Here is a 57,671-nt window from a genome sequence, read left to right on the forward strand (position 1 = left end):
TGCGATGACAGGCTATGGGATTACGCCAGTAGCGTCAGAGCCAGCTACGGCCATCCGACCCGCCGCACCCGTAAGGCGGCAATTGCCCCGGGAACCGCGCCTGCATCTTGTGGCAGCCCCAGGCGCGCATCGGACCCGGCGCGTAGCCGTTCAGCGCGATGCCGACCTCGTCATACGGGCTCGAGCCGCGCGCGACGTACATGTACCAACGACCGCCGAACATCACGGCTGCCGCGATGAGAACGACACAAACGACCTGGACGATTTTCTGCATTGAAGACCCTTTTTGTAAAGAAGGGCGCCCCGTTGCAGACAACATGGATCAATTTCAACCACCGATCTGGTAGATCGCGCTTCACCAGATCGGCGCGAATCCGACGTTTACAGCGCGTCGAAATCGATAGGTCGTGTTCTATCAAGCGCTTGCGGCGCTTCGGGCATCGGATATTTCAGGCCGGTCGCGCAGTTGAAAAGTACGACCTTGTCGTCCTCGTCGACCAACCCGGTGTTCAGCGCCTGATGATACGCCGCGAGCGTTGCGCCGCCCTCCGGGCACAGCAGCAACCCGTCCTGCTTGGCCGCCGCATCGACCGCCTTCAGGATCGCAGGATCGCCGACCGCCATCGCCTGCCCGCCGCTCTCGCGCACAGCGCGGAGGATCAGGAAGTCGCCAACCGCCTTGGGTACGCGAATGCCCGCCGCGACGGTGCTTGCATCCTCCCAGCGCTCGGCATGCTCCTCGCCCGCCTCGAACGCGCGCACGATCGGTGCGCAGCCGCTGGCCTGCACCGCGAACATCTTGGGCCGCTCGGACCCGATCCAGCCGAGCTTTTCGAGCTCGTCGAACGCCTTCCACATCCCGATCAGCCCGGTGCCACCGCCGGTCGGGTAGAAGATCGCATCGGGCAGTTTCCAGCCGAACTGCGCAGCGAGTTCGAGGCCCATCGTCTTCTTGCCCTCGATTCGATAGGGCTCCTTCAGCGTCGAGAAGTCGAACCAGCGACCTTCCGCGGCGCCCTTGCCGACGATCGCGCCGCAATCGTCGATCAGGCCGTTGACGCGCCACACGCGCGCGCCCTGCATCGCGATCTCGCGAACGTTGATCTCGGGGGTATCGTCGGGGCAGAAGACGATCGTCTCGATCCCGCAGCGCGTGGCGTAGGCGGCCAGCGCCGCGCCGGCATTCCCGTTGGTCGGCATCGCGATCTTGGTGACGCCGAGTTCCTTCGCCATCGCCACCGCCATGACGAGCCCGCGCGCCTTGAACGACCCGGTCGGGAGGCGACCTTCGTCCTTGACCAGCACGTTGGGGCCACCGGACTTCGTCAGCGGCACCAGCGGCGTCTCGATCTCGCCAAGGCTGACGATGTTGGCAGTGTGGCGGACGGGCAGTAGTTCGCGCCACCGCCACAGATCGGTCGGCCGCGCTTCGATCGTATCGCGCGAAATCGCCGAACGTACCGCGTCGAGATCGTAGCGGACGAGCAGCGGCCTGCCGGCACGCGACAAGCCATGCAACTGGTCCGCCTCATACCGCTCGCCGGTGATCGAGCATTCGAGATGCGTGACGAAGGTCTCGCGGTCGGTGGTGAGGTTCTGGTTCAAGTCGTCATCCTACCGATGCCGCATTCCCGTCACTCTCCAGTTCCCCCGCGAAGGCGGGGGCCCAGGGTTCCGAGCGTTGGCGTGCGTGATCCTGGGCTCCTGCTCTCGCAGGAGAACACCGAATTTGGCGAAGAGAGTTACCCCGCCTTGGCGACGCCGACCATCGCGGGGCGCAGCAGGCGGTCCTTGATCATATAGCCTGCCTGCATCTCCTGCACGATCGTGCCCGCCGGCTGGTCGCTCGGCATTTCGAGCATCGCCTGGTGCTTGTTCGGGTCGAGCATCTGGCCCTCGGCAGCAATCTTCGTGATGCCGTGACGCTGGAACACGCTCTCCAGCTCGCGACCGGTCGCCTCGAGCCCGGTGACGAGCCCCTTCATCTTGTCGTCCGCGCGCAGGTCCGCCGGGATAGCCGACAGGCCGCGCGCGAGGTTGTCGGCAACCGACAGCACGTCGCGTGCAAACGCGGTGGCGGCATAGGCGCGCGCGTCCTGCGCTTCCTTCTCCGCGCGGCGACGGACGTTCTGGATCTCAGCCTGCGCGTACAGGACGTTCTGCTTGGCTTCGGCGAGCTGGTTCTCGAGCTCGGCGACGCGGTCGTTCGCGGCCACTTCCGGCGCGTCTTCAGCGGTCTCTTCGCGCAGGTCGGCAGGGGCGTTCTGGTCAGTCTCGGACATGGTTTTCCCTATAAGTTGGGCCCGCTCAACCCATCAACCGGGCGAGCGTTGCAGCCGTGAAATCCACCATGGGCACGACGCGCGCATAGTTCAACCGCGTGGGCCCGATCACGCCCACCACGCCGACCACCCGACCGTCGAGCCCACGGAACGGTCGTGCGATCACCGAAGATCCTGAAAGCGCGAACAATTTGGTCTCAGCACCGATGAAGATCCGCGTCGAATCGCCCGCCCGCGCGCTGTCCAAAAGCGATGCGACTTCCTGCTTTCCCTCGAGATCATCGAGCAGGTCGCGGACCCGGTCGAGATCGGCGGCGGCGGCGGCATCGATCAACCGCCCCTGCCCGCGCACGATCAGCACCGGGCGGCGATCCGCATCCTCGCTCCACACCGCGATGCCGCGCTCGACCAGCGTCCGCGCGGCGCCGTCGAGCGCCGCCTGACCGTCCGCCAGCTCGCGCTCGATCCGGCCCCGCGCTTCGGCCAGCGTCAGCCCGCCGAGCGTCGCCGACATGTAATTGCCCGCCTCGATCAGCGCGGACGCCGACATGCCCTTGGGCAGCGCGATCACGCGGTTCTCGACCGAGCCGTCCTCGCTGACCAGCACCGCCAGCGCCTGTTCGGGCGACAGCGCGACGAAGGCGATCTGGCGCAGTCTCAGCTCGCGCTTGGGCACCATCACCAGCCCCGCGCACGCCGACAGCCCCGACAGCGCGAGCGTGGTGGCGGCGAGCGCCTCCTCGACCGGACCACCGACGCCGGCGCGCGCCTCGATCGTCTGGCGCTCCTCGAACGAGGGCTCCATCGCCTGCATCATCCCGTCGACGAACAGCCGAAGCCCCAGATCGGTCGGCATCCGGCCTGCGCTGGTATGCGGACTGGCGAGCAAGCCCAGCCCTTCGAGTTCGCCCATCACGCCGCGAATCGAGGCGGGCGAGAGGCTCAAGCCCGTCAGCTGCGCGATCGTCTTCGACCCGACCGGCGTGCCGCTGGCGAGATAGCTGTCGACGACCGCACGAAAGATGTCGCGCGCGCGGTCGGTCAGTTCGGTGACGGGGGGCGTGGCCATCGCTTTGATCTAGGGCGGATCCGGCGTCGTACAAAGGGGGAATGCGCGCCCTGCCCACTCCGTCATCCTGACGAAAGTCAGGATCCAGGGTAACCGAGTGCCGATCTCCGTGGCTCTGGATCCTGACTTTCGTCAGGATGACGGGCTTTGTGGTCAGGATGACGGCTCTTTCGTCAGGATGACGGTTCTTTCGTCAGGATGACGGCGGTGGTTGGGCTGGCGAGCGACCAAACGAAAGGCTAGGCAACCGCTTTCCCCGTTCGTGCCGAGTAGCGGTCGAGCGCAGCCGAGACCGCGTATCGAGGTACATGTCCTTCGATACGTCCTCTCGACACGCTCGATGACTATTCGGGACGAACGGCAGTTTTTCACGAACGTTCACGAAGGATTACACCATGCGCCCATCCGGCCGCGCCCCAGACCAGATGCGTGAGATCACGATCGAGCCGCGCTTCACCAAGCATGCCGAGGGCTCCGTCCTGATCGGCTTCGGCGACACCAAGGTGCTCGTCACCGCCAGCGTCGAGGAAAAGGTCCCGCCGTTCATGCGCGGCAAGGGCGAGGGCTGGGTGACCGCCGAATACGGCATGCTCCCGCGCGCGACCAACACGCGCAACAACCGCGAAGCCGCCAAGGGCAAGCAGTCGGGCCGCACGCAGGAAATCCAGCGGCTGATCGGGCGCAGCTTGCGCGCGGTCGTCGACCTGAAGCTGCTCGGCGAGCGCCAGATCGTGATCGACTGCGACGTGATCCAGGCCGATGGCGGCACGCGCACCGCGTCGATCTCCGGCGGCTGGGTCGCGCTGCGGCTCGCGATCGACGGGTTGCTGGCAAGCGGCAAGCTGACCGCCGACCCGCTGACGCAGAAGGTCGCCGCGATCAGCTGCGGCATCTACCAAGGCAATCCGGTGCTCGATCTAGACTATATCGAGGATTCGGGCGCGGATGCGGATGCGAACTTCGTGCTGCTCGAAAACGGCAACATCGCCGAGGCGCAGGCCACCGCCGAGGGTGCGACCTATGACGAGGAGGCGCTGCTCCGCCTGCTCCGCCTCGCCCGCATCGGCTGCACCGACATCTTCGCCGCGCAGGCGAAAGCCGTCGCGAAATGAGCGGCGAAGGCAAGGAGCCGCAGGCGATCCGCAAGCTGCAACCCGGCAAGCTGGTCATCGCCAGCCACAACAAGGGCAAGGTCCGCGAGATCGCGGCTTTGCTCGAAGGGCGCGGGCTCGAGGTCGTCTCGGCGGCCGAACTCGACCTGCCCGAGCCGATCGAGACGGGGACCACCTTCTTCGCCAATGCCGAACTGAAGGCGCGCTCGGCCGCCGACCTGTCGGGCTATCCTGCGCTCGCGGACGATAGCGGGCTGTGCGTCGATGCGCTGAACGGCGATCCTGGCGTCTACACCGCGGACTGGGCGGAGACGCCGAACGGTCGCGACTGGATGATGGCGATGCAGAAGGTCGAGGACGCGGTGGTCGCCAAGGGCCCGGACGTCACGCGCGGTGCGCATTTCGTGAGCGTGCTCGCGCTGGCGTGGCCCGATGGTCATGTCGAATGGTTCGAAGGACGCGCGGAGGGGACGCTCGTCTGGCCACCGCGCGGGAACGTTGGGTTCGGCTATGATCCGGTGTTCGTGCCGCTCGGCTACGACCAGACCTATGCCGAGCTGCCGCACGAAACCAAGAACGCGATCAGCCACCGCAACGAGGCATTCAAACTGCTCGAAGCCGCAGTGTTCTAATTTGCCGTAGGGGCGGACCTTTCGATCCTCCCCATCCCGTCATCCTGACGAAAGTGAGGATCCAGAGCCATCAAGGGCGACGCCCGTTACTCTGGATCCTCACGTGCATCAGGATGACGGAAGGCGATGTGGTTAAACAGCGATCGACTGCTTCTGGGGCCACGTGACCGCCGGCAGCGCCTCGAACGCCGGTTTGGCCAACAGATACCCCTGGATGTAGCGGACGCCGAGCGCACGCAGCGCGTCGAACTCGCCGACCGTCTCGACGCCCTCCGCGATCACCAAGATTCCCAGCGCGGTACACATCCGCAGCATCCCCTCGACGATGATCCGCCGCGGCGAGCTCGTGTCGATGTCGCGGATCAGTTCCATGTCGAGCTTGATGATATCCGGCTGGAACCGCGCGAGCAGGTTCAATCCAGCGTGCCCCGCGCCAAAATCGTCGAGCGCGGTGCCGAACCCCATCTTCTGGTACGTCGCGATGATGTTCGCGACGTGTGCGGGATCGAGCATCTCTTCATTCTCGGTGAACTCGAAGATCAGCCGGTCGGTCGGCATCCCGACCGCGGCCGCGGTCTTGAGCGTCAGCTGGATGCAGGCCGCCGGCGAATAGACTGCGTTCGGCAGGAAATTGATCGACAGACGCGCGGCGGTGTCCAGGAGCCCGGCCTTCACCGCCGCCTCGATCGCACGCACCCGGCATTGCTGATCGAACGCGTACAGGTTTTCGCCATCGACCCGACCCAGGACGCTGGCCGCCGACTGCCCCTCGGGACCACGCACCAGCGCCTCGTAGGCAAAGACCGTCTCGGTCTCGACATCGACGATCGGCTGAAACGCCATCGAGAAGGCAAACGACAGGCCGGCACCGTTACGGCATCCGACGCAACCACCGGACCGGGAGTCATCTGGTTTGGGTATCGGTATCATTAAAGCAGGTTAGCCGATGATCGCTTAAGAAAGTACCACCGAGGTCTCACTACCGGCCTAACCCAGATCAATAGGCACGCTCGCCGAAGACGTTGCCGGGGGGCGAGTAGCGGCACAACAGATAGTCGTCGGTCTTGTTGCTCGCCATCGCGCACCCGACCTGCGTCGAGCCGCGCCAGACGATCTGCGTGTAGTGCGCGACGTCCTCGAACTTCCCCGTCCGGCTGAACCCGGGGGTCGGCTGATTGATGAAATCACGCTTCTCGGCGACCCAGTGCCCCATCATTTCGGTGTACGCATAGGCATAGCGCGTGCCGGTCCACAAATTCTCGCCCTCGCGCGACATGCCCTGCGGTTGCGGGGCGTGCGCGAATTTCCGCGTGCGCGCCAGCTCCTCGGCATAGGCACGCGCGGTGGTCGCCAGTGTGTCGCTCCAGGTCAGCGGCGCCACGCCGACGGCGGCGCGCGCGGCGTTGTGGCCGTCCATCATCGCCGCCTTGAGCAGGCTCGGCCCGCGCGGCGCAGGCGCCATCGTATCGCGACGCTCGACGACTCGCTCCGGGCCCTGCGCGCAGCCTGCCATCAAAAGCACCGCGGCGATCGCCAAACCCATCCGTGCCGTCATTGCGCTTCCTTCGGCCGCCCCGTGCGACCATATGCGCGAGATAATGCCCGTCTTCGAAACACCAAGCCCCAGCGCCCATCCAGCGGGCGACCTCGCGCTCTACGTCCATTGGCCGTTCTGCGTGTCGAAATGCCCGTATTGCGACTTCAACAGTCATGTCCGCGAGGAGGTCGACCAGGCGGCGTGGCGAGAGGCGTTGCTGACCGACCTGGCGCATGAGGCGCGAGTTCTACCCGGGCGCAAGCTGCAATCGATCTTCTTCGGGGGTGGTACGCCATCGCTGATGCCGCCCTCGACCGTGGCGGCGGTGCTGGATGCCGCGGAGAAGGCGTGGGGATTCGCCGAAGGTATCGAGATCACGCTGGAGGCGAATCCGTCCTCGGTCGAAGCGGCACGGTTCGCCGATCTGGCGCGCGCCGGCGTGAACCGGGTGTCGCTGGGGCTGCAATCGCTGGACGATCAAGCGCTGAAGTTCCTGGGGCGCGCGCATGACGTGAACGAGGGGCAAGCCGCGCTCGCCACCGCGCAAAGCGTCTTTCCGCGCGTGAGTTTCGACCTGATCTATGCGCTCCCCGGCCAGCGGCTCGACGATTGGCGGGCGGAACTGGCGCGCGCGCTGAGCCTGGGGACGGAACATCTCTCGCTGTACCAGCTCACGATCGAGGCTGGCACGCGGTTCGCGACCGAGGCTCTGGCAGGGCGGATCGTGATCCCGGATGGCGACTCGGCGGCCGACCTGTTCGAGGCGACGCGCGCCGATACCGCCGCGGCCGGATTGCCCGCGTACGAGACGTCGAACCATGCGCGGCCGGGGTCGGAGAGCCGTCACAACCTCGCCTATTGGCGCTACCAGGATTATGCCGGGATCGGTCCGGGCGCGCACGGCCGTCGCGGCGGGCTGGCGACGGTGCGCCGGAAGAAGCCGGAGAACTGGCTCGCGGCGATCGAGCGCAACGGCCACGGGATGGAAGTGGAGGATCCGCTGACACCCTCGACCCGCGCTACCGAGGCTTTGCTGATGGGGTTGCGGCTCACGGAAGGGGTGGATCTGGACCGGATCACGGCGCTGAACGCAGGGGTCGTGCCGGTCGATCTGGCGGCGGTGGCCCGGCTGGAGTCACTCGGGCTGATCGTGCACGCGCCGGGCCGGTTACGCGTTACCGAGGCGGGCGCACTGCTCCTCGACGCGATCCTGCCGGAGATCGTCACCGCGTAAGCCACGAACCAAGCGCGCCAGCCCGCCAAGGCGGGAACTGGTACGGGCTAACCGTGCGGTGGGTTCGCAACCGACTGAGTATAGGGGGCCCCGCCTCCGCGGGGACGACCAATTCGCGAAGGATCTACTTCCCGAAGCCTGCCGGCGCGGGCGAGACGACCGTCGTCGTGCCGCTACGGAGTTCCTTCACCTCCAGCGCGCGCTCGGCGACATTGTCCTTGCCGAACCGGAACGCCCCGTCGATGCCGGCAAAGCCGTCGCCATCGCGCAGGCGATTGACGGGGAACGGCGTGCCGGGCTTCCAGTCGCGCGCGATGCGGACCGTCAGCAGAACCGAGTCATAGCCGAGGCTAGACAGGCGGTACGGCCCTGCCCCGAACCGCGCGCGGTATTTAGCGGCGTATTGGCGGTACAGCGTGTCCGAGACGCTCGCATACCATGCGCCCGACAGCGCGGGCTTGGCGGCGATCGCGGTGTCGGAGTTCCAGAGTTCAGTACCCAGGATCCGCGTCGAGGCGCCGCTGCCGCGCTTGACCATCGCCGCTGCCGAGGCTGCGGTGGCGCCGCCATCGGCGATCAGGACCGCGTCATAGGGGGCCTTCGCTGCCAGCCGCGTGACCGCTCCCGCGACGCCGCCAGGACTGCGCGCATAGGTCTGGAGCGAGACGACCTGGCCGCCCGCGCCTTCGACTGCGCGGAGGAACGCGGTCGAGGCGCGTTCGCCGTACAAGCCATTGGGGACGAGGCCGGCGAAGTTGCTCACGCCCCGCTCCTTGGCGAAATCGACGACGCGCGCGACCGACTGGGTCGGGACATAGCCCATCAGATAGGTACCGTTGCCCGCGACGCCGAGATCGTTGGAGAAGCTCAGCACCGGGATGTTCGCGGCGCGCGCGATCGGCGCGACCGCGCGGACGTCGTCGGCGAGCAGCGGCCCGAGGATCAGTTGCGCGCCCTCGGCGATCGCGCGCTGCGCGGCGGCGGCAGCACCGGTCGCGGTGTCGTAGTTTGTGATCCGGACGCGCTGGTTCTGCGTATCGAGCAACGCGAGCATCGTCGCGTTGGCGATCGAGGTGCCGACGCCGGCGTTGCTGCCCGACAGCGGCACGAGCAGCGCGACGCGGTTGCGCTCGGCATCGCGCGGGATGCCCGTCTCGACGTCGACGCTGGGGCGATTTACCGGCCGCGTCGTCGGACGCTGCTGCGACGGCTCGACCGGACCGCGCGGGACGATCGTCTGGCACGCTCCGAGCAGCATCGCCGCGGCAAGCGCCGTCCATCGTCCGAATCGGCGTGCCGATTGCCCTATCGTCGTCGCGTCTGCCATGACCGTCCCCATGAACCCTGAACCTCTTCTCGATCCCGGCCTCTACATCGTCGCGACCCCGATCGGCAATCTTGGCGATCTGTCGCCGCGCGCCGCCGACATCCTTGCCCGCGCCGACGTGATCGCGGTCGAGGACAGCCGCGTCACCGCCGGGCTGCTCCGCCACATCGGTACGAAGACGCCGATGGTGCCGTATCACGATCACAGCGCGGAAGGGGTCAGGCCGGCGTTGATCGCGCGGATGGCGACGCAGGCGGTGGCTCTGGTATCGGATGCGGGGACGCCGCTGATCTCCGATCCCGGGTTCAAGCTGGTGCGCGACGCGCGCGCCGCGGGCCATCTGGTGGTGACGATTCCAGGACCCTGTGCCGCGGTTGCCGCGCTGACGCTGGCGGGCTTGCCGACCGACCGCTTCCTGTTCGTCGGTTTCCTGCCGTCTAAGATGCACGCGCGTGCCGAGGCGATCGCTGAGGTGGCGGCGATCCGCGCGACTTTGGTGATGTACGAATCGGGGCCGCGGCTCGGCGCGTGCCTCGCCGCGCTGGCCGAGGGCCTCGGCGACCGCGAGGCGGCGGTGACGCGCGAGATCAGCAAGAAGTTCGAGGAGGCGGTGACGGGGACGCTCTCGACGCTCGCCGCGCGCTATGCCGATGCGCCGCCGCGCGGGGAGATCGTGATCGTGGTCGCGCCGCCGGGCGAGGCTCCGCCGGCGAGTGCGGAGGACGGCAATGCCGCGCTGGTCGAGGCGCTGACGCGGCTGTCGACCGGCCAGGCGGCGAGCGAGGTGGCCAAGGCGCTCGGGCTCGATCGCAAGACGCTCTACGCACGGGCGCTCGAACTGAAGGCAAAGGGGTGATCCTCCCCTCCCCGCGCCCCTCGCGCAGGCGTACGGCCAGCACCGCCGATCGACAGGTCGCGGAGGCTGTGGGGCGGCGCGGGGAGCGGCTTGCGGGCTGGTGGCTGCGGCTGAAGGGCTGGAGCATTCTCGACCGCCGCGTGCGGACACCCGCGGGGGAGGTCGACATCGTTGCGCGCAAGGGCACGCTGGTCGCGTTCGTCGAGGTGAAGACGCGTGCGACCGCGGCCGAACTCGACTTCGCGATCGACGAGCGACGGCTTGCGCGGGTGGCGGCGGCGGCGGAGTATCTGATGCCGCGCTATGCCGGACCCGGCGACGATATCCGGGTCGACGTGATCCTGCTCGCGCCGGGCACGCGCCCGCGGCATATCGAGAATGCGTGGATTGGATAGGGCACCTCTCCCGGCGGCACACTTTCCTCCGTCATCCTGACGAAAGTCAGGATCCAGGGTAACTCTGCGCATCCCTGTTTGGCTCTGGATCCTGACTTTCGTCAGGATGACGGAGAGTGGGTGACGGGGCGTGGATGACCTGGCGTGGATGACCTCGCGTGCGTGATCGGGTGACTTCGCGCCTCTGCGTGCCTACATGCGCTCGACCGAACAGAAGGAAGACGCATGAGCCTCACCGTCGCCGTCCAGATGGACCCGCTCGACAGCATCAACATCGCCGGCGATTCGACGTTCGCGCTGATGCTCTCCGCGCAGGACCGGGGGCACAGGCTCTTCCATTATGCCGCCGAGGACCTGAACTACCGCGATGGCCGCGTCTGGGCGAAGGCGCATCCGGTCACCGTGCAGCGCGTCGTCGGCGATCATTTCTCGGTCGGTGACCCCGTGAACCTCGACCTCGGCGACGAGGCCGATGTGGTGCTCATGCGCCAGGACCCCCCGTTCGATCTCGGCTACATCACCGCGACGCATCTGCTCGAACGGATCGCCGACAAGACCTTGGTGGTGAACGATCCGGCACAGGTTCGGAACGCGCCGGAAAAGGTGTTCGTGCTGGATTATCCACAGTTCATGCCGCCGACCTTGGTCACGCGCAGCCTCGACGAGGCGCGGAAATTTCTCGCCGAGCATGGTGCGATCGTCATCAAGCCGCTGCACGGCAATGGCGGCAAGGCGATCTTCAAGGTCGAGTCGGACGGCGCGAACCTCTCGGCGCTGATGGAGGTCTTCAACATGACGTGGCGCGAGCCGCACATGGTGCAGGCGTTCCTTCCCGACGTCGCCAAGGGCGACAAGCGCATCGTCCTGATCGACGGCGAGGTCGCGGGCGCGATCAACCGGCTGCCGGGCGAAGGCGAGATCCGCTCGAACCTCGCGGTCGGCGGTTCGGCGGAGAAGGCCGAGCTGACCGACAAGGAGCGAGAGATCTGCGCGGTGCTCGGGCCTGAGCTTAAGAAGCGCGGGCTGTTGTTCGTCGGGATCGACGTGATCGGGGGCACGTGGCTGACCGAGATCAACGTGACGTCGCCGACCGGGATCGTCGCGATCGAGACGTTCGACGGGTTGGACGTGGCGGGCATGATCTGGGACGCGATCGAGGCGAAGGTCGCCGCGCGGTAATCATCGGACACCACCCCGGCGAAGGCCGGGGCCCAAATGGAAAGGTCGTGGTAACGGAGCGCCGTCCTTTGCCATGACCGTCCCCCAATTGGGCCCCGGCCTTCGCCGGGGTGGCAGGAGATGGACGGAACCCATCCGCCGTCCCGGCAGTATCTGATACCCATGACCGAATTCATCCTCGATCTCATCGCCTGGGGCGGATATTTCGGCATCTTCCTGCTGATGGCGCTCGAGAATATTGTCCCGCCCGTGCCGTCCGAAGTCATCATGGGGCTGGGCGGCATGGCGGTCGCGCGCGGCGACATGACCGTCTTGCCGCTGATCGCGTGGGGCACTGCGGGCTCGGTCGTCGGCAATTACTTCTGGTATTATATCGGCCGCAACATTGGCTACGAGCGCTTCCGCCCGTTCATCGAGCGCAACGGCCGCTGGCTGACGATGGAATGGTCGGACGTCGAGAAGATCCACCGCTTCTTCATGAAGCGCGGCGGCTGGGTGATCTTTGTGTTCCGGTTCATGCCGACCTTCCGCACCGTCATCTCGCTGCCCGCGGGGATGACCCGCATGCCGATCTGGCAGTTCGTGATCTGGACCGCGGCGGGCAGTGCGATCTGGAACACCGTGCTGACCTATGCGGGTATCCTGCTGGGCTCGCATTTCGAGGAGTTGGATCGGTATGTCGGGCCGGTCGCCATCGCGACCTTCGTCGTCATCATCATCGGCTATGGCTGGCGCGTGATGACCTGGAAAGCGAAGGGCTGACTAGGCCCTGGGATGGGCGTTGCGGTACACGTCCATGAGATGCGCGGCATCGACCTGCGTGTAGACTTGGGTCGAACTGAGGCTCGCATGCCCCAGCAACTCCTGCAGCGCGCGCAGATCCGCTCCCCGGCCTAGCAGATGAGTTGTGAAACTATGCCGCAACGCGTGCGGCGTCGTACGCTCCCCCAATCCCAACCGCTTGCGCGCGACACGCACCGCACGCCGGATCATCACCGGTGACAGCGGTCCACCCTTGGCGCCACGAAACAGCGGCGCGTCGCGTTCGATCGGCCATGGCGACTGCGCGACATAGGCCTCGATCGCCGCGCGGACTTGCGGCAACAGCGGCACGACACGGGTCTTGGTCCGCTTGCCGAGTACGCGAACCGTCTCGCCCAGCGGGAGGATCGACCCCGGCAACGTCAACGCCTCGCCGATACGCAGCCCTGCCCCGTACAGCAGCATCAGCACCGCCCAGTCGCGCGCGCCGATCCACGGCTCGGTGGCGTCGTCGGCGACCTCCTCTGCCAGCGCCACCGCTTCGGCGGGCGAGATCGGCCGGGGCACGCCGCGCTTGACGCGTGGCCCGCGCAATCGCGGCTGCTCGGCGGCGTCATTGGCCCAGACAAGGAACCCACGCACCGCAGACAATTCGCGCGCCGCCGACGCGTTGCCGAGCCCGCCGCCCCGGCGCTGCGCCAGATACCCGCGCAGGTCGGCGGCAGTGACCCGCGCCAGTGCGGCGCGGTCGACTCGCTCGCCCCAATGATCACTGAGGAACGCGGTCAGCCGCTCGGCGGCGGCGCGATAGGCGCGAACCGTGTGGACCGAACGCCGCCGGTCACGCTCGAGGTGCTCGGCCCAGAGCATGGACGGGGGCAGTTTTTCGCTCATCAGGTTCTTATCGGCAGGCACAGGTGGACAGTAACGCCCCGAACAGGCAAAGAAAAATTAACCCAGACACTATATCCGAGTGCCATGTCGCCTGTCGATCTCATCACGCACAACTTTTCGGATGAAGCACAACGCGTGGCGGCGCTTCACGCGCTTGCGTTGCTCGACAGCGAACCGGAACGCGAATTCGATGCCCTGGTTGCGCTGGCGGCGGACATGCTGCGCTGTCCTAACGCGTTATTAACGCTCGTCGATAGCGAGCGGCTGTGGATCAAGGCGGCGAGCGACGGCGAACGTGGCGAAATCTCCCGCGACGTCGGCATGTGCAACTACACGATCCGCGGCAAGGAGCCGTTGGTCATCGAAGATGTGGCGAACGATTTGCGATTCGCCGCCAACCCGCTCACGCAAGGGCCCGACGGCATACGATTCTACGCCGGCGCGCCGGTGCACGCCAAGGATGCGAGCGGCGACCATTATGCGATCGGTTCGATCTGCGTCGTCGATACTGTACCGCGCTCGCTGAACGACGCGGGGCGCAATGCGCTGACTCATCTCGCGACGCTGGCCGAGGCGATGATCGCCGCGCGGTCCACTGCGCGCCAGGCCATCGCGATTGCCACGACCGCCGATCGCCAGGCGGCCGCGCTCGCCCGCCAGGACCGTGTCTTCCGCCAGGCGGAGCGGATGGCGGCAATCGGATCGTGGCGCGTCACCTTGGCCGACGACAGGCTGCAATGGTCCGAGGGCGTCTACCATATTCACGGCCTGCCCGTCGGCGACTTGCCCGAAATGCCTGTCGCGATGGGGTTCTACCCGCCGCACGCGCGCGACGAGATGAACGCGTCGCTGCGCCAGACGATCGAAACCGGCATGCCGTTCGATATCGAAGTCGATTTCAAGACCGCGCAGGGTGAACAGCGCCGGGTCCGGGTGCTTGGCGAGTGCGAAGACGCGGAGGGCCAGACCGTCGCGCTGGTCGGTGTCTTCCAGGACGTGACCGAACGCCACGCGCTCGAAGTCAATCTGCGGCGCTCGGCCAATACCGACTCGCTGACCGGGATCGCCAACCGGGCGGCGTTCGATCGTGCGCTCGATGCGGCGATGACGCGCTCGCATGCCAATGATACGCCGCTGTTGCTGGCGCTGGTCGATCTCGATGGGTTCAAGGCGATCAACGACACGCTGGGGCATGCCGCGGGCGACGACGTGTTGCGCGGCGTCGGCCGGGTCCTGAAGGCGCCCTGGCTCAAGAACAGCTTTGCCGCGCGGGTCGGTGGCGACGAGTTCGCGATCCTGATCGAGGATCCCGGGATGGTCGCGAATCCGGACTATATCTGCACCAGGCTGGAAGAAGCGTTGCGGTTCCCGATCGCGCTGAACGGCCTCGCGATGGTCAGTGCCGGGACCGTCGGCATCACGGCCCTTGATCGCGATTGCCATTCGGTCCGCGATTTCATGCACCGCGCCGACACGATCCTGTACCGGGCGAAGCGCGCGCGGGTCGGCGAACGACGCCGCCCGAACCGCAACGCCGCGTAAGGCTGCATCGACCGACCGTACGTAAGCGGTTCACGCGGACTCGTTCTGTCCCCATATACCGACACAATGTCGTCCCGTGCCCGTGTCCTGATCCTCAACGCTGCCCTTGGGCCGCTCGACTACCGCGTGCCGGCCGGCATGAGCGTTGAGCCGGGCTCGGTCGTGGTTGCCCCTCTGGGCCCGCGACAATTGCTCGGCGTGGTGTGGGAAGCGGAGCGCATGCCGTCCGATGCGGAGGTGGGCGACAACCGTCTGCGCAACCTGCTCGCGGTCGCCGACGTGCCGCCGCTGGGGGCGCCGCTGCGGCGGCTGGTCGAGTGGACTGCGGACTATTACCTGGCGCCAGCCGCGTCGGTGTTACGGATGACGCTCGCTTCGACCTCGGCGCTGGACGGGGCACGAACCGCAGTCGAGTACCGGGCGACCGGCGTCATACCCCCTCGCCTGACGCCGCAACGCGAGCAGGCGCTGGAACGGATCGGCGACCGCCAGGGCCTGATCCGCGAACTGGCAACGCTGGCCGAAGTCAGCGACGCGGTGATCCGCGGCCTGGCGAAGGTGGGCGCGATCGAGGCGGTCGAGGTGAGTATCGACAGCCCCTACCCCGTGCCCGATCCGCAGCATCACGAGCCCACGCTGTCCGGTGACCAACGCGCTGCGGCGGATGCGCTGGTGGCGGGCGTGGCGGAACACGCGTTCCACCCGACGCTGCTCGATGGCGTCACCGGGTCGGGTAAGACCGAGGTGTATTTCGAGGCTGTCGCGCAGGCGATACGCGATGGTCGCCAGACGCTCGTGCTGCTTCCCGAGATCGCGCTGACCGAACCTTTCCTCAAGCGCTTCCACGACCGCTTCGGGTGCGAGCCGGTCGCGTGGCATTCGGGGCTGCGCTCCACCCAGCGGCGGCGGGCTTGGCGGGCGATTGCGAGTGGCGAGGCCCTGGTGACGGTAGGGGCGCGGTCGGCGCTGTTCCTGCCGTACCGCGATCTCGGGCTGATTGTCGTCGACGAAGCGCACGAGACCAGCTTCAAGCAGGAAGAGGGCGTGCATTATCACGCGCGCGACGTCGCGGTGATGCGCGGCAAGTTCGAGGGGTGTCCGGTGATCCTCGCCTCTGCCACGCCGGCGATCGAGACTCGTCAGCAAGTCGCGACCGGACGTTATGCCGAGCTGAAGCTGCCCGGCCGGTTCGGTTTGGCGGAGATGCCGACGATCGAGCCGATCGACCTGATCAAGGAACCGCCTGAGCGGGGTCGCTGGCTGGCGCCACGTCTGGTGAAGGCAATGCAGGAAACGCTCGAACGGCGTGAGCAGTCGCTGCTGTTCCTCAACCGCCGCGGCTATGCGCCGCTGACGTTGTGCCGGACCTGCGGGCACCGTTTCCAGTGCCCGAACTGCACCGCGTGGATGGTCGAGCATCGCCTGGCGCGGCGTCTCGCCTGCCATCATTGCGGCCATATCGAACCGACGCCGAGGGTGTGTCCCGAGTGCAAGGGCGAGGATACGCTGGTCGCCTGCGGGCCGGGCGTGGAGCGGATCGCCGACGAGGTGACCGCGCTGTTCCCCGAAGCGAAGACGGCAGTGGTCACGTCCGACACGATCTGGTCGCCCGCCAAGGCGGCGGAGTTCGTCGGGCGAATGGAGGCGGGCGATATCGACATCGTTGTCGGCACGCAGCTGGTGACGAAGGGATATCACTTTCCCAACCTGACGCTGGTCGGCGTGGTCGATGCCGACCTTGGCCTTGATGGCGGCGACCTACGGGCGGCGGAGCGCACATTCCAGCAGATCCGGCAGGTGTCTGGGCGCGCCGGGCGCGGCAAGAAGCCCGGACACGTGTTCATCCAGACGCACAGCCCGGGCGCGCAGGTGATGCAAGCGCTGATCACCGGCGATGCCGACGCGTTCTATGCCGCGGAGACGGACGCGCGCAAGGATGCGGGCGCGCCGCCGTTCGGGCGTTATGCGGCGATCGTCGTGTCGTCTGAGGATCAGGCGTGCGCGCATGACACAGCCAAACTGGTGGGGCGCAGCGCCCCCGAGGTCGATGGCATGCACGTCTATGGCCCTGCCCCGGCGCCGCTCGCGATGTTGCGTGGGCGGCATCGGTATCGGCTGCTGGTCCATGCGCGGCGTGCACTGGACGTGCAGGACGTAATCCGCGACTGGCTGGGGAAGCTGGAATGGCCCTCGAAGGCGCGGGTAACGGTCGACGTGGACCCGTATAACTTCCTGTGACACCGCCGGAAACCCAGCCTTAACGTTACCCCGTTAAACGGGCGGGATGTCGACCCGCATCGCCCCCATACAATGGCTTCGTGCACTGGCGGCAACGCTCGTACTGCTGATGCACGCATCGGACATGATCGAGTCCGGGCCGGTTTCGTTGACGGGCAAGCTCGTCCCCTCGGTCCCCAATCTGTCCACCTTCGGCGCGAGTGGCGTAGACCTGTTCTTCGTCATCAGCGGCTTCGTCATGGCGCAGTCGCTGTCGACCGCGGACGGCGATTCATGGCGGTTCCTGGCGAAGCGGTGGCTGCGGATCGTGCCGTTGTTCGCGTGCGTCAGCGCGGTCTACATGATGATCATGCACGATCCCCTGACCGTGCAGGCGGCGATCATGTCGATCACCGTCCTGCCGATCCTCGATGGGGCCGGCTATCACGTTCCCGCACTGTATCCCGGGTGGACGCTTGGGTTCGAATTCGCCTTCTATGCGATTGTGGCCGCGGCGATGCGTGTGCACGGCCACCGTGTCGAAACCCTCCTCGCCCTGACACTGGCCTTCGCGATCGTGGGAAGCGTGGTTCACCCGGCCTGGGCGCCTGTGCGCCTGTTGCTCAACCCGCTTCTGCTCGAATTCGCGCTCGGCGTGGTCGTGTGGATGGCATGGCAGCGCGGGATCAGTGTCCGCATCGCGACGCCTGCGCTGATCGCGGGCATCACGCTATTGGCGATCGGGATCGCCTTCGGGCTGGGTTTTTCGCTGTCGCTGCAGATCGATGTCGCGGTGGCGGGTATCTCAGGGCTTCCCCGGACCTGGACGTGGGGCGTTCCCTGGGCGCTCGTGGTCGTCGGCCTCATCGATACCGTTGCCGGGGGTCGGTTCGAGCGGATCGTCGCGCGCGTGGGCGATGCGTCCTACTCGACGTACCTCACGCATCCGTGCCTGATCGCGCTGCTTTGGATGGTGGGCGATTATGTCCCGACCATGTCACCCTATGCTTTTGCCCTGGCGTTCATCGCCGCGTCGACGATGCTGGGGCTGGCCGTGCATCGGTGGATCGAGCGACCGCTGCTCGCGTGGTTGCAGCGTCGCCCACCGGCATCGGTCATGCGAGCGCCGGCGCTCGCATGACTCGACTTACTCGCCCGCGTGCTCGGCGAGGACGGTCAGACCTTTGGCGTTAACCTCGGCGAAGCCGCCCTTAATGGCGATGACCTCGGGCGTGCCGTTCTGCGTGCGGAAGATCTGGACACCACCGTCCCGGACCGTCGACATGAACGGCGCATGGCCTTCCAGCACGCCGAAATCGCCTTCGGTGCCGGGGACGACGACCATGTAGACCTCCTCCGAGCGGACGAGCTTTTCTGGCGTGACGAGTTCGAAATGCAGCATGTCTATCTTCTCACTCCCCTCCCCTTCAGGGGAGGGGCTGGGGGTGGGGGAGTGCGGCAGGCGCGACACGCGCGGTCAGGCCCCACCCCAACCCTCCCCTGAAGGGGAGGGAGTCAGTCGGCTTACGCTTCCGCGGCCATCTTTTCGGCCTTGGCGACGGCTTCGTCGATACCGCCGACCATGTAGAATGCGCTCTCTGGCAGGTGATCATACTCGCCTTCGACCACCGCCTTGAACGAGCGGACGGTATCCTCGAGCTGGACGAACTTGCCGCTGATGCCGGTGAAGACCTCGGCGACGTGGAACGGCTGGCTGAGGAACTTCTGGATCTTCCGCGCACGCTGCACGGTGAGCTTATCTTCCTCGCTCAGCTCGTCCATGCCGAGAATCGCGATGATGTCCTGCAGCGACTTGTACTTCTGCAACGTCGACTGCACCGCGCGAGCCGTATCGTAATGCTCCTGGCCGACGACGCGTGGCTCGAGCAGACGCGAGGTCGAATCGAGCGGATCTACCGCCGGGTAGATGCCCAGCTCAGAGATCGCACGGTTGAGGTTGGTCGTCGCATCGAGATGCGCGAACGACGTCGCAGGCGCCGGATCGGTGAGATCGTCCGCGGGAACGTACACGGCCTGCACCGAGGTGATCGAGCCCTTGTTGGTCGAGGTGATGCGCTCCTGCAGCGCGCCCATGTCAGTCGACAGAGTCGGCTGATAGCCCACCGCCGACGGGATACGGCCGAGCAGTGCCGAAACCTCTGCGCCCGCCTGCGTGAAGCGGAAGATGTTGTCGACGAAGAACAGCACGTCCTGGCCTTCGACGTCGCGGAAATATTCGGCGATCGTCAGGCCCGACAGAGCGACGCGGGCACGCGCGCCTGGCGGCTCGTTCATCTGGCCGAATACGAGCGCGACCTTCGAGCCCTCCGACTGCGGATTGCCGTCGGCGTCCTTGGCGATGACGCCCGCGTCGAGGAACTCGTGGTACAGATCGTTACCCTCGCGGGTACGCTCGCCGACGCCGGCGAACACCGACGTGCCGCCATGGCCCTTGGCGATGTTGTTGATCAGCTCCTGGATCAGCACGGTCTTGCCGACGCCGGCGCCGCCGAACAGGCCGATCTTGCCGCCCTTCGCATAAGGCGCGAGCAGATCGATGACCTTGATGCCGGTCACCAGGATCGCGCTCTCGGTCGACTGGTCGACGAACAAAGGCGCCGAGGCGTGGATCGGGGCGGTCGTCTCTGCGCCGACGGGGCCACGTTCGTCGATCGGCTCGCCGATGACGTTGAGGATGCGGCCGAGCGTCTTCGGGCCGACCGGCACGCGGATCTGCGAGCCGGTGTCGGTCACGGTCTGGCCGCGGGTCAGACCCTCGGTCGCGTCCATCGCGATCGTGCGAACGGTGTTCTCGCCGAGATGCTGCGCGACCTCGAGCACGAGCCGGTTGCCGTTATTGTCGGTTTCGAGCGCCGACAGAATAGCGGGCAAATTGTCGGGGAAATGCACGTCGACGACCGCGCCGATCACCTGCGAGATGCGACCCGTGTTGTTGGTTGCCTTTGGGGCGAGTGTCGTTCCGACGGTCTCTGGGGCGGTTGCCATTGTCTGCTTCCTTGGACTTACTTGAGCGCTTCGGCGCCCGAGATGATTTCGACCAGCTCGGTCGTGATCGCGGCTTGGCGGGTACGGTTATACTGGATCGAGAGACGCGTGATCATGTCGCCCGCGTTGCGCGTGGCGTTGTCCATCGCGTTCATGCGCGAGCCCTGCTCCGAAGCCGCGTTTTCGAGCAGCGCACGGAAGATCTGGATCGCGACGTTGCGCGGCAGCAGGTCGGCGAGGATCGCTTCCTCGTCCGGCTCGTATTCGGTGACCGCCTCGGCGGGTGCGTTGGGCTTGGCCTCGGCACCGGGGATCGTCGAGATCGGCACGGGGACGATCTGGATCCCGGTCGGGATCTGCACCAGCGCCGACACGAACTTCGAATAGAACAGATGCGCGACGTCGAACTGGCCTTCGCCGAAGCGCTTGATCAGGTCCTCGGAGATTTCCTGCGCGTCGCTGAACGCGAGCTTCTTGATCTGTGCCATCTCGTGGTCGGCGAGGATGTCGTTCGGGAAGAAACGCTTGATCACGCGCCCCTTCTTGCCCGCGACATAGAATTTCACGGTCTTGCCCGCCGCGATCAGCTCCTCGGCCTTGCGACGCGCCGCACGGACGATGTTGGTGTTGAACGCACCCGCAAGGCCACGCTCCGACGTCGCGATGACGATCAGATGGACCTGGTCCTTGCCGGTGCCGGCCAGCAGCGGCGATGCGCCCGGCGCGATGCCGACGCGGCCGGCGAGGCTCGCCATCACCGCTTCGAGACGCTCGGCGTACGGACGCCCGGCAACCGCCGCGTCCTGCGCACGGCGCAGTTTCGCAGCGGCGACCATCTTCATCGCCTTGGTGATCTTCTGCGTCGACTTCACCGAGCCGATGCGGATCTTGAGGGCCTTAAGTGATGCCATCGTCTCTTCCTGCTCCCTCGCCCCTCCGGGGAGAGGGTTGGGGTGAGGGGCTGCCAAGGGCGGCACCTCGCGGTACTCCCCTCACCCCGACCCTCTCCCCGCAGGGGAGAGGGAGTTTACTTATGCAAACGTCTTGGCGAACGCCTCGAGCGCCGCCTTCAGCTTGTCCTTCGCCTCGTTACCCAAATCGCGGGTATCGCGGATCAGCTTCAGCACGTCGGCATGGTTCGCCCGCATGTCGGCCAGCAGCGCCTGCTCGTAGCGGGTCACGTCGGCGACCGGCACCTTGTCGAGATACCCGCTGGTGCCAGCGAAGATCGACACGGTCTGCTCTTCGAACGGCAGCGGCGAGAACTGCGCCTGCTTCAGCAGCTCGGTCAGGCGCGCGCCACGGTTGAGCAGCTTCTGCGTCGACGCATCGAGATCCGACCCGAACTGCGCGAACGCCGCCATCTCGCGGTACTGCGCCAGCTCGAGCTTGATCGAGCCCGACACCTTCTTCATCGCCTTGGTCTGGGCCGCTGAGCCGACGCGGCTCACCGACAGGCCGACGTTGATCGCCGGGCGCACGCCCGAGAAGAACAGGTCCGTCTCGAGGAAGATCTGGCCGTCGGTGATCGAGATCACGTTGGTCGGGATGTACGCCGAAACGTCGCCCGCCTGCGTCTCGATGATCGGCAGCGCGGTCAGCGAGCCGCCGCCGTTCGCGTCCGACATCTTGGCCGCACGCTCGAGCAGACGGCTGTGGAGATAGAACACGTCGCCCGGATACGCCTCACGGCCGGGAGGACGACGCAGCAACAGCGACATCTGGCGATAGGCGACCGCCTGCTTCGACAGATCGTCGTAGCAGATCAGCGCGTGCATGCCGCGATCGCGGAAATACTCGCCCATCGCAACGCCGGTATAGGGCGCGAGATACTGGAGCGGTGCGGGGTCCGACGCGGTCGCGGCGATGACGATGGTATATTCCATCGCGCCATTCTCTTCGAGCGTCTTGACGAGCTGCGCGACGGTCGAGCGCTTCTGGCCGATCGCGACATAGACGCAATACAGCTTCTTCGACTCGTCGTCGCCGGCGTTGGCGATCTTCTGGTTGATGAACGCGTCGATCGCGACGGCCGACTTGCCGGTCTGGCGATCGCCAATGATCAGCTCGCGCTGGCCACGGCCGACGGGGACGAGCGCGTCGATCGCCTTCAGGCCGGTCTGGACCGGCTCGCTGACCGACTGGCGCGGGATGATGCCCGGTGCCTTCACTTCGACGCGGCTGCGCTCGGTGGTGTGGATCGGGCCCTTGCCATCGATCGGGTTGCCGAGGCCATCGACCACGCGGCCGAGCAGCTCCTTGCCGATCGGCACGTCGACGATCGTGCCGGTGCGCTTGACGATGTCGCCTTCCTTGATCTCGGAATCGCTCCCGAAGATCACGACGCCGACGTTATCGGCCTCGAGGTTGAGCGCCATGCCCTGCACGCCGTTCGAGAATTCGACCATCTCGCCGGCCTGGACGTTGTCGAGGCCGAAGATGCGCGCGATGCCGTCGCCGACGCTCAGCACCTGGCCGGTCTCGCTGACCTGTGCCTCGGTGCCGAAATTGGCGATCTGATCCTTGATGATCTTCGAGATTTCTGCGGCGCGAATATCCATGGTCAGCCTTTCATCGCCTGCGCGAGCGTGTTCAAACGGGTCTTGATCGACGAATCGATCATCTGGCTGCCGACGCGGACGACGAGTCCGCCCAGCAGCGATGGGTCGACGCTGAGGTCGACGGAAACGTCACGGCCGACGCGCTGGCGGAGCTGCTGCTTCAGCTCGATCACCTGCTCGTCGCTCAGCGGATGCGCGGAGGTCACTTCGGCCGCGATCTCGCCGCGATGCTGCGCAGCAAGCGTGCGGAACGCCTTGATGATCTTGGGCAGCGCGCCCAGCCGGTGGTTCTCGGCGAGGACGCCGAGGAAGCTCTTGGTGGTCGCATCGACGCCGAGCGCGTCGGCGACGGCGAGGACGGCCTTCACCGCCGCGCCGCGCGACACCATCGGGCTGGTGGTCAGAGTACGGAAATCCTCCGACTGCGCCAATGCGTCGCGCACGTTCGCCAGGCTCGACTCGACAGCATCGATCGACTTCGCGTCACGTGCGAGTTCGAACAGGGCCAGCGCATAACGCCCGCCCAAGCTCGCCTGAATACCGCCGCCGGCGTTACCGGGAATTGTCTCCACGGACCTGTCAATCCTCGCCTGAAACCGAAAATGTTGCTGTCCCATGGGGGAAGAGGGCGCGAAAGCACCTCTTCATGGGACGCGGCGCGGGTAGCATCGGGTTCGGCGATTGGCAACCCGGCGGGAGCGTCGGGGCGGTCGGTTTGTGACTGTTTTGTCATTGGCAGATGGTTGGAAGGCCCCACCTCAGCCTCTTCGTCATCCCCGCGCAGGCGGGGATCCATAGCCTTCGGACCCAGCGCTTTCATCGCACGGCCTGTCACTATGGGTTCCCGCCTCCGCGGGAATGACGATAATGATCGGAACAGGATCACACGACGAGGAATGAGAATGACCGGCACGATGGAAACGATGACCATGTCCGACGGCGCGACCGTCGCGGTCTATCATGCGCAACCGACTGGCGAGCGCCGCGGCGGGCTCGTCCTGGTGCAGGAGATCTTCGGCGTCACCGACCATATCCGCGACCTGTGCGACGAATACGCCGCCGACGGGTACGAGGTGCTGGCGCCCGCGCTGTTCGATCGCGAGCATCCCGGGTTCGAGGCGGACTATTCGGGCGACGGCCTGGCGCGCGGGATCGAACTCGCACGGCAACTTCACCCGTTCGAGCTGTCGCTGAAGGACGTCCAGACCTGCATCGATACGCTCGCCCCGGCGGGCCCGGTGTTCGTGGTCGGCTATTGCTATGGCGGCTCGGTCGCGTGGTTCGCGTCGACCAAGCTGACCGGCGTTGCGGCGGCGAGCGGCTATTATGGCAGCATGATCCCGGCGACAGCGGACGAGGAACCCAAGGTTCCGGTGATCCTCCACTTCGGCCGCCACGACCACGGCATCCCGATGGAGGGCGTCGAACAGGTCATCGTCAAGGATTGGCCCAACGCGACGGTGTATGTCTACGAGGCCGGCCACGGGTTCAACTCGGACCGGCGGAAGGATTATCACGAGCCGAGCGCGGATCTGGCCAAGCAGCGCACGCTCGACCTGTTCCGCGCGCACGGGGGCTGAGTTACCCGGCTACCACCCCGGAGAAGGCCGGGCCCAATTGGGAAGGTAGTAATAACCGGGGGAAGCGCTCCGTTAGCGACGTCCCCCAATTGGGCCCCGGCCTTCGCCGGGGTGGGGCAGAGGGTGGCACGGCGGCCGTGCTATATGGGAGGGTCACCCCGTTCCCCCGCGGAGGCGGGGGTCCAGGAATCAGGCAGCGCGCCGCCCGTGGCTCCTGGATCCCCGCCTTCGCGGGGAAACAGGAGGTTGAGCCTCAAATCACTCCGCTGGGAAATCGGCGCCCAGGCTGGTCGCCTTGTGCGCCTCGATCTCCTTCAACCGACCGGCGATCTTCTCCACCACCGCATCATACCCCCAGCGCCCCAGCACCAGATGTCGCGGCGGGTTCGCATCCTCGGTCAGCGCGATCATCGCCTCGCCCGCGCGCACCGGATCGCCGGCTTGAGTCCCGCTGATCTCGCGCGTGCTGTCGAGCCGTTTGCCCGCGGTCTCCGCATACTCCGCGATCGACACCGGCGTCTGCTTGAGCGAACGCCCGGCCCAGTCGGTGCGGAACGGCCCCGGCTCGACACATGTCACGGCGATCCCAAGCGGCGCGACCTCGGCGAGCACCGAGTCGGAGAACCCCTCCACCGCATGCTTGGACGCGGCATAATAGCCCGAGCCCGGAAACCCGACCAACCCCGCGACCGAGGTGATGTTGATGATATGCCCGCTCTTCTGCGCGCGCAGGATCGGCAAGACCGCGCGCGTCATCGCGAATAGGCCGAACACGTTCGCATCGAACTGCGCGCGGATCTCGGCGTCGTCGCCCTCCTCGACCGACGCCTGATAGCCATAGCCCGCATTGTTCACGAGCACGTCGATCCGCCCGAATTTGGCCTCGGCCTGCGCGACCGCCACCTCGATCTGCGCCTGATCGGTCACGTCGAGCGACACCGCAAGCGCACAGTCCTCCGCGCCGTCCGCTAGATCCGCGACGCGGGTCGCATCACGCGCGGTGACGACCGCGCGCCAGCCGCGTGCGATCACGAGCTTGGCGAGTTCGCGACCGAAGCCGGTCGAGCAGCCGGAGATGAACCAGACGGGGGTGTCGGAGGCCATGAGACATCTTTCGTTATGGGGTATGCGTAGAGGAACGGCCGGGCCGGCGATTGGCTCCCGCTTTGACAGCAAGCCACGGGATGCGCGGGGCGCGCGGCGCGCTATAACCGTCGCATGAGCACCGCCCCTGCCCTCGACGACGACACCGCATGGCGCGCGTTCGAGGCCCGCGATCGCGCGTGGGACGGCCGGTTTCTCGTCGGCGTGAAGACCACCGGCATCTACTGCAAGCCAAGCTGCCCCGCGCGTCACCCCAGGCGCGAGAATGTCACCTTCCACCCCGACCCGGCCAGCGCACGTGCCGCCGGGTTCCGCGCATGCCTGCGCTGCACCCCGGACACGGTCGGCCGCGACCGGATCGCCGTCGCCGCCGCCATCGCGCTGCTCGAAGCCGCCGAAGACCGGCTCTCGCTCGACGCGGTCGCGGCCAAGGTCGGCTACGCGCCGCACCATTTCCACCGCCTGTTCAAGCGCGCCACCGGCGTCACTCCTGCCGCCTACGCACGCGCGTTGCGTACCGGCCGCGCTGTGGACGCTCTATCGGAGGACTCGACCGTGACCGAAGCGATCTACGACGCCGGCTATTCCGCCCCGAGCCGCTTCTACGAGGCGGATGCCAAGCGGCTCGGCATGGCGCCCAGCGCGTGGGCGCGCGGCGGCGAAGGAGTCACGATCCGCTGGACCACCGCCGACACCAGCCTGGGCGCGCTGTTCGTCGCTGCCACCGCCAAGGGCCTGTGCCGCGTGTCGTTCGACGAGGACGCCGACGAACTCCGCCGCCGCTTCCCCAACGCGACGATCGAACCGGGCGATGCCGTGCTGGCCGAGCTGGCCGCGCACGTCGTCGCCGCCGTCGAATCCCCCGACCGCGATCAGGACCTGCCGCTCGACGTCCGCGGCACCGCGTTCCAGGAGGCGATCTGGCAGGCGCTGCGCACCATCCCGATCGGCGAGACGCGCACCTATAGCGAACTCGCCGCGCTCGCCGGCCGACCCACTGCGGTGCGCGCCGCCGGCACCGCGTGCGGCCAGAACCCGGTGTCGATCGTCATCCCCTGCCACCGCGCGCAACGGATCGGCGGGGCGCTCGGCGGCTATGCGTACGGGCTCGACCGCAAACGCGCGCTGCTCGCGACCGAAGCAGCTCAGCGCGCGGATTTGCAGGAATAGACGAGCTTTTCGTTCGGCAGCGGCGGCAGCACCGCGCGGATCGCCGCCTGCTGCCCGGCGAGCCGCGCCAGGGCCGCATCGTCCATGTTGCACACGTTCGGCACCACACCGCGCGCAGTCCGCGCCGCGGTCATCCCCGCCGCCGACAGCAGATAGCGCGTGTTGGAATAGACACGCGTCGCGGGGTCGAACGAGAGGACCGACACGGTCTGCTCGGCGTCGGGCACCAGCACGCGGTCGAACCGCCCGTTCGCACCGACATATTGCGTCTTGCCGTTCATGCAGCCTTTCACACCCCAGTCGATCGGCACGTCTTCGCTCGACGAGATGGTGATACGGCTGCGCTCCGGGATCAGCGTGCAGACGAGCTTGCCGAGCGCGGCATCGGGCGTGGATATCCGTGTCTTGGGCAGCGCGGACAGCGGCACGTCGACCTCTCCCGAAGGCCGGAGCACGAACACGACGATCGCCACCAGCACGCTCAGCCCACCGACCCCCAACGCCCAGATCGCCTGCCGCCGCTGCCCCCGCGATTCGAGCAGCCCCGCGCTCCCGATCACGAGAGCGCCCGCGACCAACAACAGTCCGGCGATCGCCATCACGTTCTCGCGGCTGCGCGACGCCTCGGTCCGCGCCTTCTCCACCGCGACTTCGCGTGCCATCGCATCCTGCGTCGCCGCATCGCGCTTCGCCGACGCCGCGTCCGCGGTCGCCCGCGCATCCGCGTCGCTGTCCTGCCGCAACCGATCCTCGATCGAGGTGCAGCCCGTTCCGATCGACGCATAGGGCTGTTTCGCATCGTGCAGGAACCCTGCCAGCTCGGTATCCGCAATCGCGAACCCGAACGTCGAATCGCCTTCCTCGCCGCGGGTAATCGCCGAATTGACCCCGATCACGCGCCCGCACCGGTCGAGCAGCGGCCCGCCCGAATTGCCCCGTGCGATGCTCGCCGTGTGCAGCAGCACTTCGACACTGCTCAGCACGCGACGACCAGACAGCACGCCCTCGGACCGCACCGGCGTCATCGGCCGGATGTAATCCGCCGCCGATCGCGCGGTCGCCAAATCGACATTGCCGGGGAAGCCCAACGACACCACCGCATCGCCCTCGCTCATCGGCCCGGTATACAGTGCGCTCGGCGGCAGGCGCGCGCCGGTGAACTCGATCAGTGCCAGGTCGCGCTGCGAATCATACGCGATCACCTTGCCCTGGTACGATTTGGTGCCCTCGGTGGGCACGATCCCGACGACGATATTGTCGGGATAGCGCTCGGCGAGATCGACGACGTGCGCGTTGGTGACGATCCGGTTGGGCGCGATCGCAAAGCCGCTGCCATGGCCAAAGCCGACGACCTGATCGTCGACCACCGCGATCGTCACGACGCGCACCACGCCGCGCCCGGTGGCGGCGATGTCGTCGGCAGACGCGGAGCTCGCCAACCCGAAGGAGAGCGCGAGAAGGAGCAGCAGGCGGATCATGCACCAGCCTTCGGGGAGTTCGCGGCAACGATCAACCCTGACCATCGCGCCGCGCGACACCGGGCCATTCAAGCACCTATTTTGGTTAGCAAATTATCAAGCCTTCACGCCTAACCCGGTCGGCATTCATCCAGGGATACAGGCATGAGCGCATTCGGGCGTCGTAATGGCATCAGCGGGGGGCAGTCGGCCCGTCCCGCATTCGGCGTCGCGCGTCCGATGCAGGGAAGCTCGATGCCGGGCAGCAGTCCCGTCGCGCGCGCCGAACCCGAAGGCGGCGCGCAATTTCCGCCGATCGATTCGCTGCCGATGCCCGGCGAGACCGAGGGCTTCGGGTCCGGCATGATGGCCGCCACGCAGATGGACGCCATGCAGCGCCTCTCCGATCGCCAGAACGCCAGCGGCGAGGCCGGTAACAGCCGCGTCGAGGGGTTCGAACAGTCGATCCACAAGATCAAGGAACAGGTCCTCCCGCGCCTGCTCGAACGCGTCGATCCGGAAGCGGCGGCAACGCTCGACAAGGACGAACTGGCCGAGGAATTCCGCCCGATCATCGGCGAGGTGCTCGCCGAGCTGAAGCTGACGCTCAACCGCCGCGAACAGTTCGCGCTGGAAAAGGTGCTGGTCGACGAGCTGCTCGGGCTCGGGCCGCTTGAGGAATTGCTGGCGGATCCGAACATCACCGACATCATGGTGAACGGCCCCGACCAGACCTATGTCGAGCGCAAGGGCAAGCTCGAACTCGCGCCCATCCAGTTCCGCGACGAGGAGCATCTGTTCCAGATCGCGCAACGCATCGTCAATTCGGTCGGCCGCCGCGTCGACCAGACCTCGCCGCTCGCCGATGCGCGCCTGAAGGACGGCTCACGCGTCAACGTGATCGTCCCGCCGCTGTCGTTGCGCGGCACCGCGATCTCGATCCGTAAGTTTTCGGCGAAACCAATCACGCTCGACATGATGGCGGGGTTCGGCAGCATGAGCCCCAAGATGGCAACCGCGCTGAAGATCGCAGGCGCGTCACGCTTCAACGTCGTGATCTCGGGCGGTACCGGCTCGGGCAAGACGACGATGCTCAACGCGCTGTCGAAGATGATCGACCCCGGCGAGCGCGTGCTGACGATCGAGGATGCGGCCGAACTTCGCCTGCAACAGCCGCACTGGCTGCCGCTCGAAACGCGGCCGGCCAATCTCGAGGGCCAGGGCGAGATCAGCATCCGCGATCTCGTGAAGAACGCGCTGCGTATGCGGCCGGACCGGATCATCCTGGGCGAAATTCGTGGCTCCGAGTGTTTCGACATGCTCGCGGCCATGAACACGGGTCACGACGGCTCGATGTGCACGCTCCACGCCAACTCCCCGCGCGAGGCGCTCGCGCGCATGGAGAACATGGTGATGATGTCGGACATCAAGGTACCGAAGGAAGCCATCTCTCGGCAGATCGCGGACTCGGTCGAGCTGATCATCCAGGTCAAGCGCCTGCGCGACGGCTCGCGCCGGGTGACCAACATCACCGAGGTGATCGGGATGGAGGGCCCGGTGATCGTCACGCAGGAACTGTTCAAGTTCGAATATCTGGACGAAAGTGCGGACGGCAAGATCGTGGGCGAATACCGCTCGATGGGGTTGCGGCCGTATACGCTGGAGAAGGCGAAACAATTCGGGTTCGACCAGGCGTATCTGGAAGCGTGCCTGTAGGGGCATCTCTAGTCGGACACGATCCAGCGAGGGGCACCACCCCGGCGGAGGCAACCACCCCGGCGGAGGCCGGGGCCCAGTTGGAAAGGTGGCAATAACGAAACGTTGTCCGCTTTTATCACGGTCCCCCAACTGGGCCCCGGCCTCCGCCGGGGTGGTCAACTTTGCGCACGTTGCGCGCGGCTCGGATCGCTCTGCTTGGGCCTCGTTTCATCCTGCCGGTTTCACAGGGCTAGCTTCGGCAGGTTCGTCCTCTCTTCTACCGTTCCCCCGCGAACGCGGGGGTCCAGAAGCCACGAATGCCCCCGCCCGTGACCCTGGGCTCCCGCTTTCGCGGGAGAACGGGGATGCTCGCGATCGGATTGGCAGGATCGGATCGAGATGAAGCGCGGCGCGGCATCGATCCTGTCCGGCTGGGGAAGGCTGACGCATCGATCTCATCCGGTCTGGCCCCCGGTTCGGCGAAGCCCCCGCTTGTACGCCGTCCGCGACCCGCTAGGGACAACGCCACATGCGTCGCGCCCTGCTCACACTCGTCCCGCTGCTCGCGGTCCTGATCGTCTCCGCACGCGAGCCGGCAGCGCCAGCCGCGGCCATCTCCCCCGCGGCCATTTCCCCCGCGGCACGCGACCGCGGCGTCTACCATCTCGCCACCGACGCCGAAGCGCGATGGATCCCGTTCGACCTCACCCCCGGCAACCAGATCCGCTTCCAGATGCAGCTCGACGGCCGCGCGATCACCGCGATCCTCGACACCGGCGTCAGCTACACCTTGCTCGCCAAGGCGTCCCCCGCGGTCGATCCCGCCAAGCTGGTCGCCGGCGGCAGCGCGACCGCGATTGGCGGATCGGTCGCGCTCGGGTGGATGCCGACGCGCTCGGTGGCGCTCGGTGGCCTCGCCCGGACCGGCGGCGGCGTGACGGTCGCCGACCTGCCCGCGATCGCCACCGGCAGCGCCTCCGCGGTCGACCTGCTGGTCGGCGCCGACATGCTCGCTGGCCACGCGCTCGACATCGATTACGCCGCCAAGCGTTTCCGCCTGCTCCGCTCCGGCCGTCTCCCGTTCAAAGGCGAGAGCGCACCGCTGCGCGTTTCCACCGAACGCAGCGTCTACGAAAGCGCGCTCGCGCTGGGTGGCCGACGCCTAGCGCCGATCGTGGTCGATACCGGCGACGGCTCGTCGATCACCGTCACGGCGGCGGGCTGGAAAGCCGCGAACCTGACCGCCTTGCGCACGACCAGCGCGATCTCGTTCGGGCTCGCCGGCCCGGCGGTGAGCGGCCTCGCGATCGTCCCCGAAATCCATGTCGGCGAGATGGTCGCGCGCGAAGCCGAGGTTCGCATCGAGCCGGCAAATGGATTCTCGCAGGCGATCGGTACTGCAGGCCGGATCGGATCTGGCTTCCTCCAGAATTACCGCGTGCTGCTCGATCCCGGCGCGCGGCGGATGGTGCTGAGCCGCGGTCCCAAGGCCGACCTGCCGCCGCCGCGCTCGACCAGTGGCTTGCTCATCGGCATCGAGAAGGAACGGCTGAAGGTCCTCCACGTCATGCGCGGCGGGCCTGCGGCAGCCTCCGGCTGGAAGGACGGCGACCTGATCTGCGCGATCGACGGGACACGCGTCACCAGCGGCTATGCGACCAGTCCGATTGCGTCATGGACGGCAGGCATGCCCGGCCGTGTCGTCACGCTCGGACTGTGCGACGGCACGACGCGAACCATGACGCTGAAGACCTTTTACTGATCAGGCGCGCGCGCCGTTCAGGTCTTGAATGCCAGCCCGACCGTGACGGCCAATCCGATCAGCGCGAGCATCTGGACGGTCGGCCAGTCGACCCAACCGACCGAGTCCGGATCGCGCCGACGTCGCCTGCGGCGCTCGCCCAGCCCCGCGACGACGGCCAGTGCGGCCAGCGCGCCGCTCGCACTCCACAACACCGGACCCATCGCTCAGCCGAGCTTCTCGACCTTTTCCTGCAACTTGGCGAGTTCGGTGCGCAGCGCCGCGATCTCGTCGTCCTTGCTGGCGGGTGCGGGGGCCGCCGCGGCGGGCGTCATCGCCTGCGCCGCGACATCGAACATCGCGAGGTTGCGCTTGGCGATGTCGGCAAACGGGGAGTTCGCGAACGCGCCCTCGACCGCGGACTTGAACTGGTCGTGGTTGCGACGGAAGCTGTCCATCGACGCCTCCAGATACCCCGGCACCATCGTCTGCATCGAATCGCCGTACATCGAGATCAGCTGGCGCAGGAAGTTTACCGGCATCATCGTCTCGCCGCGGCTCTCCTCCTCCATGATGATCTGCGTGAGGACGTTGTGCGTGATGTCCTCGTCGGTCTTCGCATCGACCACCTTGAAGTCGCGGCCCTCGCGAGTCATCGTCGCGAGATGATCGAGCGTGATGTAGGATGACGACTCGGTGTTATAGAGCCGCCGGTTGGCGTATTTCTTGATAATGACGATTCCGTCGGCAGCCGGTTGCTTCTTCATGGATCCCCCGTCTTATGTTTGAAACGGAGGCTACAGTCTTTGATGACGCACCGCAACAAGGCCCGAGACCCTTACCCCTGTTCCTCGACGTGTTGCGCAGCGAGACCGCAGCATCGCCCGATCGGATGGCCCGCGCGCTAGCGGGACTGCGCGCGTATCAGGCGGCTGTACGAGAGAAACCGGCCGATCCGAAACCCGCGACCCACCGTGCCGGCCGGGTCTCGCTACGCGATTACGGCGGCGAAGGTCGCCCCGTCGTGTTCGTGCCGTCGTTGATAAACCCCCCCGAGATCCTCGATCACACGCCTCAGTCTTCGCTGGTGCAGTGGACCGCCGCGCAAGGGTTTCATAGCTGGCTGGTCGATTGGGGATCGCCCGGTAGCGAAGACCGCGATCTCGATCTGGCGGCGCATGTCGAACGTCTGCTGGTCCCGCTGCTTCGGGCCCTCCCCGAACCGCCCGTGCTGGTCGGCTATTGCCTGGGCGGGACACTCGCACTGGGCGCCGCCGCGATCACCCCCGTCGCCGGGGTCGCGACGATTGCCGCACCCTGGCACTTCGCCGGTTACGGCGAGGACCGGCCCAAACTCGCCGCGACCTGGGCCGCAGTACAGCCCGCTGCCGCGCTGCTCGGCCTGCTCCCGATGGAAGTTCTGCAAGCCGGCTTCTGGCAACTCGACCCGGCACGCACGATCGCCAAATACGAAGCGTTCGCCGACCTCGCCCCCGACAGCGCCGCGGCGCTCGCATTCGTCCGGCTCGAGGATTGGGCTAACGCCGGTGCCCCCCTCCCCTATGCGGCCGCAGCCTCGCTGTTCGAGGACTGTCTCGCCAACGACCTGCCCGGCACCGGCGGCTGGATCATCGCCGGCGCCCAGGTCGATCCGCTCGCCCTCGCCTGCCCGACGCTCGAGTTCGTCTCGATCAGCGACCGTATCGTTCCCGCCGCCACCGCGATCGGATTCGCCGACCGCCGCGATCTCGGCGCAGGTCATGTCGGCATGATCGTCGGGCGCTCCGCCCGCCCGCGCCTCTGGGAACCGCTCGCCAACTGGATCGCCGCGCTCGACTGACCTACATGGGATCCAACCACAGAGGATCCCGACATGACCGACCTGAACCCCAACGACGTCGTCATCACCGCCGCCAAGCGCACCCCGGTCGGCAGCTTCCTGGGCGCCTTCGCGTCAACCCCAGCGCACGAACTCGGCCGCATCGCGATCGAGGCTGCGCTCGAACAGGCCGGCGTCGCGGGCGAGGACGTCTCCGAAGTCATCCTCGGCCAGGTCCTCACCGCCGCGCAAGGGCAGAACCCCGCGCGCCAGGCCTCGATGGCGGCCGGCGTCCCCAAGGAAATTCCGGCCTGGGGCGTCAACCAGGTCTGCGGTTCCGGCCTGCGCGCCGTCGCGCTCGCCGCACAGGCGATCCAGACCGGCGATGCGACCATCGTCGTCGCGGGCGGCCAGGAATCGATGTCACTCTCCGCGCACGCGCAATCGATCCGCGGCGGCCAGAAGATGGGCAATCTCAGCCTCGTCGACACGATGGTCAGCGACGGCCTGACCGATGTCTTCAACGGCTATCACATGGGTATCACCGCCGAGAATCTGGCGGAGCAATACCAGGTCACGCGCGGCGAACAGGACGCCTTCTCGGTCGCCTCGCAGAACAAGGCCGAGGCCGCGCGCGGCTCAGGGAGGTTCAAGGACGAGATCGCCCCCGTCACGATCAAGGGCCGCAAGGGCGACACCGTGGTCGCCGACGACGAATATATCCGCGCCGGCGCGACGATCGAGAGCGTCTCGGGCGTGAAACCGGCGTTCAAGAAGGACGGCACCGTCACCGCAGCAAACGCCAGTGGTCTCAACGACGGCGCCGCCGCGCTTGTCATGATGCGCCGCGACGAAGCCGAACGCCGCGGCTCGACCATCCTCGCGACGATCAGGAGTTGGGCCTCGGCCGGTGTCGACCCGTCGATTATGGGCATCGGCCCCGTCCCCGCGACCAGACGCGCGCTGGACAAGGCCGGTTGGACGCTCGCCGACCTCGACCTGATCGAGGCCAACGAAGCCTTCGCCGCCCAGGCCTTGTCGGTCGGCAAGGAACTCGGCTGGGACGCATCGAAGGTCAACGTCAACGGCGGCGCGATCGCGATCGGCCACCCGATCGGCGCAAGCGGTGCCCGCGTCCTGACAACGCTGATCTACGAGATGCAGAAGCGCGATTCGAAGCGTGGACTTGCCACTTTGTGCATCGGCGGCGGCATGGGTATCGCCATGTGTCTGGAAAGGTAGGGAAACTGTCCTTATGTTGCGGGAATGTTACAGCAACATAGTAAAGTGACAGAAAATTTATTAATCAGCCATTAATCATTGCGCGACTGCGAGGTTTGGCGGCACCGTAGACCCGTTCAGCGTCATAAAGACCTGTAAACGGGGGTAATTAATGGTGATTTCTCGCTTAGCGAGCGCGACTGCGCTCGCCGGTACCTTGTTTTTCGTACCCGGCCTTGCGGTCGCGCAAACGCAGACGAACAGCGTCGAAACGCCCTATGGACCGACTCAGCCGGACGCCGCGACCACGCCACCGCCGTCTGCGCGGGACCAGCTTGGGTCGTCCGACGTCACGGACCAGACCGCAGCGGCCGACGATGAAATCACCGTCACGGGCTCGAGAATCCGTGTCAGCCGGAAGATCGACGCTGCCGTACCGGTTACGACGATCACGGCAGCACAGTTGCTCGGGACGCGCGGCGACGTTTCGCTGGGCGACGCGCTCAACCAATTGCCGCAGCTTCGCTCGACGTTCAGCCAGGCAAACTCGACGGGGAGCATCGGCACCGCTGGTCTCAACCTCCTCGATCTGCGCGGCCTGGGTACAGCGCGCACGCTGACCTTGGTCAACGGACGCCGCATCGTGACCGCCGTCCCCGGCAGCTATACGCCTGACGTCAACACGATTCCCTACGATCTCGTGGAGTCGGTCGACCTCGTCACTGGTGGCAACTCAGCGATTTACGGATCCGACGCGATCGCAGGCGTCGTCAACTTCCGTCTGCGCAAGGATTACGAAGGTCTGAAACTTCGCGGACAAGGCGGCGTGACGTCCTATGGCGACCGCGGCACGTACCTGCTCAGCGCCGTTGCCGGCCACAATTTCTTCGACGGGAAGATCAATCTTACCGCTTCCGGCGAATATTCCCGTGCGAACTCGGTCTTCTATCAGGATCGCGACTATCTTGGCGCCTTCAGCGGGACCCCGGCCTTCATCACGTCGCAAACCACGTCTGCTCCCAATCGCAATTTTGACGGCGTACCGAATACGGCGTTCGTTCCGCGCGGCAGCGTGTTCAGCAATCGCTCGACCGGTGGCAGCGTCATCACGTCGTGCCCCACCACGGCAACAGCGGCGAACCTCGCGCAGCGAACCAATGTCTGCACGGGGCAATTGTCGCCGACCGGTGGTCCGATCGCCTATACCTATGTTTTCCAGCCCGATGGTTCGCTCGCACGCGACAGCAACATCACCGACCTTCGCTCGATCGGCGGCGGCGTACTGGGCGGCTTCGGCGCCACCGGTGTCGAGGATGCCATGCTGCTCCCCAAGAACGAGCGCTATGTTGCCAACATCAATCTGAGCGGCAACTTCTCGCCGGCATTCAAGCCGTTCATCGAGGCGACTTACGTCAAGGTGGATGTCGAGCAGCAGTCGACCCAGCCGACCTTCACTGGCGGTACACTGTCGTCCACGTTCAGCGTCAACAACCCGTTCCTGTCGGCCGCAAATCGGGCAACGCTGTCGTCGATCCTGGCACCAGGCGCTACGAGCTTCACGCTGAACCGCTTCAACAACGACTTCGGCACGCGTGCGGAATTTCACAATCGCGAAACCTATCGTGGCGTGATCGGTGTCGAGGGTGACATCAGCAAGACCGGCAACCTGCACTACGAAGTCGCCGGAAACTATGGTCGCACCGAAAACCATTACCGGACAGGCGGCAACGTCCTGCTTGCCAATTACGGGCGCGCTATCAATGCCGTTGTCGCACCCGCCAATTATACCGGCAGCAACTTCGTGCAGAACGCAGCCGGCCAACGTGTGGTTTGCGGCGTCAATGCCGATGCCAACACGACGAACGATGATGCCAACTGCGTCCCACTGAACCTGTTCGGCGCCAACCGCTATGACAGCCGCGCGCTTGGCTACACGCTCTACACGTCGACCCGGGATCAATGGGCCGAAGAAATCGACGTAACGGCATCATTGTCCGGCGACTCATCTGGCCTGTTCAGCCTGCCTGGCGGCCCCGTCGGCTTTGCCTTCGGTGGCGAATATCGCCGCGAGGACGCGTTCTCGGGACAGGATCCGGTTACGGCATCGGGCGCGACCTTCCTCAACCCCGCCTCGACGTTCGATCCACCATCGGTCAACATCAAGGAACTGTTCGGCGAACTTCGCGTGCCGTTGCTCGCGAACATTCCCTTCATTCACGAACTGACGATCGAGGGCGCCGGACGCGTTTCCGATTACGGCGGCAATACCGGTTCGGTCGTTGCGTGGAACGCAGGCGGTATCTGGGCACCATTCCGCGACCTGCGATTCCGTGGCACGTTGGCACGGTCGGTCCGGGCGCCGAACCTGTCCAATCTGTACGCAACCGCGGCTACGACGTTCGTCAACGGGTTGACCGATCCGTGCGATCAGCCCGGCGGGACCAACTCGGGCAACAACATCACCGCCAATCCCAACCGCGCCGCAAACTGCGCCGCGGCCGGTATTCCGACGACGATCACGTTTGCCGACCCACAGTCCGGCGCACAACTGGTTCGTCCCTGGACGAACCAGTCGCCTTCAGGTGTCGCCGGCGTCAATCAGGGCAATCTCGGCCTGACCCCTGAAATTGGCTACAGCTTTACGGTTGGCACTATCTACACCCCGCATCAGGTTCCGGGTCTGAGCCTCAAGGTCGAATATTATAACATCCGCGTGAAGAACGTCATCTCCGGCCTGACCGGACAGGCGATCATCAACCGTTGCTATGACGACACGAACGGTATCGACAATACGTTCTGCGCCGCCGTCTTCCGCCGCACAACCGGGGAACCAACGACCAACCTGACCTTCAACGGCCAGACCTCGCGAACGATCGACCAGGCGCAGTTCACGTTCCCGACCACGGGCAACGGTATCGGCTTCATCAACCAGCCATTCAATTTCGCACAACTCAAGACACGCGGTATTGATTTCGATGCCAGCTACGCTCGTGACTTCAGCGAAAACTGGGGCGTGAATTTCCGCTTCCAAGTCAGCTACGTCATGGATCGCCTGAATTACGCCTACATCACCGAGCCGAACCGGTACGATCGTCTGGATAGCACATTGGGTGATCCACGTTGGCAAGGTGCCTTCAATGCCGCGGTTCATTCGGGCCCGATCGAGCTGTCCTACAATGCGCGGTACGTCGGCAAGCAGATCGTTTCGGGTCTGGTGTACGAAACCTTCTTCGCATCACAGGGGCGCCCCGCACTTAATCCCGACGCGCGGCCATTCGTGTATTATGATCCGATCGTGTATCACAATGCCCGCATCAACCTTCGCGCGAACGACAAGTATCGCTTCTTCTTCGGTGTCGACAATCTCACCAACGAGTTGCCGCCGTACGAATTGACGGGGACGGGTAGCGATGCGATCTATCCGAATACGGGTCGGTTCTTTTATGCCGGCGCAGAGTTCAAGTTCTAAACGGTAGAATTACAGAAAAACCTTGGGCCGCCTTTTTGGCGGCCTTTTTTTTTGGACCTTTTGGTCAGTCCCAATGGCGATCGAAGCGCGCGCCGAGACCTGTCAGCAGTTCATATTGCGACATCCCCGATAGCGCGGCCGCTTCGGGCAAGGCGAAATCCAGCGCGAGCCATGTGCCTTCTTGCATCGTCGGCACGCTCGTCACGTCGATGGCGACGAGATCCATCGATACGCGGCCGATTACGGGAATCGCGATGCCGCCTGCCAATGCGGTTCCGCAGTTCGAAAATCCGCGGAAATAGCCGTCGGCATAGCCTAGATTGAGGATCGCCACGTCGGTGTCCGCCGTCGCGGTCCAGGTCGCGTTATAGCCGACCGTTTGCCCCACAGATACGCGGCGGCGCTGGAGGATCTGCGCTTCGATCGTGACTACGGACTCGATCGCATCCGCCAGCCCTGCACGGGGAACACCGCCATACAGCGCCAACCCCGGACGGGTCAGGTCGAACGCATACCCCTTGAGCGCGATGCCCGCCGAGTTGGCCAGACTCATCCGCCTCGCCGCCGTCCGCCCGACGAGCGCGGCGAAGCGGTCGCGTTGCGCTTCGTTCATCGGCGAGTCCTCGTCGGCGCAGGCCAGGTGACTCATCAGCGTTTCGATTGCGAGTCCATCGAGCAGGCCGCCCGCGATATCGTCCGCCGAAATGCCAAGGCGGTTCATGCCGGTGTCGACCATGACGTCGCACGCCCCGCCGCCCGCCGCCTTCCAGCGCGCGACCTGGGTGGGGGTGTTCAGGACCGGGCGGGCGAAGCCGGCGGCCGCGGCGGGCATGTCCTCCTCGCGGACACCGTGGAGGACCGACACGGTCAGGCCCAGCGGCGCGAGTTCGGCGGCCTCCTGCCAGTTCGAGACGAAGAAATCGCGGCAGCCGGCGTCGGCGAGGCGACGCGCGACGTCGATCGCGCCAAGCCCGTAGCCGTTCGCCTTGACCGCCGCGCCGCACGCGGCGGTGCCGCTCATGCGATCGAGCGTGCGCCAGTTCTGGACGAGGGCGTCGCCGTCGAGGCGCAGGCGGAGGGGAGCGGGAATGTCGATCACCCGGCGCGGGATAGTGCCCCCGGCCGGGCGCGTCGACCGTCTATGCCGCGTCGCCGTCGAATGAACCGGCGCGCCCGACTGGAACGAGCAGGCGGCGAACACCGTCGTCGAGGTGCGCCACGCGGACGCCGAACACGCGGCCGAGCGTGTCCGCGGTCATGACTTCGGCCACCGGCCCGAATGCGACGACCCGGCCATCCGCGATCAGCAGCGCGTCGTCGGCCGCGCGCTGCGCCTGGACGAGGTCGTGGAGGACGATCGCCACCCCTGCCCCGCCGAGCGCATAGCTGCGCAGGCGGGTGAGCAGGTCGATCTGGTGCGCGGGGTCGAGGCTTGCGAGCGGTTCGTCGGCGAGCAACCAGCGCGGTTCGCCTGCCAGCACGCGCGCGAGCAAGACGCGCGCGCGTTCGCCGCCGGAGAGTTCGCCGACCGGGCGATCCGCGAGATGGAGCGTCTCGGTATCGTGCATCGCCTGCTCCACCGCCGCGTAGTCGGCAACCGACGGGGCGGCATGCGCGCCGAGATGCGGCAGGCGACCGAGCGCGACGACATCGCGCGAGACGATGTTCCAATGCACCGTCGCGTCCTGCGGAAGATAACCGATCGCGCGGGCTCGGGCGCGCGGGTCCATTCGCGCGACGTCCTGCGCGTCGAGCCGGACGCTGCCGGTGCTGCGGTCGACGAGCGCGGCGGCGGCCTTGACGAGCGTGCTCTTGCCCGCGCCGTTCGGGCCGAGGATCGCGGTGACGCGGCCGGGGCGGAGATGCGCGGACACGTCGCTCAGGACAATGCGCTTGCCGAGCGTCACGCCCAGCGCCGCGATGATCAGATCCATGCGCGGCCCCGTTCCCTGACCAGCAAGACGAGGAAGAACGGCGCGCCGATCATCGCCATCGCCACGCCGAGCCGGACTTCGCCCGCACCGGGTGCGAGACGGACAAGGCTGTCCGCAGCGAGGACCAGCGCTGCACCACCGAGCGCGGAGGGCAGCAGCAACGCGCTCGGGCGATGCCCGAAGATTGGTCGCAGTAGGTGTGGCACGACCAGCCCGACAAAGCCGATCACGCCGGTCACCGCGACGCCCGCGCCGACGACGAGCCCGGTGCCGAGCACCACCAGCAACCGCACGCGGCCCATCCGTATCCCGAGCGACCGCGCCGCCGCCTCGCCCAACGCCAGTGCGTCGAGCGACCGGCCGGTCAGCAACAGCAACACCGCGCCGGCAAGCATTGGCGGCAGGGCAAGCGTCACGTCGTCCCAGCCGCGATCGGTCAGCGCGCCCATGATCCAGTCGATCACCTCTGCGACCGCATAGGGGTTCGGCGCGATCGAAATCAGGAACGCGGTGAGCGCACCGGCAAGGCTCGACAGCACCGTGCCCGCGAGGATGAACGTGATCGCGCTCGGCGACCGCCATGTCAGCGCGGCGAGCAACGCGACCGCGCCGCCCGCGCCCAGCATCGCGGCGACGAAGATCGCGGGGCCGGAGCCCAAACCGAACACGATCGCCGCCACCGCCGCAAGCGCTGCGACCGACGACACGCCGACGACCGCGGGGTCGGCGAGCGGGTTGCGGAGATACCCTTGCAGCACCGCCCCCGACAGCCCGAGCGTCGCGCCGAGCGCGAGCCCGAGTACCGCGCGGGGCAGGCGCAGTTCGAGGATGATCCACCAGCGCGGATCGCTGGAGAACCAGGCGGAGGCCGGCACCCAGACTTTCCCACAGCCGAGCGACAGCCCGAACAGGAGGACTACAAGCAGGCCAAGCGCGATGAGTTTGAGCAAGCGGGTCATCATAATGCGTCCCGAAGCATGCCGAACGCCACCACCCCGGCGGAGGCCGGGGCCCAATTGGGGAACACTTGCGACAGTGGGCAGCGCGCAATTATTTTGGCCATTCCAATTGGACCCCCGCCTACGCCTAAGTGGCGTGCATGTCGCATCACAGCCCCGCCCGGATCGCGGCGAGGCGTTCGAGAGCAGGCGGGATCGTCGGCCCGCCGCAATTGATCAGCACGCGCGAGAAGACGGCTTGCGGCGTGCGCGGCAACAAACGGTGGCGCAACGCGGTGCCGCGGCCGGCGCGTTCGGAGGCGATCACGACGGCGGGCGGCTGCGTCACGATCGTCTCGGCGGACAGCGTGCCGGTATGCGTCAGGCCGTAGGTCGCGGCCGCGTTGCGGAAGCCGACGCGCGTCATCATGTCGTTCAGCAACGTGCTTCCCCCGGTCGCGAGATCGCCGCTGATATAGAGCAACGCGCTTGGCGAAGCGCTGTCCTTGCGGCTCCAGCGTGCCACCGCGCGGTCGATCTCGGCGTTGATCCGTGCGCCACCCATCGGCGCTCCCGCGGCCTCGGCGATCTGCGTGACCTGCGCCTGGCTTTCCGCAATCGAGTCGGGGATGCCGACCAGCAGCGTCTTCAGCCCGGCCCGCGCGTAAGCCGCTTGCGTCGCGGGCGGCGTATAGGTGCTGGCGATGACCAGATCGGGATGGAGCGCGATCACCTCCTCCGCGGTCCCGGCGATCCCGCGAAACCGGTGGGCGACGGCGATAGGGATCGAGGTCGCGGACGGGTCTTGCGAATAATGGCTGATCGCGGCGATCCGCGCGGGCGGCAGGATGCGGATCAGCACCGCATCCACGCACGGATTGGTCGAGACGATCCCCCCGCCCCCGCTCGCCGCCAGACTCGGGGGCCTGGCACAGCCTCCGAGCAGGAGCGCGAGGAGGATCGCCGCCCGGCTCACTTCAGGCGCAACCGCACGCCGCCATAGGCCGCGCGGCCGTAATTGCCGTAGCCGGCGATCGTCTCGTATCGCGCGTCGGTCAGGTTATCGACACGGCCATAGACCGCGAACCGCTCGCCGATCGGCAGCTCCGCACGAACCCCGGCGAGCGCATAGCCGTCGAGCCGCGTGGTATTGCCGGCGTCGTCGAAGCTGTCACCGACCATCGTCACGGTGCCGCCGACGGACAGGCCGAACCCGAACCGGTAATCGGCATCGACGCTCGCGGTCTGCTTGGGGCGCCGCGCGAGATCATTGCCGAAATTGTCGCCGATCGAACGGTTCTCGGTGTCGATATAGCTGTAGTTTGCCGTCAGCGTCAGCGCGTCGACCGGGCGCAACGCGAGCGTAAACTCGACGCCCTCCGCTTCGGCCCGCGCAACATTGTCGTAGACGCCGAACGGACGGTTGGCGCAGATCGAGTCGCGCGTCGCCAGCTCGGCCGGGCTGCAATCGCGAAAGTCGATCTGGTTGCGCGTGCGGCGATTGAAATAGGTGACGCCGACGCGTGCCCGGTTACCGAGAAACGCCTGTTCGACGCCGACGTCGAAGTTGCGCGCGGTCTCCGGAGCGAGGAAGGAATTCCCGTAGTCGGAGAAGAGCTGGTACAAGGTCGGTGCCTTGAAGCCCTCGCCGTAGCTGGCGCGGAAAGTGGTGCCAGCGTTGAGGGCAAGTGCAGCGTTCGCGCCGACCGTCGTGTGGCTGCCAAAATCGTCGTGATCGTCGTTGCGGATGCCGCCGGTGACGGTGAGAATGTCGAGCGGCTTGACGATCAGCTGGCCGTACACACTGGTGATGCCGGTATCCGCGAAGGTAGTGCCGTCGTTGAAACGGCTGTTCTCGCGCTCGACGCCTGCGACCACGCGCACCCGGTCGATCGGGCGGAAGTCGCCTTGGTACTCATAGCGCTCGCTGCGGCCGCGACCGATGAACGATATGTCGCCGCCGGGGTTGGAGAAGTTGTCGCGGTTGATGTCGGCGATCGTGAACGCCACGCGATTGTTGAACCGGCCGTCGGCCAGGTTCGCATGCAGCCCGGCATAGCCGTACACCTCCTGCGTCGTGCCATATGCGGGGCTGTCCGCCACCACGTACGTCTCCGGGTCGAAACCATCGTCGATGTCGACACGGCTGTCCGCGAAATAGCCGCGCAGGTCGAGGCCGATGCCCGGCGCGAACTCGACGCCGAGCCGCCCGGTCGCGCCATATTGACGATAGCCGTCGCGCTCGGTGCCGCTGGCCGCCGACGAGATGCCGTCGGTGCGCAGATATCCGCCGGTCAGCGATCCCGACACCGGCCCCGACTTGCCCGAGACGCCGGCGCTGGCGAACACGCCGTCGGCATAGCCATATTCGGCGTTGGCGCGCGCCTGGACGCCTTCGGTCGGCGCGGCGGTGATGATGTTGACGACGCCGCCGATCGCCTGGCTGCCCCACGGCACCGAGTTCGGCCCGCGCAACACCTCGATCCGCTCGACCGAGCTCGACAGGAGGTTGCCGAAGTTGAAGCCGCCGCCGGTCGACGACGGATCGTTGACGCGCACGCCGTCGATCACGACGAGCGTCTGGTCCGCCTCGGCGCCGCGGATGCGGACGCTGGTCAGCGCACCGACCGTGCCGTTGCGCGTGACGGTGACGCCGGGCGTGGTCGCGAGCAGGTCGGACACCACGGTGGTTTGCCGGCGCTCGATCTCGGCGCGGTCGATCACGGTCACGGCTTGGCCGATCTCGCTCAGCGGTTGCGCCGCGCGGGTCGCGGTGACGACGATGTCGGAGGCATCGCTATCGGGGATCGTCTGGGCATTCGCCGGTGCCACGATCATCGCGGCGCCCAGGAGAAGGAAGAACTTCGTCATCAGGCACGTCCTAACCAGAACCGCCTGCGACCATTCGCAGCGCGGCCAGACGTCTCTCGCTCGAGGAAACCCGGCTATGCCGGAGCACTCGTCCGCGCCGGACACCCGCCCGCGCAGTGGATCGACCGTGAGAGGCAGGTCTCCTGGCTTCCGGGTCGCCGCGTCCACCCCGCCTTCCCAGGTCGAAACCCAGTGGCATATTCGGGGTGGCCGCTATCCGGTCACAGTTGCGGGTACAGCGCCGGTCTTGCGGATCTCCGCGCACCGACTTCCCTTTTGATCCCGTCGCCGGGAACCCTTCACGAGGGCGGCATTAGTCGCGCGCCAGGCACGGGTCAACGCGGGGGATAAGGAGCATCGACCCGCAAGGGGGCGCTGGGGTAAGCAGGCTGACCATCCATAGCACCACCCCGGCGCAGGCCGGGGCCCAGTTGGGAAACGTCGCTAAGGGAGCGCTGCCCCTCGTTACTGCGACCTTGCCAACTGGGCCCCGGCCTTCGCCGGGGTGGTGGCGTGTTGGTCAGGACGACGCGTTCCCTTCCTTGCTCTCCCGCGAAGGCGGGAGCCCAGACTGGGTCCCCGCCTTCGCGGGGGAAACACGCTATCTTCGTTTCCTTGGCGGGGCGAAATGAATCTTACCGGAGCCCGTACCGCAGCCCCACCCAGATCGTCCGCGGGGTCGCGCGCTCGACGATGGTCGCGCCGCTGATCCCTGCCTCGACGCGCTCGTCGAACAGATTCTCCCCGCGCAGTTCAGCGACCAGCGAGCGCGTGATCGGTAACGCCGCATACGCATCCAGCGTCGTCGCCGGAGCGAGCACCCGCGTGTTCTGGTCGTCGTCATACTGTCGCCCGATATGCCGCACCGTCAGCGACACCGCCGCCGCCTCGCGCCGCCAGTCGACCGTCCCCGACACCTGGTCGCGCGGCGTCTGCGCCGGTCGCAAGCCGTCCAACGCGGCGGTGATCCCCGAACCCTCGACCGTCGAACTCGTATGCGACCATGACGCCTGCACACCGATCGGACCGGGCCGATACGCCGCATCCAGCTCGAACCCCTGCGCGCGGATCGCGTCGAGATTCTGGCGGACACGGTAGGTGGTCACCCCCGGCAGCACCTGCGATGGACTGGTCGTCGTGACGTTCGCCACGGCATCCTTCAGCCGGTTGTAGAAATAGGTCGCGGCGATGCTCATCCCCGGCGCCGGTGCCAGCGTGACACCACCCTCGACCCCCGTCAGCCGTTCCGGCGACAGCAGTGCATTGGCCGCGGTCGCATCATTGCCGACACGGAACGGCCGATACAGCTCGTTGAGCGTCGGCAACCGCCATCCGCGATACCCAGCCGCGCGCAGCGTGATCGCCTCGACCGGCTGGTACGCCACGCCCGCCCGCCCCGTCGTCTCGCTGCCGTCGCGATCCGCATAGCGCAGGTTGGTCAATGCCGCCCCGCCCGCCAGCGGCCGTTCGGTCAGATAGCCGCCATCGATCGACCACCAGTCGACCCGCCCGCCAAGGCTGACCGTAAAGTCGCCCGCCACCAGGCTCCCATCCGCGAACATACCGGTCGTCGTCGTACTACCGCCAGCCTCGCGCCGCCGCGTCGGCACCGCGGACACGAACGTATAGAGCTCCTGCGTCTTGCCGCGGACATCGCGAACATCCGCACCCAGCCTGAGCGTGATATTCTCCCCCAGCGGCGGAGCGATCTCGATGCGCCCGCCCATCCCGGTCGCCGGCGTATTATACTGGTTCAGCGACTGGATCGCGGTCGTCCGCGGCGCATTGATGCTGTTGAAGCTGCTCGCGAACGCCCGCGTCTGCAGATACGCCAGCGCCGAATAGCCCCAGCGCCCGCGCCCGATCAGCCGGACGCTCGCATCCGCGCCCTCGCTTGTATTATCGGTAAAGTCGCTCCCCCGGTCGCGCCGATCGGTGAACGCGCTCGCATTCATCTGCACTTCGGTCTTCGCACCGATCCCGATCACGGTCCGCAACGCCCCCGACGCCTGCTCGTACGGCGCAGCGCGATCGACGATCCCTCGGCTTTCTTCGACTGTCGGCGTAAAGCCGTCGCCACGGGCATACGCGCCCGACACGGTCGCAAACCCCGACTCGCGCACCAGGGCTGCCGACCCCTGCGCATCGACTGAATCCCGGCTGCCATACGCAACGCTGCCCTGGAGCGGCGTTGCCCGGTCCGGCGTCGCACTCTCAAGCTCGACCGTCCCGGCCAGCGCCCCCGGCCCCTGGTACCCGCTTCCGCCACCGCGCGTGACGCGGATGCGCCCGAGACGCCCCGTCGCATAGGCCGGAAACGCAACCCAGCCGCCGAACGGATCCGCCTGCGGTACGCCGTCGAACACCAGTAGCGCGCGACTGGACGCGTTGCCGCCGATGCCCCGCAGCGAAATTCCCTGGCTGGTCGGATTGGCACTGCGCGAATCCGACCGGCGGAATTGCTGCAGCCCAGCGACATCGGCCAGCACGCTTTCCAGCCGGTTGCTCGCATTCGCCTGGATCCGGTCGCGGTCGATCGTGACGATGTCGTACGCACGATCGCCGGGCGCGTTCGCAAGCCCGCGCCCGGTGACGACGATGTCAGCCGGTTGACCGGCAGGCGCAACGGTCATTTGCGCGACCGCACGGCCGGACGAAAGCAGCACGAAGGCGAGCGTAGTGAGCGAGATACGGATCATCGCCGGCGCATGGCAGCTTTTCCGCCCGCCCGGAATACGCCTCCGACGTCAGGCCGCGCGGAGAGACCCCGCGTTGCGCGCGATCGCCGCCGCCCCCGCAAGGACCGCGGCATCCTCGACGAACCCCGTCGGCGTCTGGCCGTATTGCGCCATCGCCGCCATCCGCGCGCGCCAGCCGGGATAGGATGCCGCCACCGCGGTCAGTCCGCCGACCGCGGCACCGATCCACCGTTGCCGCCGCGGGACAAGCGACGCGCCCGCGATCGCCGACGTGATGAAGCGCGCGGCCAGCCCGATCGCGACGATCCGGTCGGGCGCGGTCTTCTGCTTGTCGCCTGCCATCTCGCCGATCGCGAGCGCCAGCGCACCCGCCGCGACGAGGGGATGCGACAACAGCTTGGGCGCACCATTGTCGGCGGGCAATTCGTTGCGCGCCGCTGCGATGGCGACCGTGGCGAGCGGCGTCATCGCGCGCTGGCCACCAACAAGGCCCATCAGGAAGGATGCGAGCATGATGATCTCCGGGAAAGCAGGTTCGAACGCATCAACGCGCGCGGGGCCAGCCAGGGTCCGCCATGCCAGCCCGCCGGCGATCTCCTTGGTTTTGCTTGGAAACCGGTACGTGTGCCGGTCGTTCATCGCGGTATCTCCCAAAGTTTGAGGACATGGATCGACGAGATTTGATGGTAAGGTCATAGTGATAACCGGTGCCGCATCGGGCATCGGCGAACGGGCCGCACGTCGCTTTGCCGCAAAAGGCGCGACGCTGGTGCTCGGCGACAAGGACGCGGACAGCCTCGCAAGGGTCGCCGCCAGCCGCCCGAGGACATCGCCGGCGCCATCGCGTTTTTGGCTAGCGCAAACGCGCACTATATAATCGGGGTCAACCTGCCGGTAGACGGCGGCCTGTCCGCCTCGAACGGCCAACCGGCGCTCTCCTGAGCGCGAGAGGATCAGCATGACCGACTACAAGAAGACCGACGAAGCGATCGCCAATCTCACCCCCGAGCAGTTCCACGTCACGCAGCAGAGCGGCACCGAGCGGCCGGGCACGGGCGAATATCTCAACACGCGCGAGCCCGGTCTCTACGTCGACATCGTCTCGGGCGAGCCGCTGTTCGCGTCCGCGGACAAGTTCGATTCGCATTGCGGCTGGCCGAGCTTCACCAAGCCGATCATGCCCGAGCACGTCGCCGAACTGCACGATCGCAGCCACGGCATGGTCCGCACCGAGATCCGTTCGGCAGGCGCCGACAGCCATCTCGGCCACGTGTTCGAAGATGGCCCGCAGGACAAGGGGGGCCTGCGCTACTGCATCAACTCCGCGTCGCTGCGGTTCGTCCCGCGCGCCGACATGGAAGCCAACGGATATGCCGCCTACCTGACGCAGGTCGACGCGGCGGGCTGAACGTCCGGCGTGACGGTGTGTCGCACAGGCACGCCGTCACGTCTTGACGACACTTCCTTTCAGCGCCGGATCGCGAGCTTCGCACCCAGCGTCGTGACCAGCCCGAATACGGCGTGGTTCACGCTGTGTTTCCCGATCGGACAGCTCGCCGCTCCTGCGATCGCCCGCCACCAAGAGCGCAATGATGCGCAGCCCGGCCACGAGCCCGCCTGCGACCGCGCCGGCCGCTCGTCGTGACTGCGCCATACCTGGATCCATGGTTTCGCCCCGGAAGTTCTGCCGCCCACAACGCGGGGATCGCAATTTGGCCCACCCCGTCGGGTCGGCCGATCATCTTTGCGAATCATTGGCTTAGCCGCCGGAACAGCAGCCTTGCGAGACTGTTTCGATACCATGACCCTCCGCGGCGGCCCTGCCCCGCGTGCCGCCACCGCGAGCCCGACCCCCGATCCGACCCCGATCCGACCCCGATCCGACCCCGATCCGACAAGGACCATCATGCCGATCCAGACGACCGACGATCTCGAACTCGCCTATGCCGATACCCGACCGCGCGATGGCCGGCCGGTGCTGCTGATTCACGGCTGGCCGGACGACGCATCGACCTGGGACGATGTCGTTCCCGCGCTCAACGCGGCCGGGTTGCGGACCATCGTCCCGACCTTGCGCGGGTTTGGCGACACGCGGTTCGTGCGCGATGCGCCACGCTCCGGGAACAGCGCGATCCTGGCAATGGACATGATCGCGCTGATGGACGGGCTCGGGATCGAGACATTCATGATCGCCGGGCACGACTGGGGCTCGAACACCGCGGAAGCGCTCGCGGTCGGCTGGCCCGACCGCGTCGAGCGGATGGCGATGCTCGCGACCCCGCCGCGTCTCGGCGGCATGCCGACGCCGCCGTTCGAGCAGGCGCAGCGCCAATGGTATCACTGGTTCATGGCGACCGCGCGCGGGGCACAGGCGGTGCGCGACGACCACAAGGGTTTCGCGCACATCCACTGGCGCAACTGGTCGCCCTCCGGCTGGTTTGACGAGGCGACCTTCGCCCGTGTCGCACGGTCCTTCGAGAACCCCGACTGGGTCGACGTCACGCTGCACAGCTACCGGGCGCGCTGGAACGAAGCAGAACCCGATCCGCGCAGCCAGTGGCTCGAGGACAAGGTCAAGGCGACCAAGACGCTCGCGCTGCCGACGATGTATTTCCAGGGCGCGGTCGACGGCGTGAACCCGCCATCGGCGAGCACGGCGGTGCCGGCCAAGTTCACCGGCCCGTTCGCGGTCGTCACGCTCAACGGCGTCGGCCATTTCATCCAGCGCGAAGCCCCCGATGCGGTCGCGCGCCATCTCATCCAGCTTTTCACCGGCAATCCTGCCGACCTGTCCGACACCATTGACCGGAGCCTGACCATGTCCAAGACCAAGCCCTTCCTCGCCGGCGCTGCCGCGATCGCCGTCGTTGCCGCCGCGGCGATCGGGGTCGCCAGCGCGCAGACCGCAGGCCAGACCAGCGGCCGTCCGCTTACCCAGGTCGCGCAGTTCGATCACCAGGCGACCGGCGTCGCGGTCACCGCCGATGGCCGCCGCTTCGTCAACTTCCCGCGCTGGACCGACGACGCGCCGATCTCCGTCGCCGAAGTGATGAAGGACGGCTCGCTCAAGGCCTATCCGGACGCCAAGTGGAACAGCTGGCGCAACGCGAAGTCGAACGAAATGCCGGTCGGCGACTATTTCGTCTGCGTGCAGTCGATCGTCCCCGACGGCCACGGCAACCTCTGGGTGCTCGATCCCGGTGCGCCCGGCAACGAAAAGATCCTCGAAGGCGCACCCAAGCTGGTTAAGGTCGACCTCGCCACCAACCGCGTGACCAAGGTCATCAAGGTGCCGCTCGACGTCGCGTTGCAGGGCACCTACCTCAACGACATCCGCTTCTCGCCCGACGGCAAAACCGGCTACATCACCGATTCCGGGAGCCGCGGCGCGATCATCGTCCTCGACCTCGAAACCGGCAAGGGCCTGCGCGCGCTCGACGGCCATGGCTCGACGCAGATCGACAAGACCGTGAAGGTGATGACCGACGGCAAGCCGCTGGTTCGTCCCGATGGTCGCCAGCCCGCCTTTGCCGCGGACGGCGTCGCGATCTCCAACGACGGCAAGACGCTCTATTACCAGGCGCTTACCGGCAAGACGCTCTACTCGATCGACACCGCCCTGCTGCGCGAAGGCGTCAGCGAGGCGACGCGTGCGGCCGGCGTGAAGACGGTGGCGCAGACGCACGTCGCCGACGGCCTGTGGATGAGCAAGGCAGGCACGCTCTACCTGACGTCGCCGGTGACCAACGGCATCACCCGGCTGGTCGGCGATCATGTCGAGCCGGTGCTGACCGACGCCCGCCTGCGCTGGCCCGACACCTTCTCGGAAGGCGCGGACGGCCGCATCTACGTCACCGCCAGCCACATCCAGGACACCAACTGGTTCAAGCCCGGCGCACCCGCATCGCTGAAAACCGAGCTGTTCTCGTTCGCACCGGTAAAGTGAGGCGCGAGAAGCCGATCTGTGGGGTCATACAGGTCGCACTAGACCGAAACCGTCGAGAAGCGCGCGGACCATGCGGTCCGCGTTAGCTATGCAAAGAGTTCGGCGGGCGTGACCGGCGAACTGACGTAAGGTCAAGCAAATCGGTGCGTCGGTGCCCTTGCCGGTGGGCTTCAAGAGCGCCGTCTCCAGCTTCGCGCGGAACGTCAACAAGGGGCTGCACGCGGTCGGTACCGAAAGCCCCAAGCCGGACTTTTTCGGATACCCGTTCAGTCATCCGCTCGCCGAACCTAGAGCGCCGGCCGTGTAGACTATTGCGACAATGTGATGACGTTCCGCCCGGCGCACGGTCTTGTGGCGCATCGTCCGCTTGGGTCGGTGATGCGCGCCCGGTTGCAGGTCTATCACGGGCTGTCGAAGCTTCCGCATCAGGAGAACGGCATCAGAAGCGAAACACCGCCACGGTTCACCAGATACCCGCCTGAGACGAGGGTCCCTTCGGGGACCCCGTTTGCGCTCCAGGCAAATAAAAACCCCGCTAGTCCATGGGACTAGCGGGGTTTTCTATGGTGGGCGTGGCAAGGATTGAACTTGCGACCCCTGCGATGTCAACACAGTGCTCTACCACTGAGCTACACGCCCGCCGGAGGGCTCCACTAGCCGCGCTCTTCGCGGCGCGCAAGCCCTCAATGCATGCCCGTCACATTATCCATCTCGAACAGCCGATCGACCTCGGCGACCAGGTCGCGCAGGTGGAACGGCTTGGACAGGACGCGCGCCTGCGGCATCGCCCGCCCGGCCTTCAGCGTGACCGCCGCAAAGCCGGTGATGAACATCACGCGCAGGTCCGCGCACATCTCGCCGGCCTTCTGCGCAAGCTCGATGCCGTCCATCTCGGGCATGACGATATCGGTCAGCAACAGGTCGAACGTCTCGGTTTCAAGGAGTGGAATCGCCGCCGTCCCCCGATCGACCGCGGTCACGGCATAGCCCGAGCGTTCGAGCGCCCGGGTCAGATACTCGCGCATGACCTGATCATCCTCGGCCAGCAGAATTCGTAACATCGATCTAAAGTCCCGTTTTCACACGCACATTCTGCAGCCGCCCTACCCTGAAACTGGTTAACATATCCAGGTCGATTGCCCACGCCCGGTGCTGGCCCTAGCGTGGTGCGATGCAGTCTTCTTCCTTCGAGCGCCTGGGCGCAATGCCGCCCATAAGCCCGGTGGTAGTGTCCGTTCCGCACGCAGGCCGGGACTATCCGCTCGCGCTCAAGACGGCGTTGCGCGTGCCGCTTGCAGGCCTGCTTCCGCTCGAGGACCGTCTCGTCGATGCGGTGGCGCGCGCCGCGCGAACCGACCAGACGACGATCGTCCAGACGCGCGCGCGCGCGTGGATCGATCTCAACCGGCGCGAGGACGAGCGCGATCCCCTGCTCGACGAGGGCGCGCCGTCGATGCCGCTGGCCCAGCAATCCGCCAAGCTGCGCAGTGGGCTGGGTCTCGTCCCACGTCGCGCATCGGGTGCAGGCGACCTCTGGGCGCGCCGGTTCACCGATGCCGACGTCACCGCGCGGATCGCCAACGATCACCGGCCTTACCATTCGGCCCTGGCAGCGGCGTTGCAAGCGGCACACGACCGGTTCGGCGTGGCGGTGTTGCTCGACGTGCATTCGATGCCGCCGCTCGGTCCGGGTGGATCGCGAATCGTCATCGGCGATCGGTTCGGTCACTCCGCCGAGCCGCGGTTCGTCGCGCGGATCGAGGCCGAATGTGCAGCGCGCGGGTTCTCGACCGCGATCAACGTGCCCTATGCCGGCGGCCATATCCTCGAACGCCATGCGCGGCCCGCCGCCAACATCCACGCCATCCAGTTCGAACTGGACCGCACGCTGTATCTCGATCGCAAGCTCCATGCGCCCGGCGCCGGCTTCGCGCGCGTCGTCGACCTGCTCCGCTCGATCCTGGCGGCACTCAGCGACGAGGCCTTGCCTGGCCCACTGGCCGCGGCCGCCGAATGACCGGACGCGCCTAGCCGATCAGCGCGTCCAGCAGTTCCTCGATCCGCCCTGCCCGCGCGATCGGGTCGGCGATGCTCTCGGCCGCGATCCACCGCCCGTTCTTCTGGACCAGATCGTCGAGCGGTTTCGCCGCAGTCCGGTCGTGCGGTGTGAACGCGATCGCGGCGGGACCAGCGTCGATGCGCCGGATGCCCGCCTCGCGCGCCATCATGCGAATCCGTGCGACCTGCAACAGCCGAAACGCCGCATCGGGCGCCTTGCCGAACCGATCGTCGAGCTCCGCCTCGAACAAATCGAGCGCCGAGACGTCTTCCAGCCGCGCCAGCCGGCCGTAGAGCGACATCCGCACCTCGATCTCCGGGATCCAAGCCCCGGGAAGGCTGCCGCCCAGTTCGAGATGAAGTTCGGGGATCCAGTCGTCGATCGGCTTACCGCCCTCACGATCGATCCGCGCCAGCCGCAACGCACGACCGAACAGATGCTGGTACAGGTCGATCCCGATCAGCTTCATGTGACCGGCCTGCGCTTCGCCGACCAGATCGCCCGCGCCACGCAGGTCGAGGTCGCGCGCGCTGATCGCAAAACCGGCGCCCAACCGGTCGAACGCCTGGAGCTTCCGCAGCCGCTTGAGCGTTGCCTCCGCAATCGTCGCCTCGCCGTCGGTGAGCAGCATCACCTGCCCCCGCCGCCCGCTGCGACCCACGCGACCGCGAAGCTGGTGCAGTTGCGACAGCCCGAACCGGTCCGCGTGATGCACGATCATCGTGTTCGCGCGCGGCACGTCCAGCCCGGCCTCGATGATGTTCGTCGCGAGCAGCACGTCGCCATCGCCTGCCGCGAAAGCGACCATCGCCTCGTCGATCTCGCCCGCCGGCAGCTTGCCGTGCGCCTGCACCAAGCCGAGTTCGGGGACGAGCTTGGCGAGTTTGGCGGCAAGCGGTGCCATGTCGTCGATCCGCGGCACGACGACGAAGCTCTGTCCGCCCCGCGCACGCTCCCGACGCAGCGCCGCACGCACCGTCGCATCGTCGAACCGCGCCACCGACGTGCGGATCGGCTGGCGGCGGGCCGGCGGGGTGGCGATAACCGAAAGCCCCTGCAGCCCGATCATAGCGGACTGCAGCGTGCGCGGGATCGGGGTCGCGCTCAGGGTCAGGACGTGCCCTGCCCCCAGCGCCTGCATCTTCGCCTTGTCCGCCGCACCGAACCGCTGTTCTTCGTCGATCACGACGAGCGCGAGATCCTTGTACGCGACACCCTTGCCGGCAACCGCCCCTGTGCCGATCACGACGCCGATCGATCCGTCCGCAAGCCCTGCCCGAACCCGCGCCTTTTCCGCAGTATTCGACAGCCGCGACAGGCCGGCGACGGTCACGCCGGTACCCTCGAACCGTTTGAGGAACGTCTCGACATGCTGGCGGACCAGCACCGTCGTCGGTGCGGCGATCGCCACCTGTCGTCCGGCCAGCGCGACGGCAGCAGCGGCACGCAACGCGACCTCGGTCTTACCGTAGCCGACATCGCCGATGATCAGCCTGTCCATCGGCTTGCCGCTCGCAAGATCCGCCAGCGTCGTCGCGATCGCCTTTGCCTGATCCGGCGTCTCGGTGAACGCGAAGCCGGCCGCGAACGCCTCGTAGCGCGCGCGGTCGGGCTCGATCGGATCGGTCGTCCGCGCATCACGTTCCGCGGCTATCGCGGCCAGGTCCCGCGCGCTTTGGGCGATCGCGGCATCGACCGCGCCACGCCGCTTCTGCCACGACGCCCCGTCGAGCGAATCAAGCGTCACCGCGTCGATCTCCGCGCCATACCGCCAAATCCGATCGGCCTCGCGCACCGGAACCAGACGACGGCCTTCCTTGGCATATTCCAGGATGATCGCATCGCCGTCGGCACCGGGCAAATTTTCGAGCCCGCGGACGAGGCCGATCCCGAACTCCTCGTGCACGATCACATCGCCGCACCGCAACTCGCTGGTCAGCCCTGGCAACCTGCGGACGCTGCCACTGGCGACCTCGTCTCCGCGCGCGCGTCCGCCGAGCAGGTCCGCACCGGCGACGACGGCAATACCGCGCGCGACGAACCCGCGGTCGACCGGTGCGACCAGCAGCATCGCCGTGCCGGGCGCGGCGGAGCCGACGTCCGTCCAACGATCGACCTGCGTCAAGGCGCGCTTCGTCGTGCGCTCAAGCCTGGGCTGGAGAAACCGCAGGTCGCGCGGCGACCCCACGACCAGCAGGCGACCATCGGCAAGCGCATCCTTTGCGAACCGGGCGAACGCACGCGCCGGGTCGCGTCGTTCGACGAACCGCGGCGGCACGTCGTCACCGACCTCCAACGTGACGGTGTCTCGATCCGCAATCTCGGTAACCCAGGGCTTGTCGAGGACCAGATCGGCAGCCGCGCGGCGTCGGGGCAGGCCATCCGCGGCGATCGCGAGGAACCGGGCACGCCGCTTTTCCGCGTCCCGATCGAACGCGATGGCAGCGTCAGGGAGATGCGCCAGGATCGAAACGCCCTTCTCGACGACGGGTTCGGTCGCGCGGCCGATCTCGACAACGTCGATATCGCCCAAACCGAGCTGCGAAACCGGGTCGTAATCCCGCAGCCCGGTGATGTGGCCGTCGGCGAACTCGATCCGGACCGGGGTTTCGCGATCCGCCGGGAACACGTCGATCACGCCGCCGCGCACTGCGATCTCACCGGGTTCATCGATCCGATCGTCGGTCACATAGCCGACCTCCTCGGCGATCGCGGCGAACGCCTCGATATCGATCGGGTCGCCGACCTCCAGCCGGGGTGGCGCCACGTCGAACATCGGCGGCGGCGGATATCGTACCGCGGTTGCCTCGGCCGTCGTGACGACCAGGATCGGTGCCGCCCCGCTTTCGGATCCCGCGCGAAGCCGCCGCAACGCTTCCACGCGACGCCCGACATTGGCCGGCGATGCCGGCGCGTCGTCGCCCGGCAGTGCATCGCTCGACGGCACATGGACGACCAGCGCATCGGGCGCCAGCGCCGCCGCGATCGTCGCGATCTCGGTGGCGCGCTGATCGTCCGCAGCGACGTAGACAAGATTTCCGCCCGACAACCGCTCGATGATAGCTGCGGCCAACGGCGCCGCCGCACTGGTTGCCGCCACTACCGCTGGCGCGATATCCGTATTCTCGACCTGCTGACTGACCTGAAGCACTGTTACGCATCCTTTTCGAGGATGAACGTGACGCGTGCGGTACGCGTTCCTGCGATGCTATCTTCGATCAGCCAGTTCGCTCACCAGACGAACGCGGGGCCGATCACACGCCGTCCGACGAGGAACGCATCGGCGACCAGCCGCAGCGGCGTGACGTCCACATCGCTGGAGCGCGATCCGACCAGCGACGCGAACTTGGCATAGAGCCCGGAATATTCGGCATCCGTCGCTTCCGTGACCTTGCCATCGATGTCGAGGACCGCGCCGCCCATGCCCAGCTTCAGCGTACCGCCGTCGGTCTTGACGACGATGTCCCATTGCTGCGGACCTTCGTGGAGGAAGTCGAACGCCGCCGTCACGGGAATATCGCCGCAAGTCACGTCGATGTCCGCAGCCAGCGGCGACATGCGGCCGTCCGGCACCTGCAAATCGGCGCGGTGCACGACCCAGTCGCCGGGGAGGATCCGGGTCGCGATCGATAACGCATTGATACCAGGATCGAACACGCCGAACCCGCCGGCTTCCAGAATCCAGTCCTGGCCGGGATGCCAGCGCCGGATATCCTCGCGCCAGGCGATCGTCACGCTTTCGACCTCACGGTCGGCGAGCCATGCGCGCGCCGGCGCGACCCCGGCCGCCTCACGCGAATGCCAGGTTGCGAACAGCGAACGACCTGCCGCGATCGCATGCGCCTCGATCCGCGCCACCTCAGACAAGGTCGCGGCCGGCGGCTTCTCCATCATCACGTCCAGACCGGCATCGAGCGCCGCCATCGCGATCGCCGCGCGTCCGACCGGCGGCGTACAGAGCGACACCGCGTCGAGGTCATGCCCGGCGGCGAGCAATTCGGCGATGTCGTGATAATTGGCGACACCGTCGACCACCGCATTGCGGCTGACTGCCGCGACCAGTTCGAAGCGAGGATCGTTCGCGATCGCCGGCAGATGCTGGTCGCGTGCGATCTTGCCAACACCGATGATCGCCAGCCGGATACGCTTTGCAGGCACTGCCTCGGTCGCCATTAAAAACCCTCTCGATTATAGTATAACGGTGTTTATTCTTCGCCGATGAGCGTCAGGACGTCGCCGATGATCCGGGTCATTGCGATTCGTGCCGCTGCGGGATCGCGCGCAACGATCGCGTCCGCCACCGCGGCATGATCGGCGATATTCGCGGAACGCCCCTTGATGCGGTTGGTGAAGCGGATCGACGTCCGCAGCGCGGTCGACACGACCGACTGGAACTGCGCGTAGAACGGGTTTTTCGAGGCCCGCAGGATCGCCATGTGGAACGCGATATCGGCTTCGAGCGGATCGGTCGTCCCGGCCTCACCCGCCTCCATCTGTGCGAGTCCCGTACGGATCGCCACCTCGTCCGCGGCATCCCCGAAACGTGCCGCGAGCGCAGCCGCCTCGGGCTCGATGGCGATCCGCAGCTGATTGAAATGTCGCAGCAGTTCGACCGAGAACTTGCGCTCCAGCGTCCACCGCAGGACGTCGGTATCGAACAGGTTCCAGGCGCTCGCCGGTTGCACCACGGTGCCTTGCCTGGGCCGAGCACTGACCAGGCCCTTGGCAGTCAGCATCTTGACCGCCTCGCGCGTCACCGATCGGCTGACCCCATGAGTCTTCGCGATCTCCGCTTCGGTCGGGAACGGTCGATGTTCGTAGCGTCCGGTGACGATCGCCCGCCCGAGCGTGTCGAGCATCCCATGCGTGAGATTGCGGCCCGCAATCGCGGTGGTCGGGAGAACGTCGCCGTCTGTCATATCGATCGCCATCAGCCGGGGTTTGGCGCAACGTGGTGCTGGTGTCACGCATCTTGCTACGCAGCGCAACGATATCCGGTAGTAGCCGCCGGTTGTTTATCGTACAATTGGTAATCGGTCAGCGTGCCTGCACGGACCATGATGCGTGCGATGACGTCGAGGTAGAATAATGGTGGCATTCATTGCAGTCGATTGGGGCACGACCAACCGGCGTGCGTTCCTCATCAAGGACGGCAGAGTCGTCGCAACGGAGCGGGACGATCGCGGCGCAGCGACCGTCCCGGCCGGCGCATACGAGGCGGAAGTCGCCGGCATCCGGGCGCGGCTGGGCGACGTGCCGGTGCTGCTTGCCGGCATGGTCGGATCGAACATCGGCTGGCGCAGCGTACCGTATGTCGCGGCACCCGCAGGCCTTGCGGATGTTGCCGCCGCGCTCGAGCG

At 66.7% G+C, this 57,671-nt stretch carries 50 protein-coding genes, 1 tRNA gene, 2 pseudogenes and 1 riboswitch (1 of these 54 cut by a window edge); of the genes and pseudogenes, 24 read left to right on the plus strand and 29 right to left on the minus strand.

The annotated features are described in order from the left end of the window. Nucleotides 1–34 precede the first annotated feature (34 nt). The 4 genes from HMP09_RS08390 to hrcA all read right to left on the minus strand — a co-directional run bounded on the left by HMP09_RS08390 (nt 35) and on the right by hrcA (nt 3,351). On the minus strand, nt 35–274 hold the full coding sequence (locus HMP09_RS08390) for a hypothetical protein (protein ID WP_176499982.1): 240 nt from the start codon (nt 272–274) through the stop codon (nt 35–37). Nucleotides 275–381: 107 nt separating this feature from the next. Beyond that, the gene (locus HMP09_RS08395) at nt 382–1,605 is read right to left on the minus strand and encodes a threonine synthase (protein WP_176499983.1); all 1,224 of its coding nucleotides are present in this window, start codon (nt 1,603–1,605) and stop codon (nt 382–384) included. A 137-nt stretch (nt 1,606–1,742) separates the two neighbouring features. Continuing rightward, on the minus strand, nt 1,743–2,282 hold the full coding sequence (gene grpE / locus HMP09_RS08400; RefSeq protein ID WP_176499984.1) for a nucleotide exchange factor GrpE: 540 nt from the start codon (nt 2,280–2,282) through the stop codon (nt 1,743–1,745). A 25-nt stretch (nt 2,283–2,307) separates the two neighbouring features. Further along, nucleotides 2,308–3,351, minus strand: a complete 1,044-nt coding sequence (gene hrcA / locus HMP09_RS08405) for a heat-inducible transcriptional repressor HrcA (RefSeq protein ID WP_176499985.1) — start codon at nt 3,349–3,351, stop codon at nt 2,308–2,310. A 395-nt stretch (nt 3,352–3,746) separates the two neighbouring features. Here hrcA and rph point away from each other — a divergent pair, with 395 nt between their 5' ends. Beyond that, nucleotides 3,747–4,463, plus strand: coding sequence for a ribonuclease PH (gene rph / locus HMP09_RS08410; protein WP_056416653.1), 717 nt, complete (start codon nt 3,747–3,749; stop codon nt 4,461–4,463). Continuing rightward, on the plus strand, nt 4,460–5,095 hold the full coding sequence (rdgB, locus tag HMP09_RS08415; protein WP_176499986.1) for an RdgB/HAM1 family non-canonical purine NTP pyrophosphatase: 636 nt from the start codon (nt 4,460–4,462) through the stop codon (nt 5,093–5,095). Before rph ends, rdgB begins: the two co-directional genes overlap by 4 nt. Before the next feature lie 132 nt (nt 5,096–5,227). Here the strand turns inward: rdgB and HMP09_RS08420 are convergent, their stop codons facing one another. Together HMP09_RS08420 and HMP09_RS08425 are read right to left on the minus strand one after the other, a co-directional pair. Then, nucleotides 5,228–5,938 carry an EAL domain-containing protein gene (locus tag HMP09_RS08420; RefSeq protein ID WP_176499987.1) on the minus strand — a complete coding sequence of 237 codons (711 nt, stop codon included), beginning with the start codon at nt 5,936–5,938 and terminating at the stop codon, nt 5,228–5,230. Between the two features lie 154 nt (nt 5,939–6,092). After that, nucleotides 6,093–6,650, minus strand: coding sequence for a CAP domain-containing protein (locus HMP09_RS08425; RefSeq protein WP_176499988.1), 558 nt, complete (start codon nt 6,648–6,650; stop codon nt 6,093–6,095). A 43-nt stretch (nt 6,651–6,693) separates the two neighbouring features. Between HMP09_RS08425 and hemW the strand changes: the two genes are divergently transcribed. Next, on the plus strand, nt 6,694–7,866 hold the full coding sequence (gene hemW, locus HMP09_RS08430; protein ID WP_176499989.1) for a radical SAM family heme chaperone HemW: 1,173 nt from the start codon (nt 6,694–6,696) through the stop codon (nt 7,864–7,866). A 124-nt stretch (nt 7,867–7,990) separates the two neighbouring features. On the opposite strand, the gene HMP09_RS08435 is transcribed toward hemW, so the two are convergent. Then, complete coding sequence (locus tag HMP09_RS08435) at nt 7,991–9,193, minus strand: penicillin-binding protein activator (protein WP_176499990.1); 1,203 nt, start codon at nt 9,191–9,193, stop codon at nt 7,991–7,993. 10 nt (nt 9,194–9,203) lie between these two features. Between HMP09_RS08435 and rsmI the strand changes: the two genes are divergently transcribed. From rsmI to HMP09_RS08455, 4 genes are all read left to right on the plus strand, one after another. Continuing rightward, on the plus strand, nt 9,204–10,049 hold the full coding sequence (rsmI, locus tag HMP09_RS08440; RefSeq protein WP_176501668.1) for a 16S rRNA (cytidine(1402)-2'-O)-methyltransferase: 846 nt from the start codon (nt 9,204–9,206) through the stop codon (nt 10,047–10,049). Then, entirely contained in the window at nt 10,046–10,444 is a 399-nt protein-coding gene (locus tag HMP09_RS08445) for a YraN family protein (RefSeq protein WP_232090809.1), read from the plus strand. The genes rsmI and HMP09_RS08445 overlap by 4 nt, the downstream gene beginning before the upstream one ends. Before the next feature lie 225 nt (nt 10,445–10,669). Continuing rightward, nucleotides 10,670–11,623, plus strand: coding sequence for a glutathione synthase (gene gshB, locus HMP09_RS08450; protein ID WP_176499991.1), 954 nt, complete (start codon nt 10,670–10,672; stop codon nt 11,621–11,623). Between the two features lie 162 nt (nt 11,624–11,785). Beyond that, nucleotides 11,786–12,385: a DedA family protein gene (locus HMP09_RS08455; RefSeq protein ID WP_176499992.1), complete on the plus strand. Its 600-nt coding sequence runs from the start codon at nt 11,786–11,788 to the stop codon at nt 12,383–12,385. Here the strand turns inward: HMP09_RS08455 and HMP09_RS08460 are convergent, their stop codons facing one another. Continuing rightward, nucleotides 12,386–13,279: a tyrosine recombinase XerC gene (locus tag HMP09_RS08460; protein WP_176499993.1), complete on the minus strand. Its 894-nt coding sequence runs from the start codon at nt 13,277–13,279 to the stop codon at nt 12,386–12,388. A gap of 84 nt (nt 13,280–13,363) precedes the next feature. Between HMP09_RS08460 and HMP09_RS08465 the strand changes: the two genes are divergently transcribed. The 3 genes from HMP09_RS08465 (at nt 13,364) to HMP09_RS08475 (ending at nt 18,179) form a co-directional block, all read left to right on the plus strand. Continuing rightward, nucleotides 13,364–14,821: a sensor domain-containing diguanylate cyclase gene (locus HMP09_RS08465; protein ID WP_176499994.1), complete on the plus strand. Its 1,458-nt coding sequence runs from the start codon at nt 13,364–13,366 to the stop codon at nt 14,819–14,821. Nucleotides 14,822–14,887: 66 nt separating this feature from the next. Then, nucleotides 14,888–17,059, plus strand: coding sequence for a primosomal protein N' (locus tag HMP09_RS08470; protein WP_176499995.1), 2,172 nt, complete (start codon nt 14,888–14,890; stop codon nt 17,057–17,059). A gap of 46 nt (nt 17,060–17,105) precedes the next feature. Beyond that, nucleotides 17,106–18,179: an acyltransferase family protein gene (locus tag HMP09_RS08475; RefSeq protein WP_176499996.1), complete on the plus strand. Its 1,074-nt coding sequence runs from the start codon at nt 17,106–17,108 to the stop codon at nt 18,177–18,179. A 6-nt stretch (nt 18,180–18,185) separates the two neighbouring features. Here the strand turns inward: HMP09_RS08475 and HMP09_RS08480 are convergent, their stop codons facing one another. The 5 genes from HMP09_RS08480 to HMP09_RS08500 form a co-directional block, all read right to left on the minus strand. Then, nucleotides 18,186–18,440 (minus strand): ATP synthase F1 subunit epsilon, encoded by a 255-nt coding sequence (locus HMP09_RS08480; RefSeq protein WP_056065173.1) that lies wholly within the window; start codon nt 18,438–18,440, stop codon nt 18,186–18,188. A gap of 122 nt (nt 18,441–18,562) precedes the next feature. Continuing rightward, nucleotides 18,563–20,044 carry a F0F1 ATP synthase subunit beta gene (gene atpD, locus HMP09_RS08485; protein ID WP_176499997.1) on the minus strand — a complete coding sequence of 494 codons (1,482 nt, stop codon included), beginning with the start codon at nt 20,042–20,044 and terminating at the stop codon, nt 18,563–18,565. A 17-nt stretch (nt 20,045–20,061) separates the two neighbouring features. Further along, nucleotides 20,062–20,955, minus strand: coding sequence for a F0F1 ATP synthase subunit gamma (locus HMP09_RS08490; RefSeq protein WP_176499998.1), 894 nt, complete (start codon nt 20,953–20,955; stop codon nt 20,062–20,064). Between the two features lie 120 nt (nt 20,956–21,075). After that, complete coding sequence (gene atpA, locus HMP09_RS08495) at nt 21,076–22,605, minus strand: F0F1 ATP synthase subunit alpha (RefSeq protein ID WP_055873607.1); 1,530 nt, start codon at nt 22,603–22,605, stop codon at nt 21,076–21,078. Nucleotides 22,606–22,607: 2 nt separating this feature from the next. Then, nucleotides 22,608–23,177: a F0F1 ATP synthase subunit delta gene (locus HMP09_RS08500; RefSeq protein WP_443026455.1), complete on the minus strand. Its 570-nt coding sequence runs from the start codon at nt 23,175–23,177 to the stop codon at nt 22,608–22,610. A gap of 330 nt (nt 23,178–23,507) precedes the next feature. Between HMP09_RS08500 and HMP09_RS08505 the strand changes: the two genes are divergently transcribed. Further along, entirely contained in the window at nt 23,508–24,185 is a 678-nt protein-coding gene (locus HMP09_RS08505; RefSeq protein WP_176500000.1) for a dienelactone hydrolase family protein, read from the plus strand. A 258-nt stretch (nt 24,186–24,443) separates the two neighbouring features. Here HMP09_RS08505 and HMP09_RS08510 read toward each other — a convergent pair whose 3' ends face one another. Then, nucleotides 24,444–25,289 carry an oxidoreductase gene (locus HMP09_RS08510; protein ID WP_176500001.1) on the minus strand — a complete coding sequence of 282 codons (846 nt, stop codon included), beginning with the start codon at nt 25,287–25,289 and terminating at the stop codon, nt 24,444–24,446. A 114-nt stretch (nt 25,290–25,403) separates the two neighbouring features. Here HMP09_RS08510 and ada point away from each other — a divergent pair, with 114 nt between their 5' ends. After that, entirely contained in the window at nt 25,404–26,459 is a 1,056-nt protein-coding gene (gene ada / locus HMP09_RS08515; protein WP_176500002.1) for a bifunctional DNA-binding transcriptional regulator/O6-methylguanine-DNA methyltransferase Ada, read from the plus strand. Here ada and HMP09_RS08520 read toward each other — a convergent pair. After that, nucleotides 26,435–27,937, minus strand: a complete 1,503-nt coding sequence (locus tag HMP09_RS08520) for a S1C family serine protease (RefSeq protein ID WP_176500003.1) — start codon at nt 27,935–27,937, stop codon at nt 26,435–26,437. The two genes, ada and HMP09_RS08520, sit on opposite strands and share 25 nt — an antisense overlap. 144 nt (nt 27,938–28,081) lie before the next feature. Here HMP09_RS08520 and HMP09_RS08525 point away from each other — a divergent pair, with 144 nt between their 5' ends. Continuing rightward, the gene (locus HMP09_RS08525; protein WP_176500004.1) at nt 28,082–29,632 is read left to right on the plus strand and encodes a CpaF family protein; all 1,551 of its coding nucleotides are present in this window, start codon (nt 28,082–28,084) and stop codon (nt 29,630–29,632) included. 511 nt (nt 29,633–30,143) lie between these two features. Next, a complete protein-coding gene (locus HMP09_RS08530) occupies nt 30,144–31,376 on the plus strand; it encodes a PDZ domain-containing protein (protein ID WP_176500005.1) in 1,233 nt (410 codons plus the stop codon). A gap of 17 nt (nt 31,377–31,393) precedes the next feature. Here the strand turns inward: HMP09_RS08530 and HMP09_RS08535 are convergent, their stop codons facing one another. After that, nucleotides 31,394–31,579, minus strand: a complete 186-nt coding sequence (locus HMP09_RS08535) for a hypothetical protein (protein WP_176500006.1) — start codon at nt 31,577–31,579, stop codon at nt 31,394–31,396. A 3-nt stretch (nt 31,580–31,582) separates the two neighbouring features. Further along, the gene (phaR, locus tag HMP09_RS08540; RefSeq protein ID WP_176500007.1) at nt 31,583–32,122 is read right to left on the minus strand and encodes a polyhydroxyalkanoate synthesis repressor PhaR; all 540 of its coding nucleotides are present in this window, start codon (nt 32,120–32,122) and stop codon (nt 31,583–31,585) included. A gap of 125 nt (nt 32,123–32,247) precedes the next feature. Here phaR and HMP09_RS08545 point away from each other — a divergent pair, with 125 nt between their 5' ends. The 3 genes from HMP09_RS08545 to HMP09_RS08555 all read left to right on the plus strand — a co-directional run bounded on the left by HMP09_RS08545 (nt 32,248) and on the right by HMP09_RS08555 (nt 37,864). Beyond that, a complete protein-coding gene (locus HMP09_RS08545) occupies nt 32,248–33,195 on the plus strand; it encodes an alpha/beta fold hydrolase (RefSeq protein WP_232090811.1) in 948 nt (315 codons plus the stop codon). 33 nt (nt 33,196–33,228) lie between these two features. Continuing rightward, nucleotides 33,229–34,416: an acetyl-CoA C-acetyltransferase gene (locus HMP09_RS08550; RefSeq protein ID WP_176500009.1), complete on the plus strand. Its 1,188-nt coding sequence runs from the start codon at nt 33,229–33,231 to the stop codon at nt 34,414–34,416. 151 nt (nt 34,417–34,567) lie between these two features. Beyond that, nucleotides 34,568–37,864: a TonB-dependent receptor domain-containing protein gene (locus tag HMP09_RS08555; protein ID WP_232090813.1), complete on the plus strand. Its 3,297-nt coding sequence runs from the start codon at nt 34,568–34,570 to the stop codon at nt 37,862–37,864. Nucleotides 37,865–37,928: 64 nt separating this feature from the next. Here HMP09_RS08555 and alr read toward each other — a convergent pair whose 3' ends face one another. From alr to HMP09_RS08590, 7 genes are all read right to left on the minus strand, one after another. Beyond that, the gene (gene alr / locus HMP09_RS08560; RefSeq protein ID WP_176501670.1) at nt 37,929–38,954 is read right to left on the minus strand and encodes an alanine racemase; all 1,026 of its coding nucleotides are present in this window, start codon (nt 38,952–38,954) and stop codon (nt 37,929–37,931) included. 49 nt (nt 38,955–39,003) lie between these two features. Next, entirely contained in the window at nt 39,004–39,798 is a 795-nt protein-coding gene (locus HMP09_RS08565; protein ID WP_176500011.1) for an ABC transporter ATP-binding protein, read from the minus strand. Next, nucleotides 39,789–40,757, minus strand: coding sequence for a FecCD family ABC transporter permease (locus HMP09_RS08570; protein WP_176500012.1), 969 nt, complete (start codon nt 40,755–40,757; stop codon nt 39,789–39,791). The genes HMP09_RS08565 and HMP09_RS08570 overlap by 10 nt, the downstream gene beginning before the upstream one ends. Nucleotides 40,758–40,905: 148 nt before the next feature. Beyond that, nucleotides 40,906–41,712, minus strand: a complete 807-nt coding sequence (locus HMP09_RS08575; RefSeq protein ID WP_176500013.1) for an ABC transporter substrate-binding protein — start codon at nt 41,710–41,712, stop codon at nt 40,906–40,908. Continuing rightward, a complete protein-coding gene (locus HMP09_RS08580) occupies nt 41,709–43,607 on the minus strand; it encodes a TonB-dependent receptor plug domain-containing protein (RefSeq protein ID WP_176500014.1) in 1,899 nt (632 codons plus the stop codon). Before HMP09_RS08580 ends, HMP09_RS08575 begins: the two co-directional genes overlap by 4 nt. Before the next feature lie 116 nt (nt 43,608–43,723). Then, nucleotides 43,724–43,922, minus strand: a riboswitch (cobalamin riboswitch). A gap of 320 nt (nt 43,923–44,242) precedes the next feature. After that, a complete protein-coding gene (locus HMP09_RS08585; RefSeq protein WP_176500015.1) occupies nt 44,243–46,306 on the minus strand; it encodes a TonB-dependent receptor in 2,064 nt (687 codons plus the stop codon). A 48-nt stretch (nt 46,307–46,354) separates the two neighbouring features. Further along, nucleotides 46,355–46,945, minus strand: a complete 591-nt coding sequence (locus tag HMP09_RS08590) for a DUF4126 domain-containing protein (protein WP_232090815.1) — start codon at nt 46,943–46,945, stop codon at nt 46,355–46,357. 58 nt (nt 46,946–47,003) lie between these two features. Here HMP09_RS08590 and HMP09_RS18660 point away from each other — a divergent pair. The 5 genes and pseudogenes from HMP09_RS18660 to HMP09_RS08610 all read left to right on the plus strand — a co-directional run. Then, a pseudogene (locus HMP09_RS18660) lies at nt 47,004–47,069 on the plus strand (hypothetical protein); the annotation flags it as partial. Nucleotides 47,070–47,110: 41 nt separating this feature from the next. After that, nucleotides 47,111–47,248: pseudogene (locus tag HMP09_RS18390) on the plus strand (SDR family oxidoreductase); the annotation flags it as partial. A 16-nt stretch (nt 47,249–47,264) separates the two neighbouring features. After that, nucleotides 47,265–47,714 (plus strand): peptide-methionine (R)-S-oxide reductase MsrB, encoded by a 450-nt coding sequence (gene msrB, locus HMP09_RS08600; protein ID WP_176500016.1) that lies wholly within the window; start codon nt 47,265–47,267, stop codon nt 47,712–47,714. A 93-nt stretch (nt 47,715–47,807) separates the two neighbouring features. After that, nucleotides 47,808–47,951 (plus strand): hypothetical protein, encoded by a 144-nt coding sequence (locus HMP09_RS08605; protein WP_176500017.1) that lies wholly within the window; start codon nt 47,808–47,810, stop codon nt 47,949–47,951. 261 nt (nt 47,952–48,212) lie between these two features. Further along, nucleotides 48,213–50,252, plus strand: coding sequence for an L-dopachrome tautomerase-related protein (locus HMP09_RS08610; RefSeq protein WP_176500018.1), 2,040 nt, complete (start codon nt 48,213–48,215; stop codon nt 50,250–50,252). A gap of 564 nt (nt 50,253–50,816) precedes the next feature. Here HMP09_RS08610 and HMP09_RS08615 read toward each other — a convergent pair. Both HMP09_RS08615 and cpdR read right to left on the minus strand, forming a co-directional pair. After that, nucleotides 50,817–50,891: transfer RNA gene (locus HMP09_RS08615), tRNA-Val, on the minus strand. A 44-nt stretch (nt 50,892–50,935) separates the two neighbouring features. Further along, the gene (gene cpdR, locus HMP09_RS08620; RefSeq protein ID WP_056065257.1) at nt 50,936–51,313 is read right to left on the minus strand and encodes a cell cycle two-component system response regulator CpdR; all 378 of its coding nucleotides are present in this window, start codon (nt 51,311–51,313) and stop codon (nt 50,936–50,938) included. A 110-nt stretch (nt 51,314–51,423) separates the two neighbouring features. Here cpdR and HMP09_RS08625 point away from each other — a divergent pair, with 110 nt between their 5' ends. Then, nucleotides 51,424–52,269, plus strand: a complete 846-nt coding sequence (locus tag HMP09_RS08625; protein WP_176500019.1) for an N-formylglutamate amidohydrolase — start codon at nt 51,424–51,426, stop codon at nt 52,267–52,269. A gap of 10 nt (nt 52,270–52,279) precedes the next feature. On the opposite strand, the gene HMP09_RS08630 is transcribed toward HMP09_RS08625, so the two are convergent. The 3 genes from HMP09_RS08630 to HMP09_RS08640 form a co-directional block, all read right to left on the minus strand. Further along, a complete protein-coding gene (locus HMP09_RS08630; protein ID WP_332103274.1) occupies nt 52,280–55,462 on the minus strand; it encodes a helicase-related protein in 3,183 nt (1,060 codons plus the stop codon). A gap of 80 nt (nt 55,463–55,542) precedes the next feature. After that, nucleotides 55,543–56,484, minus strand: a complete 942-nt coding sequence (locus HMP09_RS08635; protein ID WP_176500020.1) for a Gfo/Idh/MocA family protein — start codon at nt 56,482–56,484, stop codon at nt 55,543–55,545. 32 nt (nt 56,485–56,516) lie between these two features. Then, nucleotides 56,517–57,242 carry a FadR/GntR family transcriptional regulator gene (locus HMP09_RS08640; RefSeq protein WP_232090823.1) on the minus strand — a complete coding sequence of 242 codons (726 nt, stop codon included), beginning with the start codon at nt 57,240–57,242 and terminating at the stop codon, nt 56,517–56,519. 157 nt (nt 57,243–57,399) lie between these two features. Between HMP09_RS08640 and HMP09_RS08645 the strand changes: the two genes are divergently transcribed. Further along, nucleotides 57,400–57,671, plus strand: the beginning of a protein-coding gene (locus HMP09_RS08645; protein ID WP_176500021.1) for a 2-dehydro-3-deoxygalactonokinase. It continues 592 nt past the right edge of the window; 272 of the gene's 864 nt are visible here — the first part of the coding sequence; its start codon is at nt 57,400–57,402; its stop codon lies beyond the right edge, outside the window.

It is taken from the genome of Sphingomonas sp. HMP9 (assembly GCF_013374115.1).
GTDB lineage: Bacteria > Pseudomonadota > Alphaproteobacteria > Sphingomonadales > Sphingomonadaceae > Sphingomonas.

Coding starts and splice junctions, on each gene's coding strand:
- HMP09_RS08390 (WP_176499982.1), bottom strand. CDS start 274: ATGCAGAAAATCGTCCAGGTCGTTTGTGTCGTTCTCATCGCGGCAGCC.
- grpE (WP_176499984.1), bottom strand. CDS start 2,282: ATGTCCGAGACTGACCAGAACGCCCCTGCCGACCTGCGCGAAGAGACC.
- hrcA (WP_176499985.1), bottom strand. CDS start 3,351: ATGGCCACGCCCCCCGTCACCGAACTGACCGACCGCGCGCGCGACATC.
- rph (WP_056416653.1), top strand. CDS start 3,747: ATGCGCCCATCCGGCCGCGCCCCAGACCAGATGCGTGAGATCACGATC.
- rdgB (WP_176499986.1), top strand. CDS start 4,460: ATGAGCGGCGAAGGCAAGGAGCCGCAGGCGATCCGCAAGCTGCAACCC.
- HMP09_RS08420 (WP_176499987.1), bottom strand. CDS start 5,938: ATGGCGTTTCAGCCGATCGTCGATGTCGAGACCGAGACGGTCTTTGCC.
- HMP09_RS08425 (WP_176499988.1), bottom strand. CDS start 6,650: ATGACGGCACGGATGGGTTTGGCGATCGCCGCGGTGCTTTTGATGGCA.
- hemW (WP_176499989.1), top strand. CDS start 6,694: ATGCCCGTCTTCGAAACACCAAGCCCCAGCGCCCATCCAGCGGGCGAC.
- HMP09_RS08435 (WP_176499990.1), bottom strand. CDS start 9,193: ATGGCAGACGCGACGACGATAGGGCAATCGGCACGCCGATTCGGACGA.
- rsmI (WP_176501668.1), top strand. CDS start 9,204: ATGAACCCTGAACCTCTTCTCGATCCCGGCCTCTACATCGTCGCGACC.
- gshB (WP_176499991.1), top strand. CDS start 10,670: ATGAGCCTCACCGTCGCCGTCCAGATGGACCCGCTCGACAGCATCAAC.
- HMP09_RS08455 (WP_176499992.1), top strand. CDS start 11,786: ATGACCGAATTCATCCTCGATCTCATCGCCTGGGGCGGATATTTCGGC.
- HMP09_RS08460 (WP_176499993.1), bottom strand. CDS start 13,279: ATGAGCGAAAAACTGCCCCCGTCCATGCTCTGGGCCGAGCACCTCGAG.
- HMP09_RS08465 (WP_176499994.1), top strand. CDS start 13,364: ATGTCGCCTGTCGATCTCATCACGCACAACTTTTCGGATGAAGCACAA.
- HMP09_RS08470 (WP_176499995.1), top strand. CDS start 14,888: ATGTCGTCCCGTGCCCGTGTCCTGATCCTCAACGCTGCCCTTGGGCCG.
- HMP09_RS08475 (WP_176499996.1), top strand. CDS start 17,106: ATGTCGACCCGCATCGCCCCCATACAATGGCTTCGTGCACTGGCGGCA.
- HMP09_RS08480 (WP_056065173.1), bottom strand. CDS start 18,440: ATGCTGCATTTCGAACTCGTCACGCCAGAAAAGCTCGTCCGCTCGGAG.
- atpD (WP_176499997.1), bottom strand. CDS start 20,044: ATGGCAACCGCCCCAGAGACCGTCGGAACGACACTCGCCCCAAAGGCA.
- HMP09_RS08490 (WP_176499998.1), bottom strand. CDS start 20,955: ATGGCATCACTTAAGGCCCTCAAGATCCGCATCGGCTCGGTGAAGTCG.
- atpA (WP_055873607.1), bottom strand. CDS start 22,605: ATGGATATTCGCGCCGCAGAAATCTCGAAGATCATCAAGGATCAGATC.
- HMP09_RS08505 (WP_176500000.1), top strand. CDS start 23,508: ATGACCGGCACGATGGAAACGATGACCATGTCCGACGGCGCGACCGTC.
- HMP09_RS08510 (WP_176500001.1), bottom strand. CDS start 25,289: ATGGCCTCCGACACCCCCGTCTGGTTCATCTCCGGCTGCTCGACCGGC.
- ada (WP_176500002.1), top strand. CDS start 25,404: ATGAGCACCGCCCCTGCCCTCGACGACGACACCGCATGGCGCGCGTTC.
- HMP09_RS08520 (WP_176500003.1), bottom strand. CDS start 27,937: ATGATCCGCCTGCTGCTCCTTCTCGCGCTCTCCTTCGGGTTGGCGAGC.
- HMP09_RS08525 (WP_176500004.1), top strand. CDS start 28,082: ATGAGCGCATTCGGGCGTCGTAATGGCATCAGCGGGGGGCAGTCGGCC.
- HMP09_RS08530 (WP_176500005.1), top strand. CDS start 30,144: ATGCGTCGCGCCCTGCTCACACTCGTCCCGCTGCTCGCGGTCCTGATC.
- HMP09_RS08535 (WP_176500006.1), bottom strand. CDS start 31,579: ATGGGTCCGGTGTTGTGGAGTGCGAGCGGCGCGCTGGCCGCACTGGCC.
- phaR (WP_176500007.1), bottom strand. CDS start 32,122: ATGAAGAAGCAACCGGCTGCCGACGGAATCGTCATTATCAAGAAATAC.
- HMP09_RS08545 (WP_232090811.1), top strand. CDS start 32,248: ATGGCCCGCGCGCTAGCGGGACTGCGCGCGTATCAGGCGGCTGTACGA.
- HMP09_RS08550 (WP_176500009.1), top strand. CDS start 33,229: ATGACCGACCTGAACCCCAACGACGTCGTCATCACCGCCGCCAAGCGC.
- HMP09_RS08555 (WP_232090813.1), top strand. CDS start 34,568: ATGGTGATTTCTCGCTTAGCGAGCGCGACTGCGCTCGCCGGTACCTTG.
- HMP09_RS08565 (WP_176500011.1), bottom strand. CDS start 39,798: ATGGATCTGATCATCGCGGCGCTGGGCGTGACGCTCGGCAAGCGCATT.
- HMP09_RS08570 (WP_176500012.1), bottom strand. CDS start 40,757: ATGACCCGCTTGCTCAAACTCATCGCGCTTGGCCTGCTTGTAGTCCTC.
- HMP09_RS08580 (WP_176500014.1), bottom strand. CDS start 43,607: ATGACGAAGTTCTTCCTTCTCCTGGGCGCCGCGATGATCGTGGCACCG.
- HMP09_RS08585 (WP_176500015.1), bottom strand. CDS start 46,306: ATGATCCGTATCTCGCTCACTACGCTCGCCTTCGTGCTGCTTTCGTCC.
- HMP09_RS08590 (WP_232090815.1), bottom strand. CDS start 46,945: ATGAACGACCGGCACACGTACCGGTTTCCAAGCAAAACCAAGGAGATC.
- msrB (WP_176500016.1), top strand. CDS start 47,265: ATGACCGACTACAAGAAGACCGACGAAGCGATCGCCAATCTCACCCCC.
- HMP09_RS08610 (WP_176500018.1), top strand. CDS start 48,213: ATGCCGATCCAGACGACCGACGATCTCGAACTCGCCTATGCCGATACC.
- cpdR (WP_056065257.1), bottom strand. CDS start 51,313: ATGTTACGAATTCTGCTGGCCGAGGATGATCAGGTCATGCGCGAGTAT.
- HMP09_RS08625 (WP_176500019.1), top strand. CDS start 51,424: ATGCAGTCTTCTTCCTTCGAGCGCCTGGGCGCAATGCCGCCCATAAGC.
- HMP09_RS08635 (WP_176500020.1), bottom strand. CDS start 56,484: ATGGCGACCGAGGCAGTGCCTGCAAAGCGTATCCGGCTGGCGATCATC.
- HMP09_RS08640 (WP_232090823.1), bottom strand. CDS start 57,242: ATGGCGATCGATATGACAGACGGCGACGTTCTCCCGACCACCGCGATT.